The following is a 57,671-nucleotide window of genomic DNA, read 5'->3' on the forward strand; positions in this document are numbered from 1 at the left end:
ACTCTCAGAAATAGATCCTTGCAATGTGTCATTTCTCCCACAACCAACAATCGTCGGCAGTTCTGTATCATTTACAGTAATAAATTGCAAACACTGCGTACTCCTCCCGCATTCATCGGTTACGGTCCATGTTCGTTGAATTTGCTTTGGACAAGGACCTCCCGTTTCTTTATCATAATAAGACTGTGAATAGGCATTACATTCTTCAAGAACTAATGGATCTCCGGTAATATTTGGTGTAATGGCTGCGTTACAATCTACTGTAATGGGCGGAGGGCAAGATATCACCGGACCGTTGAGATCAGCCTGGACAATAGTTTGTTGGCAATGAATTACATTTCCACAAAAATCAGTAGCCGACCAGTCGCGAATGATTTCCTTATAACATAAGGTCATTTGTATGATGATATCCGTATAATTGATAACGGGATTGGGGTCAACAATATCAGTAGCTGTTGCGCTACCTGTAAATGCCGGCAAAATAGATTCGTCACAATCAACGGTAATGTTTGGTGGACAAACGATCGCAGGTGGATTGTGATCGGCTTGCGTGACGGTCACGTTTTTACAAAACTCACATTCGTTAGTTCCGTTTGAAACAGTCAGGCAAACCTGATAAGTTCCTGCTGCATTGTAATTGTGAGATGGATTGGGTTGAGTACTGCCGCATGGTGGAATGTCACCAAAATCCCAGCAATAACTCAGAATGCCTGGTAAATTTGTTGTTATATTAAACTGAACATTTCCACATTGATCTGTTTGAGTTGCGGAAATCTCGCCAATGCATTCAAAATTACAAATTTCTTTACTGCGGTATTGAATGGGACTACTTGTAAGTGAAGCAGGCTCGCGTAAAGTCTCGATAGAAGTTGTTGGTTGGGATATTACTGTACTCAAAGTCATTTTCAAAAAATTGCCGCCAACAGAATCCAAACCACAATCATCAATTCCGGAAACATGTGAAGCCAGATATCCGTCTTGCAGACCATATCCATCAGGAGTATTTAATCGACCATCCACATAGGCAAAATCATTTAATCCGCTGCGATACAAATTTCCCAATCCAAAATTATCGCCAACCAATGGGTACTTACCTTTATGTACTATAAGTGAAGAACCATTGTCTTCCCCTTGAAAAACTACAGGTTTAGAAGTGAATGCTATATATGACTCGCCAACAGCGTAAAATCCATTTGTTTGAACCGGAATAATCTGATGAACATTGGTTATAATGCTTGATTCATACATAAAATTATTAGCAGTTGTTGGAGAAATTTTGTATATTCTTCCTTTAGGCGGAAAACCAACAAATGTTCCTGCAACCAGATGTTCTCCTGAAGACGTACGTTGCACATCATGGATGAGAACATTCACCCCAAATCCTCTGCCCTGATTGGTCGGCATGCCTGCACCATTAATGACAACATAAGTTCCATTGTTTGCCAAGCGCCCGGACAAAGCAAACGTTCCGGCAACCGGATCGTAAACCGTAATTTTTGAATGAAATTCATCGTCTATATTCAAAGAACCTATTCTTTTTCTCCATCCGAAAAGGGAAGAACCCTGTGGATTCATGGTTGTCACGATGACATCGTCATCATTTCTGTTGTTCGTTCGATTGATGGAGCCCACTACCATATAACGGAAATCCTCCGTTACGTGCAAAGGATTGGTTACAATGCTGTTGTAGGATTCATTGATGCCGTAATCATAAGAATTCAAAAAAAGTACATTTCCATTGAGATCATAGGTGCCTACCATGACGTCTTTCGGCAATGAAGCATTAATATCTCTTGATCCAACCAGCAGCAGGTTTCCCGATGAATTTACCAAAAAGTCATTCCAGGAAGACGTATCGTTCACTACTTGCGTCCAGACCAAAGTCCCAGTTTCAGTAAACTTGCATAAACTGGCCTGCCCTTTATGGTCGCCTATGACATAATAATGATTTTGATGGTACAATACTTTTTTGAAAGTATTTGATTGCGCATCCCCTGCAAGAAGCTGAAAAGTAGATGGTGCGGGTAAAACATTTTCAGTATAAGCGCAACCATTCGTTGCATTGGAGATTTTTGATTCCTGTTGATCGGTCGAAGTTAAGAACCATCCATGCAGGAAAATGAATAAAAGGACAAAGGTTTTCATATTAGATTGGTTTGTGTGGTGAATGTATTTTTAATTATGATTCAACGTTTTATTAACTTCCCCCTGAAGCGGTATGATTTCCCGTACATGCCAATTGCCTTATATAATAAGCCTTTATCATATTAATGCTTTGATCATGTTGCTTCTACAGATGATGTAGGTCCTCAACGGGAAAACGTTACCCCAAACCGGGAAAAAATATTACCTAAAGAATCACAGGTATGTTTCCCGCGGCAAACCCTGGATAACAATTTCTCCCCAAGGACGGATATTATACCTTCTGCCTCTGGCGGGATTGTTCGACATTCAATTTTAATTTATCCACCTGCCGGAGGATTGTAAAAATTGTGTTTCACTAATTGATCTCTGGAGACAAAGTAAAAACTCAAGCAAGATTGAAAATTGCTCTTGTGATGCGAATAAAATCTGGTTTGGCTTTTTAGGCGTTTGGTAAGTGGCGGTGAGTCTCATATTTATTGATGCGACAGACCATCGAAATCATTTCCCTGATTTCAGGAATTTGAATGCAAACATGGACTATAATTACACACTAGAGGAACCAGATGAACTGCGTGCAATGATTGCGGACTCAAATCTCCTGTAGATGTTTTAAAAAGGAATCCCTGCGGCTTTGTGCCAAAGGGATCTCGGTACCACAATGGAGTTGAAGACAGTCGCCTTCCTTTTTAATAATGCGGGCTACATTACATACATTTACTAAATAGGAATGATGCACTCTGAAAAACAAAGCAGAATTCAATTCCTGTTCCATTTGCCGAAGAGATTTGCTCACCAATAACTTATGGCCGCTTTTGAGGTGGATCTGGCAATAAGATCTGGCTGCGCTGAGGTAGCTGATGGTATTTGCGTTGATGAATTCATATGAATTTTTTGTGGGTATAATCAATAATCGGCCTTTGGATCCAGTTATGCGGCCTCCATTCTTTCTCATCGTTTTTTATTTTCGCTTCAATTCCCTGGTATAATTAATTCATTCAACCCTGATTCTGATCGGGCTGATTTCCAATTCAATCCTATTCTGGCCATTGTATTCTTAAAGTCAAATATATTTGCTTAAATCAACCAGCTTCTTATCACTTTCCCAAATGCGTGTTTTGCTTTCCCGGGACCTGGGTTCGGTTTAGCGTATTTGGAAATGTAGATATTCTATAATGAGATGTGGGGGGAAGTGGAGTAAATGTTACCCAACCCAATGAAATAATGAGCTACCCATAAAACTATAACAAACAATAAATTTTTACTATATATATTCTTGTTTCTCAATTTGGATGCAAAAATATATTTTACAATTAACGCTCCATATGATCATCAATAGGCATAGCACAGCCATTACATAAGCAATTACATTCGTCTCTATTCGTAGTGATGGGCCTTAATTTTCGAATCAGAATTGTTGAGTTATTTCTAGTTGTATCCAATAAATAGGGATCGATATATTTAATGATTGGGAATGGGATGCCATCAAATTGAGTGATGGGTTGTGTTGGTTGCAAACTTACCAAATTATAATCCGAAGGATTTCCTCTTAATTCAACGCAAAATTCAAAATTCCCATATTGGGATGGATTTGTAATTGTAAGATCTGTTCCCTGTTTTGCCAAAGTTGAAGACCTGCCCGCCGTACTGAAAATAAATTTAAGATGATTGCCAAGAATCTCCATTGAAGTGTATGGTGTGAAATTATTATGACCCTGATCACCTCCATAATTCCACTTGCCAAATTTCGCGGTCTCTGTTTTCACAATTTCTGGCATTTGTAAATTAACAGTGACAAAATCAACATTATCTATTCCATCATTAAAGAACTGTACAAAATACTTCACAAAATATCTGTCCTTGCAAAAAGGAAAAAGCCAATGATTTTTTTGTTTGTAGATGCATTCAACTCGTATAAAATTAGGATCATGAATATCTCTGAGAGTTTCCTCAATAAATCCAAGTTGGTTTCCATTATCACAGACTAACTCAATTTTTAATTTAGCCCCTATAAGGCAAGGATCATAAGTCGAATCAATTTTAAAATTCAAGAAGTGATAAGCATTACTACCTGGTGAATTAATTCCAGTAATTTCAGTAACAAAATTATTATTTATTGCTGCAGTCATCGCTGTTGGATCATTGAATGACCAATTCATTGAGGCAGCATTTTGAAAAATATGACTTAGGTAAACGATATTCCTTGGCATGCAACCTACAATTACAGGTTGAACCTGATGGATAACTAGTTTTAATGGCCAGCTACATCCATCCTCTCTTTTGATATCATTTGGAATGATCACTGTAAAATCTTTTCCTCTTACAAAATTATGATTTATTGATAATATGTCCGTATATGAATACGTATTTAAATCAACACATGGTGAGTATGGTTCCTCGCAAACAATACTGCTTTCAACTGAAATATTCTGAGGAGGATCATCCTCCTCGTAAATATTTGTGAAATATAAATATTGCGGGGCCATGGCATTAGAATAGCTAAAAGTATTTTGATTATAGCTCAAGCCTCTGGTATTAATATAATGACGGTTATCAAAAATGATAAACAAATCATTCTTTGGTGTCCCATCTTCATGGGGAACACCTGGTGTTGAAGCCCCATTGATTGAAAAATTACTTGTTACATCATTATCCGAGTATGCATATCCTCCTCCGATTGCAGATCCTGTAATACGACCTTTTTTATTTAAAATATACCACTGATGATCATGCTGCTGTGCTGAAACTAAATTTACAAAATAAAATAGAATAATTAATATTCGCATGGATAAATATTTTTTTTTACAGTTGGCCTGCATTCTGTTAATTAAATTTTGAAACTTCGTTCTATTTGCTTTTTTCTTTTTGCTTTACTTTAACACGTCTTTGACAATCATCACCTTTATACCAACTTGGAGCACAGGCACACATGGTGTTTATCTTCCTTTTATTTCGTTTGTTAATTTTTTCAACTGGAATGTTAAGGTCTAGCATTTTATCAAACGTTTGCTTCTTACTATCAAATGTAACATGCCCATCCAATGGTATGAGCCTTACTGCATTGGATTCTGGATTTCCTTTCAATTCAACGCGAAAATCAATACCTCCTTTAGCATATAAATTGAAATTTTCACTGAGACTGTCATGGGGTATTAAAAAGCCCCTTTTAAAAAGAAATTCAATTGTTTGCCCTTGTCTTCTTCTTACTACAAATGTATCTGCTTGCGGTCTATAGCCACGCCTTGCTCCAAATCTATAGGCAAATACATCAACAGAATTTGCATTGATATTATTTGGCATTTTTAATGTAACTTTTACCGAATCCACAACAGAATTTCCACTATTTTGAAATTGAGCCCTGTACACACCAATATACCTATCCCTGCGTTTATGTACAGCTTTGTGATGATAAATACACATGAGCTTGATTAAATTGGGATCATGGCCAGCTCTTATCGTATCACTAATTGCTTGAACAGTAGACCCGTTGTTGCATACCAATTGAATTTCCGATTTAGAACCTAAATAATTCGTTGGGAGGTCCTCTTTAATCCGTAAATTAATAAAATGGTTTGAAGAGCTAATGGGAATATTAGAAATGGACCCTTGTAAAAAACTAGCCCCCGGTAATGGCTGAAAAGAAGCGCTGCTGAAGTTATTAAATACTTTAGAGTCCGTAAAAACTACAGGATCATAAGTAATATTAAAATAGCCATTGCCACAACTTTGCGTTGCTGCAGCTGGTATGATTAAGACTACATCTTTTCCGCTTACAAAATCGTGATTTAATTGCATTGTATTAGACTGGGTAGTTTCAAACTCTAATAGCCGGCCACCGGAAGGACTATTAATTCTAATCGATTCGGGCGGATCATCCTCCTCATAAATATTTGTGAGATACAAATACTTTATGTTTTTGGCGGATTTAATCTTGTACATTCTTTCATTACTCGAAGCATCGGGCCACACACTTCCCTTATTAATATTTCTTGTATTATAAAAAGTCCCGTCTTCATAAATCACAAAGAAATCATTCCTTGGAACAAAACTATTTACTAGTTGGATTGGATAATCTACACTATCAATACCAAAAATATCATTATTGCAGAAAGTTGATAGTTGTTGTGAATAAACATTTGATTTGGTGTTCAGGTTATAACCTGTTTTTGCCATACTGTCTAAAACTAACCACTGATGGTCATAAGATTGTGATTTAACACTAATAACTACTAAAAAATAATAGAAAACAACTAAAATTCGCATATGCTAAGATTTAAATTTATCTTATTCTAAAAAAATCTAAACTCTTCCAACAAAACCTGATAACATAATCCAATATGATTTATCCATTAATAATAATCTTCCCCATACCCCACAAACCCAGCCCAGTAATAGGGATGTTTTTTTTCAAATCCAGCTTGCTTCCAATAATGTACTTTAGCTTCGTTGAGAGCAGCAGAAATTGATAAACCGGCTTTCAGGTTCTGGTAAAAGCGAATCATGACCGCGGCGGTAGACTTATCGTTGACTGCCCACAAAGACATGATTACCGATGCGGCTCCGGCTTCGCGAAATGTTTTTCCAAGACTGCGCAATCCTTCTCCGTATTCCCATTCCCCCAAACCCGTTTCGCAGGCACTTAAGACCACCATGTCCCAGGGTTGGTAATAACCACTCAACAATTCCAATTCCAGGCGATTGTTCGCTCCGGGTAGCACTAAATAAGCTTCCGGGCCTTCTGCCTTTGCATGGCCGGAATAATGGATCTTCGTCGCTTTGCGCATACCATTTAGCAATGTGTTAATATCCGAACTTGTGTCAACGATGACTCCGTTCCGATACAATTGCTGAAGTCCACTTACTTCTTCTTGTGTATAGCTCAAGGCATAAGCGTTACCACGACTGGCTAATAAATTTTCTACGAGATGTGCAGGATCGGGAGGTATTGGATACTGGGGATGTATGACGTAAATCGCATCATTGGCGGTTTTCTTCTTCGGTAATACTGCTTCCCGGTAGCTGAATGCATAATCCAAGATACAGTCTTCCATCAGGTAACGTCCAGCAGGTTGCAACAAGGCGTCAAAGGGAATCAATTGAATTTCCGCATCAGCAATGATTTTGATATTTTTTGGAATTGACCGGACTTCTTTTGGCATAAGATAGAGAAACAATTCCCTAAGCACCGTCTGGTATTCTGTGTTGTTGGGTTCCCTGCAACAAGAAAACCATTGCCTGAGCAAACTATCCAAAGTAGCATAAGGCCCCAGTGATTCAAAATAGAGGCTGCCGTTCAAAGAGGCAAAAACATATACTTTATTCCGGTCGGTGTGATACTCCAAATAATGCTCCGGCTGAACAATTTGAATTTCACAGTTTGATCGACTTCCTAAATAATGTTGCTTAACCCGGTTGCATTTCACCAATTCATTGAACACGAACCCTTCTTCATAACCTGGATTACGACGATTCAGCTTGAGCCTGATTTCATATTCCTGCCAGGCTCTGAAATTTTTCCTTCGAACATCTGTTAGTTTTTCAAATGCGCACGCTCGCTGTGCTTTTTCCTGCTGTAACAGCCCTTTAGATGCGTCTAAAAACAATCGCGCATATTCCATGATGGTTTGCCGGTCTCCACCTGTTTTTTTCCATTCCGCCAATTGCGCAATGGCCCGATCTACCAACTTCCTATTGTATGAAATGATGGTCAGTTTGCTGTTGTCGGACAATAATTCATTCCTGATTTGCCCGTATCCGAAGATAGACCAATAACAATAACGTATGGATTGCTCCAACCAAGCTTCACAAGGCTCCAGTTGATGTAGCTTCGTAAAATACGATGAACTGATTTCAAACAACTCTGAATAGGTATTGTCATCCAATGTCGTGTCGGGTAATTGCCGGAATTCCAAACTTGTGACTTCCGGCCAATAATAATTCATGGCTTCCACCAAACGCCTCTTGCATTGCTCCAGATTTCCCTGGTCGAGATACATTCTGGCCCAACTGATATTGCATTTTATATAATCCCGGTCTTTGTCTTCAATAAAATAATTTTGTGCCTCTTCAAAATATTTCTCAGACAGTTTCCAAAATTTAATTTTATGGTTATACTTTGCCAGTACTGTGCAGAGCATGAAATGATTCTCTTTTTCTTTATCTAATGTAGTCTGTTTGAATATTTTCTGCCCTTCACGAATGAAATGATTTGCCATACCTAGCGAATCTTCATCGAGGTAATTTGAAGCCAATTCCATGGCATTTGCAAACATTCCTTGTCCATGATTGATTTTTTTTGCCAGATTAAATCCTTTCAATGCATACTGCTTAGATCTGCTCAAATCCCCTTTACTGGCGTACAACCTGGCGATGTTGGTGTAGTTCCTCGTCAAACTATCAAAAAAATTTTGATGTTCCAAGGCTTCGGCAGTCAGCTGATGAAAATATAATGATTCATCCAATTCATCTTTCCTGTTGTAAATATTTCCCAACTCATTCTCAACGTACCAACACCAGCGGTCAAGACAAAATTTATCAGAGACATAAGCGTGTGCTTTAAGAAAAGTCTGAAGTGCCTGTTCCCATTTATTTAAATTTCTGAAACGATTGCCTAAATACATATGTGCCCTCCTCATTAAGGAATCCGGGGCCTTGCTTTGTTCCATCCAAAACAAAGAATGCAGGGCCTCCTTATGCATCCTGTCATCAAAAACAGAATCGGGGATTCCTTTCCAAATTTTATTGAGTTTCGAAACATATGCTAACCATGCTCCTGAATCTCGAAGGGCACACAGCGCATCGAAATTGGCCGGGGTGTATTGAGATTTTAAAGTCATACTGAAAAGTATACCCATTACGATTGGGGCCAATTTGGAAAATGGGGGCACGTTGCGGTTATCTGGTTCAAATTTAACAATTATTTGAAGTTTGTGCAATATTTTCTCCGGACTTTTGTCATTGGGGTAACTTATTCTATTTTTGATTTCACATTGCATATAGTAAAGCGTGAGTCTTGAAGAAATCATCGAGGGTATCCGTGGCACGGAACGTCAACGTGCCCATGTGGTAAAGGTTTTATATCAGGACCATACTTTATTTGAATCGATCCGGATCTATATACAGGGACATTACGGCACGGAAGAGGATGTGCAGGTGGTCTTTGATGACATGATCGTTCAACTCATTAAAACGGTGTTTACCAATCGTGATTTTACCATCCAGGGCCCCATAAATGCATATTTGATGGGAATTGCCAAACATCTTTGGTATGCCGAAAGCCGAAAAAGAATGAACCGAATACCCACTGCCTCGCTTGAAAATTTCGATCCATTAGAGGATGAAGCTACACCCGAACAATCCTTGATGAACCGGGAAAGGGCAAAAACTCTAAACAGCATTTTATCTTCCATTGGTAAAAATTGCAGGGAGGTGCTCATGTTCTGGGCAAATGGCTATCGCATGGATGAAATTGCCCAGCGCTTGGGCTATCAAAGCGAAGGAATGGCCCGAAAGAAAAAAAGCATCTGCCTCAAAGAATTGTTGCTCCTTGTTGAATCTAATCCACAATTAAAGTCTGAACTCAATTGATGTACGATCCTTACGAACATATTGAAGAATATTTAAAACAAACTTTGAACGAAGAAGAATTCCGGCGTTTTGAAGAATACTTGTCGAAAGATCCAGGTTTACAAACTGCCATTTCTAATTTTCCTCATGCGCAAAAATTAGCGCAATCACTGATTGAAATAGAAACTCGGAATCAACTGCAAATGCTCAGAAAATCATCAGATGGTTCCCCTATAAAGTGGTATATCCTCCTGGCTTTATTATTATTGTCCATCTTAACATCCATTTGGTATATGAAAGAAAAAAACAAAATGGATGAACCCGAACCGCCTGATCAAATATTTGCTGCCTTGTATGAAGCTCCTGCCCATCAAAGCAACAGAAATGCTTCCGACCTCCGTAATCTGCTGGATTCCGCCATCTATTATTTTGATTTGCAACAAGATCAAAACAGTTACCACTTATTCTCCAGAATCTTGTCCAAAGACAGCCTTCATGTTCAAGCCAATCGATATTTAGGTCATTTGGAACTAAAGAAAAAGAATTATAAAGAAGCGTATGATTATTTTCAGCGAGTCTATTCAATAAATGAGGAACCTTTTGCATCAGAAGCCTTGTACTTGCTCAGCGTGATCGCCTTTTTTGAAAACGATTTGGAAAATGCCCGCTCATTATTCAATCAGCTAAAATCAAGAAGCTACCTTCCCGGACAAAATAAAATGGAATTGATGGAGAAATTATTGAAATAATGAACCTGGAAATGAACACCCTAGAGTGGCTTTAATCAACTGCAGGCAATTTTAATTTTCACTTAAAGCGTTTTTCCAATCGCGGCCCCACAAAAATGACCCAGGTCGAAAAATCTTCACTAAAATCCACAAAGCGATGTTCTTCATAAGCCGGTACAAAGAAAAAATCACCCGGCCCGAAGCTTTGCGTTTTTCCGGAATGCTCAAAATTCCCACTTCCCTGCAGGATGATGTATATTTCATCCCGGTCATGGGGTGTTTGATGATCCCGATCTATTGGTCGGTAAATTTCCACTGAAAACGAGTCTTTTTTTAATAATTCGAGGAACAATTGCCGGCTCTCTTTCAATGCAGCCAAGGCTTCATTTGCGGAAATTTTCATGTTAATGAAGTTTTTTTTGTAATGAATGATTTGCAATTCAGCAGGTCCATCAAATGTTTGTATTTAATGTTCCATATTCCCCATCCTCAAATACACCGGAAACCAAAGTGTTCTCTTTTCTCCGTCCGGCCAATATTTTTGTAATGCTCTCTTGAAGCGTTCTATTGGAGAATTTTCATTATTTTTTTCTTGCGGATTTATTTGATAATAAGATCCCCATGCACTCCAGGAATTCAAATACCCTAACAACTGTTCGTGATTCCATTCAACTTCCATCCTGAATTCTGCCTTGAGCTGGCCACCAAACGGAAACGGAATGGTCTGCAGTTTGTCTTCTATGTACTTTCGTTCAGAAGCCCAATAGGGCCCTAAAACATCCTGATATAAATACCCTATTTGCTCATCTATAGCATCATTAACGCGAATGTTTTCATAAACCCAGATGGCAATAACTCCTCCCGGCTTTAAGACGCGTAGTACCTGTTTATAAAACTTTTCAAAATCAAACCAATGAATGGCCTGAGCGACCGTCACCAGATCAAAACTTTGATCAGCTGCACTGCATTCTTCTCCGGTTTCACATTTGTATTTAATATTATCCAATTTTGCGGCGTAACTGAGTTGTTCTTTGCTCAGGTCTGTTGCATAAACCTCTTTGAATTTGTGTGCAAGCTGCTGCGCCACCTGACCGTTGCCGGTTCCACAATCCCAACAAGCCTCAAATTGTTTACAGCGCTTATAAATAAAGGGGACTTCTATTTATTAAAAAAGTTCGTTTCATTTGTTCAAATGATATTCATTTAAACTTCAAAGGCTACAATGGAGCTTTTGCAAGCAAGGTTTTTCAACAATTTCGATTCGGTTTTCAACAATTTCGTGAATTTATTTGTGATTTTTCAGTTCCGGGCACACTATGCCCATGCTACTTTTCTTTTTAGTTGGATAATCCAGAATAAATTATATGTTATGTTTGTCAGTCCAATTTGAAAAGAAGATCTTACTTTACCTATGCATCGTAATTTCATTTTTCCAAACATCGTGGTGATACAACCAAATACATGTTCAACTCGTGCACGTGTTCTTGATAAGTTCGTATTTCTGTCTTGCTCCCTGTCGTTTAATGGACGGTTTCTTCTTCCTTTCTGATTTATACAAGGTATCATCCCTTTCTTCCGGATTCGTTCTCGGAAATCCCAGCTTGCCGAATCTCCATATAAGCGTTTTCCTTTATCCCGTTTTTCTATCAATACATCCGTCATTTCACCATCATAAACATTCGCAGGGGTTATTTCATAGTTGGTAATCAGTTTGGTGTTTTTATCGATCTTCACATGATCTTTATAGCCGTAGGCTTTGCGATTATGGTGCTTTACCCAGCGGGCATCGGAATCTTTTTGTCTTCCAATATTTGGGTTGTCCTCCCATTCTTGTGGTATTTGCCCATTCTTTATTAAGTCATTATCCTCTTTACTATTGCGGTTAATTTCGCTTTCTACAATATGAGCATCTACAATACTACCCTTATTTATTATTACCCTATTCTGGTGTAATAGTTGATCCAGTTTTTTGAATAACCTTTTATCCGCCTTCTTTAAACTCAATTCATTCTTGAACGACCAGATTGTTCTTGCGTCAGGAATCTGATCCGTTCCTCGTATTCCTAAAAATAATTTAAAACTTGTCCGGTCTGCTATTTGGAATTCCATTGATTCATCACTTAAATCATATATTCTTTGAACAATTAATAACTTGAACATCATCACTACATCATAAGATGGCCTGCCGGGACCTTCTCCCGTTCTTTTAACAATTTTTTCCAGCTCCTTTCGAAAATATTCAAATCTGATGTAATCGTTAAGCTTAGCTAATGGATCTTTATCAAAAGAACGAAGTTTTTCAACAAGCGCATCCCACTCAAATAGCTCAAGTTGTTGCTTTGGTGTAATGATTTTGGCCATATAGAATTTTTCCCAAAAGATAGGTATTTTTATGAATATTTAGAAGTCCCCTAAATTCAAAAAGCTGCAAGGGATAATGCGGTCTGTACCTGGAATAAATTGCTGCACTGATACTGAATAAATCTTTGGAATTCATATCACTTTCTATAATATCTTCCTCCTTTTAAACCAGAAATAGATGACAATTACCACTGTGGCCATCAAACCCAGGGATAAAAAGTAACCTTTTGGCCACTTCAATTCAGGCATATTATCAAAATTCATTCCGTACACACCTACAATAAATGTAAGCGGAAGAAAAAATGCAGAAAAAACCGTAAGTAGTTTCATCACATCATTGCTTCGCTGGGTCGTAATCGATAAATAAGTATTTAAAAGGTTGAGCGAATCGTCCATGATCTCGTCATAAGTGAGAATTGAATGCGTGAGTTTGTCGCGGATGTCCTGAAGTCTGGTCTGGTAGGATTGTTTTATATCAAATTGGTTGAGTACGTTTTGAGTAAGTATTAATAACTTTCTTCCAATGCGGGCCTTGATTTTTTGAAAATACAAATCTTCCAGTGAAATCTGTGAAGATTTCTTCAAAAATAAAGTCCTTTCAAACTGGTCAATGCGATCAGCCTGATTTTTTAAAGGAGCATCAAATGAATGAACCATTTCAAAAGCAATATCAAGAAATAGTTCCTGTGGATGCTGATAGTCGGGTTTTTCAATACTTAAAAATGAAAACTCTTTTCTATGAATGGTTATCAATAAATCTTCCTTTAAGAAAAAAGCAATTTTATTGGAGATTTCACTGTGCTTTGTAATCCGGTCGCCAGCCAATGCCGTAAAAGACCTCAAAATGATAAATGTATATTTTTCAAGCTTTTCCAATTTAGGCAAATGCCCGTGCTGCAGGCTATCGTTCACGAGGTTTATATCCAGTAAAAACTCCGAAGCAAGCTCTTTTAACTCTGGTTTTCCGGGATTTACAAAGTCTATCCATTTAAACGAAGAAAAAGTTTTCTCTTTTCTAGCCGACATCCTTTCTCGATTTCTTAAAATCCAAAGTTAGTTAATTGTAAAAAAAAATTCAGCTTTTCGTTTATAGAAACTCTCTGCGCTCTTTGCGAAAAACTCCGCGTTCTCTGCGGTTAAACACGGGACATCATATTCTACTCAGCTCTCTTTAATGAAAATGTACATTTTTTCAACCGCAAAGGAGGATGAGAAGGCGCAGAGGGCGCCGGGAATCTTGGGTTAACTTCATATCCCTTCTTTGAAAATTAAGCTTTTCGTTTATAGAAACTCTTTGCGCTCTTTGCGAAAAACTTAGCGTTCTCTGCGGTTAAACACGAGACATCTTATTCTACTCAGCTCTCATTTATGAAATTAGCTTAGTCTGCAAACTTTAATCTCAAGCTGTTTAGAACCACACTGATGCTGCTTAATGCCATAGCCAATCCGGCCATCATCGGATTTAACCAGATCCCAAACCAGGGAAACAACAATCCTGCAGCAAGCGGTATTCCCAGAAAATTATAAAAAAATGCCCAAAACATATTCTGACGAATGGTCTGAAGGGTGCGCCGCGAAATTTTCAAGGCTTGAGGAATTTTTGAAAGATCAGAAGAGATCAGGACCAGATCTGCTGTTTCTTTCGCGATATCGGCTCCCAAACCCATTGCTATACCTACATCGGCCTGTGCAAGCGCAGGACTGTCGTTGACTCCATCGCCAATCATAGCAACCACGTGACCTGCCTTTTGCTGAGCTTTGACAAAATCAAGTTTATCCATAGGACTTAACTCCGCTTTCCAATGATCTATTCCAGCCTCCTCAGCTATTTTTTGCGCCACAGATTTCTTGTCTCCGGTTAGCATCCAAACAGCTAAATTCTCTTTTTTAAATGCATCCATTAAGCCGGGTATACCTTCTTTGATTTCATCCTGCAAACAGAAAACAGCCAGTACCTGTTCCCGATTAAAAAAATAGATCTGACTTTCCGTAGATTGGCTTGCTTCCCGATCAAAATCAAATAGGAAATCGGCTTGCTTGTTAATTTCTTTTTTCAGAAAATTTTGACTCCCTAAAAAATATTCTTTACCCTCAAAAACAGCAGCAATACCTAAACCCGAATGGTTGGTGAAGGCTTCCGGTTGAATATTGGTGCCCCAATTAAATTCATCAAGCAGGGATTTTGCGAACGGATGTCCAGATCGTTCTGCCATACCCTGCAATATATCCACGCGATGCAAGCCATCTGTCAACCAACTAACTTTCGTTAGTTTTGCGCTTCCACGCGTAATGGTTCCGGTCTTGTCGAAGACCAGCGTATCGACTTTTTGAATTTGTTCCAGGCTTTTAGCATCCCTGATCAGTATTCCGAGTTGTGCCGCTTTTCCCATACCCACAACCACAGCCGTAGGTGTAGCCAAACCCAGGGCACACGGACAAGCGACTATGAGCACCGTTACAAATGCCAGAATTCCGTTTTGCAATCCATTTTCAGAATCCAAAAAATACCAACATAAAAAAGCAAAGCTCGCCATCGCGATCACGACCGGTACAAAAATACCGGCAATGCGATCTGCGAATTGCTGTACATGGGCCTTGGAAGCCTGAGCCTTTTGTACCCATTCAATCATTTGAGCCAAACGGGTTTCCATTCCAACGTTTTTTGCACGATATTCCAAACTCCCATCCAGGTTGGAAGTACCTGCAGTTAGCCAATCGCCCTCTTGTTTGAATACAGGAACGGATTCTCCAGTCATCATAATTTCATCGACATTTGATTGACCGGACTCCACCATTCCATCTACTGCTATTCTGTCTCCCGGACGCGCTACCAATAAATCGCCGGGGATGACTGATGTACTTTTAATCTCGAAAAAATCTCCATTTTCGCCTTTGCGAATGACTTTTGGTGGATGTAGCTCCATCAGTTTACGCAAAGCAGATCCCGTTTTAAATTTGGTCTTTTCTTCCAGCCATTTTCCAAGCAATAAAAAAGCAATGACCACCGCTGCCGATTCAAAATAGACCGGAACGAATCCCATAGCATTTTCCTGATGGCCTTCAGAAAATAAATAGAAAAGACTTGTAAAATAGGCAACAAGAGAACTTAAAGAAACCAAAGTATCCATACTGACACTTCCGTGCCTGGCCAGGCTCCATGCTCTCAAAAAGTAATCCCGACCCCAATAAAAAATAACAGGAGTGGAAAGCAACCACAGGCACCAGGGTGTAAATTTCCAGTGCATATGAAACATTCCCAGCCAAATAACAGGTATACAAATCAACAATGCCCAAACTGCCTTTATTTTGCGTTGATTCACCAATTCAGATTCGTCCTGCTGATTAATAAAGTTTGTACTTATGGATGGTATGGGTTTCAGAGCATACGAGTATTCAGAAATTATTTTTTCCAGCGCTTCTGAACTTATTTTATTTTCCAGAAAACTCAATTGCAAAACAGCATTTGCAAAATTGACGGCTGCGCTTACAACACCCGTTTGTTTTTTGAGAATTTTTTCAATATTCAATGCGCAATTTGCACACGACATTCCTTTTACCCGGTACAGCTTATGTACCCAAGGAATCGCAAATCCTTCATCTTGTAATTTTTGAATTATGGTCGGCAATATTTCTTGCAGCCTTTCTGATCTGAGATGAATTCCATCTTTGAACAATTCATATTCCAGATGGTCGGTATAATCACTAAAGATGTTTTCAAAATAAGCAAGAGTGGGATTGTTTATCTTTGAAAAACTCCATTGAATTTCTATTTGATCCATTTCCAATGTTGCAAAGTATGCAATTAACTTTAGAATTATTCTATAAAACAATCGAGTCCAAACCTTGTTCAGAGAAATCACCCTGCAACTATTTGCGGATCTGAATGAAGCTTAATCTGAATTGCACTAAAAAAGAATAGCGAGACTACTTATTCATCTCGCTATTTCGGATATATATATGGGAATTAGAGAAAAAGCAATTATAAATTCGCCTTAAGTGCTTTTGTCCTTTTTGTTTACAACAAATTTACAAATCTTATTAATATTTGCATGTGTTTTTAGATAAATAATTTATGCTTCTCCGGCTTCAACTCCTTCTTCAACCTTAACTAATTTGCCTGTGGCCAGTTTCGCTTTGATTTTTTCTTCGATTTGGGTGGAAAGCTCCGGATTGTCTTCCAAAAACTGCTTGGCTGCGTCCCTTCCCTGTGCAATTTTGGTCCCTTCGTAGCTAAACCAGGAACCGCTTTTCTGGATGACATTCAAATCAGATCCCAAATCTACAATTTCGCCTGACTTTGAAATTCCTTCTCCATAAGTAATGTCAAACTCCGCTACTCTGAAAGGAGGGGCAAGTTTATTTTTCACGACCTTTACTTTAACGCGGTTACCCACAATGTTTCCATCCTTATCTTTTATGGCATTGCTGGTTCTTCTGATATCCAGACGAATGCTGGCATAAAATTTCAAAGCATTTCCTCCTGTAGTAGTTTCAGGGTTACCAAACATAACTCCGATCTTTTCTCTCAGCTGGTTTATAAAAATACAGCAACAGCCTGTGCGACCTATAGTTCCCGTCAGTTTTCGCAGGGCCTGGCTCATGAGCCTTGCCTGTAAGCCCATTTTGGATTCGCCCATTTCTCCTTCGATCTCACTTTTAGGAACGAGCGCGGCTACTGAATCGATAACGATGATGTCAATAGCACCCGAGCGTATCAAATTTTCGGCAATTTCCAATGCTTGCTCGCCATTGTCGGGCTGGGAGATTAAAAGATCTTCGGTTTTTACACCCAGTGCTTCTGCATAACTCCGGTCAAAAGCATGTTCGGCATCGATAAATGCTGCAATGCCTCCTTTTTTCTGACATTCTGAAATGGCATGGATGGCCAATGTAGTTTTACCAGAACTTTCAGGTCCATATATTTCAACAACTCTTCCGCGAGGTAATCCTCCAATTCCGAGGGCAATATCCAATCCGAGAGAACCCGTGGAAATAGAATCAACCAAATCCAACATGGGTTTATCGCCCAATTTCATGATGCTCCCCTTCCCATATGTTTTCTCAAGCCTGTCTACCGTCAGTGCCAGGGCTTTTAACTTTTCTTCTCTTTCTTTAGACATATTAAATTAATTTATATAAGTGCAAAATTAATGTATTAAATGAATTCGTATGTATAAATATCCTGTATCTAAAACTTTGGATTCTGTGTTTTTAAGCTAGGAAACCATCGGGGTAAACCCTGAAAATGCTCAGGGAAAACCCTGAATTTTGGGCTTTTTTCTTGGATTTACCGAATTTTCGTTATACTCTTGTTTAAGATTTTCATGGGATTAGAGTTAAAGTTTGGATTCCAAAATCCGGTGTTCACCGAAAACCGACTTTTTTTGGAAACGTATTCATGAGATTTTTTCAAGGGATTATGAACCGCCCCTTCCCAACCAGGGGCGGTTTTTTATTATAATCCCAAATTAACCAATTCCTTCTGGGCATTTGAAATATTCCCTCTATTTCTTGAAAAAATTTTTATAATTCTTAATCCTGCTTTGGTTAAGTTCCGCTTTAAAAAATCACCTGTTTCGTCGGAAGCCCTGTTGCAATCGATCTTCAATCTTGATACCCTGTTTCATTTTGCTGAAGAAAAACCTGTTACAATTTCATAAATTTTCCGACAGCCTGGAATTCATTTCCTTTTCCGGATACAAGCATATAATATCCCGGAGATAAATCCCGAATTTCAATTCTATTCTCCCTATCTACTTTGTTTATCTTCCTGATCTTGCGGCCCAACAGGTCGTGAATTTGAATCCAATCACATTCCATATCCGGAATACATTGAAACGAGATCTCGTCTGTTGCAGGATTAGGAAAAACAAGAAAACCACTTGCCTTCTCCGAATAATCTTCCTGATCGACAAATACCCGACAGGGACTAACCAGCTCATCGTGAATAAAATTAATGGCAATGGCATAAAGTGTATCAAAATTTCCCGGTGAAAATTCTTTCACAATGCGATATGTATACTCTTTCGGAAAATGTTCCCGGGTATATACCGGATCCAGATGAATATTGAAATGATTGGAAGATGTCAGACAACTGAATCGCTTTCCCGGAAAATCTATCCAAACATAAAAAGGATCAACCAATTCGGAATTATAATCGGGCGTTACATACGACTGGGAAAGACATTCCCTTGTGTTTAAAAAATCTAAACTATCCCATAGCATGGTCACAGGAAAATTTTTCGTTTTCATAAACAACAAAATTTTAGAACCATTATGGCAAATAGTTCCGGGATCGGGTATTCTGAACACTTCTTCGGCGTATGTGATAATTTTTTTACTTAAAATGCCTTTGGCCACAGAACCGGTAAGAATGCTATGATGCGCCGCTCTGACTTCGAATGCTTTATCAAAGGGATTTTGTAAATCTACTTCTCCGTATTTTGGATTATAAAACTCATTGGCAGAAGTATCAAATCCTATTTGCACCGTGTCGCGGTTTCCTGCAGCGTCGACAAAAGCGAGTTTTACCGAAAATAGAGGATCCATTTGGCCCCATGCAATACACACGATTGTACACAACAAAATGCTCATTGGAATTTTCATAGTTAAAGTTTTAAGAAGTTTTCATATGACACGTGAACCGGTCCTTTCAATCCAAGTACATAAGAACCTTGAGGGAGCCCAAATGCATTCAAATATAAATAATTTTGTCCGGATGATATGTTTACATTTTCATCCAAAACATAAACCGTTCCTGTTGCAAGATGGGTGGCTTCTATCCGAACACCAGACTCCCCATTTCCGTGTGTTATTTTTAAGATTAATTCTCCGGTAACCGGATTCCTGATAATCTCCAATTCATCAAAACCAATCACGCCACAATTTGGTGGATTCGTTATAAACTCATAATTGTACACATCATCGGAACATTCATTAAAGCTTGTCAGCTCTGCTACATAATTGGTCAGCGGTTTTAACAAAGTGTAATTTCCCGGGTATTGAGCATTGGTTTTAAAACAAAAGATTGTTGCTTCGCCATTTTTTATTCCGGAATCATATACCAATATGATGGAATTGGAAGACTGCTCATAAATCCGCAACCGGTATGAAGTTTCATCCCAGCTGCCCGAAAGTTGCAGGCATTCAACGCATTTTCCATCATTCACCAGATCTTCAGGAAGCTGATTGATAAAAGCACTGGCAGGAGGACATCCGCCGATTTTCTCAATTAAATCGCATCTGTTGTTATTGATATAGTTTAACATTTTTGTCAATTGACAAGTTGTCAATGCGGATTTGTTAGAGGAATAAGACATCACGTTATTATCTATGTTTTCAGCAAGGCAACAGGGACTGGGTGAACACGGATCCATTTCGTCACAGTCTCCAATACCATTCTTATTGCCATCGGCATAACCGGGTTCCCCGGGAAATACATTCGCAGATAGTTGTCCCCAGCAGGTAAGACCTTGTTCATTCAAATCTCTATTTTGGCTTGGTTCAATTTTTCCGTTACAGTTTTTATCCCAATCCGCCTTGATAATCGGTGTGTCATCACATCCATCCGAAACAAAACTGTGACCCAAACTCAGAATATGTCCAAGTTCGTGATATAAATTTCCAACGGTCCACCAAATATCGGGATTAAATCGCGAGGCAGAGCCTGTATTGTACCAGCTGGAACCAATTCCGGTAGCTCCTTGTGGTGAATGCGCTATATAAAAATTGATTTCATTGGAAGGATTGACTCCAAATTCATTATGGAGATTATAAATGTTCCCTTCGCCTTCTGCATTGGACTTACAATGGGTGTAAACTCCCTTTAATACAAATCTGAATGGCAGGCATGGGGCTGAACCTGAACTATCCTTTAGCTGCTTCTGGTTATGTTTAATCTCGTTGTTTAAAATTTTGATCATCCGTTCTGTGTTTTCATAAACTTTGTTCTGATCAAAGTTTTCCTGCTGGATCTTACCTTGACAATCGTCATTGACAAAATAATGAACATTGATTCGCAAATAGATCGGTATGCATTCATCCATAATTTCCTGAACATCAAAACATGGATCGGATGACCCCTTAGCATTTGAATTTTGCAGATCTGTCCAAGCACAATAGTATTCATATTGTTGCGAGTTTAATTGTGTGCACCATAATATGATTATGGCAACGAAGTACAGTGTGTGTCTCATAGAAAATTATTTTAGGTGTTAAGAAATAAAATCCAAGGTAGAATAAGCTGGATATCTGGCAAGAGCGAGTTATTGTTTGCCGGAAATGATTTATTGACAGGGGGGTGTTTGTTGATTAAACGGGGATGAGGTCCCTAATATTTTTTATTGCGTTCCCAGTAATTCTGTGCCTGAATTTCGTCCAGGATGTTTAAGTAGTTCCGGTAGCGGATGTCACTTATCGAACCTTCCTCCAACTCCCTTTTAACTGCACATCCCGGTTCGTCCCGGTGTGTACACTGCGAGCCAAACCGGCAATCCACCGAAGCTTTGAAAAATTCCCGGAAATTATGTGCAACATCCATGATCTCCAGATTATTGAAACCAAGCGTTTTTATTCCAGGCATGTCGATCAGAAAAGATTCGTCTTCAATCCTGAACATTTGCGCAAAAGTAGTGGTGTGCATGCCTTTACCAGACCATGAAGAAACTTCACTGGTTTTTAAAATCAAACCAGGTGCTAATGTATTGATCACTGATGATTTCCCTACTCCCGATTGCCCGGAAAACAAACTGATCTTTTGATGCAATCGCGATCGAAGTTCATCGATACCAAATCCCGTAGTTGCTGAAACCGCCAAAACATCATACCCAATTGACCCGTAAATGCGTTTTTGTTCTTCATAAATTTGCTTTTCAGCAACATCATACAAATCCCATTTGTTGAATACAATGATCACAGGAATGTTCTGGGGTTCTGTGGTCAATAGAAAACGATCGATGAATCCGGGTTTCAGTGGAGGTTCACAAATGCTGGTGATCAAAACAGCCTGATCGATATTGCAGGCAATTAAATGAATATGCAAACGCGATTTAGGCGACTGCCTTGCTATGTAATTGCTGCGGGGAAGTACCTGTTTAATAATTCCCTGTTTTTCATTCTCAAGTTCAAGTTCAACCAAATCGCCTACGGCTACCGGATTGGTCACATTTTCCTTGTCGAGTTTCATTCTTCCGGTGAGTCGGCAAGCTAACGAACGTTTGTTCGTATCGTCCCAAATGTCATACCAGCTCCCCGTTGAACGCATTACCCTTCCCTTCAGCATCAGGCCTTTGATTTTTTATCATGAAACGTCTGTTTAAGTTCGGCCAAAGAGCTGATCAATCCGGGAGCGGATTCCACCGCATTTCCTATTACGACCAGGTCGGCTCCGGCGTGAAAAGCTGTAGCTAATTGTTCGGCAGAACGCAGCCCCCCACCCACGATCAATGGAAGATCCCCTCTTTTAGAAACTGCCCTGATCATTTCCGGCGCGACCGGATTTACTGCACCACTGCCAGCTTCCAAATAAATACATTGAAAATTTAGCAGCTTTGAAGCCACTGCTGTGGCTACAGCAACTTCAACTTTATCATGGGGTATGGGTAAGGATTGACTTAAATAGGATGCTGTATTCGACTGTCCTCCATCAATCAACAGGTAAGCTGTTGCAATGACTTCTATATTGGATTCAGAAATTTTCATTGCTGCCTCAACCTGCTTGCCAATCAGATATTCAGCATTGCGGCTTGAAACCAGAGATAAAAATAAAAGTGCATCAGCTGCAAAATGGATCTGGAATTGGTTGCCCGGAAATAAGACAAGTGGAATTTCAGAACCAGATTTAATTTTTTCTATACAAAATTCAAATCGGTCTTCTGCTAATAAACTGCCACCGATAAAAAAATAATCGACTGCATGTTGATTTGAAAGATCAATGATTTGATCCAGGTTTTTCAACTTATTTCTGTCCGGATCAATAAGTATCGCCAGGCTTTTCTTTCCTTCGCGTTTTTTATGCAATATCTGTGAATATATACCCGGCATGATGTTGCAAAGCTAATCAAAACTTTCCCTGAGTGCGCTGAGGATATGGCCTTCAAATTCATAGTAATCGGAAACGCATTTTTCGTGGCCTGAATCGAGTTCCTTATGGTATTCTCCACCGGGATGGATATATCTGATCTTTCCATTTCTTCCAATCAGAAAACTCACGGAAGTAAATTCACGTGGTCCATTGTTGAGCCAGTATTTTTTTAAATGGGTCCAATCCTGGTCAATTGCAACCGGAAATTGAAAATGTTTTTCTGCAACATATTCCCGTATTTCTTCGGGATCACATTGACGCGGTTCAGGTTTTGGATGGTAGAGTCCGATCACCACCAGCCCAGAATCCCGGTATTGCCGATGCCATCCGTTCAAAGCATCTGCAGATTGCACACAAAATATACAACCATCGGTCCACCACCGGAGAAGTACTACATTGTTTTTTAAATCTTTCCATTGGAGATCCTGTGATTGCAACCAGGTCATTTTTGAAAATTCCGGAGGAGCCTCTCCAACTTTTGGTACGCTTTGCTTACATGCAAAAATTGAGAATGTTACAAAATAAAAGTATAAGGAAAATTTCATCAGTGTAAAACCAGAGCCTCGTCTTTGCCAAGGGCTTTGTAACGTCCTTTGGAAAACTTGCTGCCATTAAATTCAAGCTGTCCGCGTACCTGCTGCTTTTCTTCAGAATCCAGCTTTTCAAAATCAGCACATCGCCTCGAGCAACAGTGTTCGTATTTCTCAGCACAGGCAGGACATTGTATAAACAAAATATGACACTGATCATTTTTGCAATTGACATGTACATCGCAGAGGCTTCCGCATTGGTGGCATCTCGATATTATTTCATCGGAAATTCGTTCTCCCAGTCTTTCATCAAAAACAAAATTCTTGCCTTTGAATTTATTTTCCAGTTGCTGATTTTTTACTTGCCTTGCATATTCAATGATGCCTCCATTCAACTGGAATACGTTTTCATATCCCTTGTATTTTAAATATGCGCTTGCTTTTTCACAGCGGATTCCTCCTGTACAATACATCACCAGGTTTTTATTTTTATGTTCCCGGAGCATATCAGAAATTATAGGCAGCGATTCCCTGAATGTTACCACTTCGGGGCAAATGGCATTTTCAAAATGTCCGACTTCGCTTTCGTAATGATTTCGCATGTCGACTAAAACCGTGTCCTTGTTTGCAATGATTTCATTGAATTCTTGAGCATTGAGGTGGACGCCGCAATTGGAAGGGTCAAAGTCCGGATCTTCAATACCATCAGCAACAATTTTACGCCGAACCTTGATGATCAATTTAAAAAATGATTTTCCGTTGTCTTCAATGGCATAATTCAATCTGATCCCATTCAGAAAATCAATATCATTCATCACCGTCTTAAATGCATCCAGATTTGCATTGGGAACAGAAATCTGTGCATTGATGCCTTCTGTAGCTATATAAACGCGACCTAAAACTCCCAACAGTTCGTATCGGTCGTACAAATGGTTTCTGAAAAAATCAGGATTGAGCAGCCGGTGATATTTATAAAAAGAAATGGTCGTCCGCGCTTCCTTGCTTTCCCTCATCTTGCTGAGCAATTCCTCACGGTTGACTAAATTGTAAAGTCGAAGTGCCATATTATTTAATAAGAAACAACAAAGGGGATTGCTTTCCCATTGTCGGTAGTCAGAAAATACAATCCCGGCAGCCATCCTTCTGTGTGGATCTTATGTTGTATTCCGGAATTTTGAAATTGCATAATTTTTTCTCCGAAAACATTTTGAATTGCAACTTGAATTCCAGGATAACCATCCATTGTAACGATCACGAAATTCTTTGCCGGATTTGGGTACAAGCTTATTTCGTTATTCAAATTATTTTTTACATCTACAACGAGTAATGCCTTTTCAACTGCAGCCTTTGCATTTACAAATCCAAATCCATAGGTATTGTTGGGCACACTGGATCCGGTGGAAGGCCAGCAATCAAAATCAGCACTGAGGCGGGTAGCGGTTTCTTCAATGATTTGTTCGATCCGGTTAACCTGTCCTGCCAACAGAGGATTTGCGCTGATCATCAAGGCCACCAATCCGGCGACATGAGGGCCTGCCATGCTGGTACCGTTCCAGGAAGCAAAACTTCCATCGGGTAAAACAGACAATACATCTGAACCCGGTGCAACGACATTGGGTTTGACTCGGGTATTTTTATAATTGACGACGGGTCCGTTGCTGCTGAAATCACTGATCTTTAAATCTTGTCTGACTGAACCTACAGTAAAACTTTCTTCGTATATGGCCGGAATATGATTCAAAGTACTGCAATTGGCCCCATCGTTTCCAGCAGACACTACTACTACTATGCCTGCTTTCTTCAAATTTTCAACAACGCGTTCCATAATTGGAAAAGTTGAAGAGTCGCAACCTTCTTCCAGACTGCAGTACCAGCTGTTGTTGATGACGTGCGGAGCTTTCAGGGGATTGTGATTTTTTCCATCCAGATCATGCGGTGCCAAAAAGAATTCAAAACATTCGATATAAGTAGAAAGTGCTCCATTTCCTCTTTCCATATTTCTGCATCCTATCCATTTGGATTCGGGAGCAACGCCAAAAAGCTGATCGTCTGTATTTCCTACCATGGTGCCTACGGTATGCGTTCCATGTGAATGATCGTCGCAGGGTTCTTTGATACTGAGTCCGCAAGGATTATCGGGACTGCCGCTCAAAGGGCTGATGGTGTGAATAGCATCGTGCCAGTTGTAATTGTGATCGGTTTGTCCGTTTTCGAATCCGCGATATTTATCTTTAAGTCCGTTGACATCCCATTTCACACCGGTATCTTCTCCGGCTACAACGACGCCCTGCCCTTTGAATCCCATATCCCAAACCGCGGGAACATTCATTTGTTCGATACCCCAGGTTATTTCAGGGCCTCTTGGCTTTAAATTTATCGAGTTGTCGACAGTAGGGTATCTAAAGCTTTGTTGCGCATCGTAACTAATTTTGTCGATCTCAGACAAGGATTGCAAATAATTCAAAGCTTCGCGATCGATTTCAGCTGAAATGAGGTTTGCGATATAAAACGATCTAAAATTCAGATGGCGATTTGTTAAATAAGCAATGGTATTTTTCTGGCTGAATTCGGCAGTTTGTTTAAGCTTCGAATAAACATAATTTCCTTTCATTTCTTTGGTCCATTCTTCTTTCCATTCGTCCAGATTTGCCTGGCGTTTAAAAGAGATCAGTACCGGCCATTGTTCTCCCTGATTCATTTTTTCAGAAAGCATGGGGCTCAACTGCGCAGATAGATTTGTTAAAATCAATGAAAATAAAATGGTGCAATATTTCATATGGTTCTTCATTCTGATTTTAAGTACGTTTATATATATAAATTTTTTCATACGGTTTTGGTGAAGGTGGCGAAAATGCAGTCCATAGAATCAAAATCCAATAAAAAAATAAGGCATGATCTGTGTTCCCTAAATGCTTTGCAAATTTAGAGCGTTTTACAAAATAATAGTGCATCTTTTATAACGAATGGGGGACGAAATTGATTCCATTTTCCTGAGTTTTATGCGAAAAATGCTTAAGAATTCTGTCTCCTGATAAGCCTTTTGTGCTTTACTTTGTTGTATAGCTGCCATTATTGAAAATCAAAGATGCCAAAAGGAACCACAGACCGCAAAAAAGACCACATCGAACTTGCATTTGAGTCGCAAACAGAGGCCAGGCAGCTCGACCACCGCTTTTATTACGAACCGGCCTTAAGCGGGCACCCGCCATTTGAACAGGTCCTTCCCTTTCAGTTTGGCAACAAAACACTGTCGTATCCGATCTGGGTATCGAGCATGACCGGAGGCACGGAAAAGGCCCGGAAAATCAATGAAAACTTAGCACACGCCTGCAGGGAGTTTGGCCTGGGATTGGGGCTGGGTTCGTGCAGAAAACTGGTCGATGATCCTGGCTGTCTTCCCGACTTTGACATGAGGGATACCATAGGCAGCGCTTTGCCCCTTTTTGCAAATTTAGGGATCGCACAACTTGAAGAATGGCTGGCCAAAGGAACACCTGAAAAAATATCCGGTCTGGTTAAAAGATTACAGGCCGATGGATTGATCATTCATTTAAATCCATTTCAGGAATTTATGCAACCGGAAGGCGATCATTTCAAAGTAAAGCCTGTAGAAACCATCCAAAAAATTTTAGACCATTTTGAATTTCCGGTCATTGTAAAGGAAGTCGGACAAGGAATGGGACCAGCCTCTTTGAAGGCTCTTTTGCAGATGCCCTTACTGGCCATTGAATTTGGCGCTTTTGGCGGCACCAATTTCAGTTTATTGGAAATTCAACGCCAGAACCATAACTTTAAAGAAGATCTTTTACCCTTGTCGATGATCGGGCATACAGCTTTGCAAATGGTCGAATATTGTAATACTATTTCAGAAGAGGTCAAGGTACAATGTCAATTTTTAATCATTTCAGGAGGAATAAAAAGTTTTTTGGACGGCTATTATCTGATTCAAAAAAGTAAAATTCCGGCTATATATGGACAGGCTTCCGGGTTTTTAGCGCATGCTCTGGGGGATTACGAAAGTTTGAGATCGTATGTGAAAAATCAGTTGCGGGGATTGCAGTTGGCACATGCCTTCCTCAAAGTAATATGATTGAAATTTCTTTAAATAAAAAATTTTGAAAGCAAAAACCATCAGCGGTTTTTCAAAATTGTCGAAACGCGGCAAGATCAAATGGATTGTTGAAAATTTTTTCAAAGATCCGGAGAATGTCATGCATGAACTCATGAGTTACTGGCACCGGAACGAAGACCAGCAAAAAATTCTCGATGCCTTCAGCGAAAACACGATCAGCAATTACATGTTACCTTATAGTGTAGCGCCCAATTTTCTGATCAATGGAAAAATGTATTGCGTACCTATGGTTACTGAAGAAAGTTCGGTGGTTGCTGCCGCTTCTGCAGGTGCCAAATTCTGGATGGGGCGCGGAGGTATTCATGCCAAAGTTTTGGGTACTGTAAAACTCGGACAAATCCATTTCAACTGGAATGGAAACGCTGATTTCCTGAATGAACATTTACCTGCATTAAAAAAGCAAATGCTGGACGAGGCTTCAGAGCTTATAAAAAATATGCAACAACGCGGAGGCGGTGTGGGTACTTTGCAAATCCGTCAATTTGAGAACCTGCCGAATTATGTTCAATTGCTCATATCATTTGAGACTTGCGACTCCATGGGAGCAAACTTTATCAATTCCTGTTTGGAAAGTTTCAGTGCTACCCTTGAAAAATTCATTACACAATCTCCACTTTTAAAAGACGATGAAAGAGATGTCGAAATCATCATGTCGATCCTTTCCAATTATACCCCAGAATGTCTGGTGAGAACCTGGGTCGAATGCCCCATTGAAGATTTAGGAGATTTTGGCGGCCACCTTTCTCCTGTTGATTTTGCTGCCAAATTTTACCAGGCCGTTGAAATCGCCACTTGCGATACGTATCGTGCCGTGACTCACAACAAAGGAATTTTCAATGGGATAGATGCGGTGGTGTTGGCTACGGCCAATGATTTCAGAGCTGTCGAAGCTTGCGGACATGCCTATGCTTCGAGAAACGGGAAGTATTCCAGTCTGAGTTCCTGCGAATTAAAGAATGGTATTTTCCGTTTCAGCCTCGAAATTCCTCTGGCCTTAGGAACTGTTGGGGGTTTGACTTCCCTTCATCCGATGGCCCGAAGATCTTTGGAGTTGTTGCAAAATCCGGATTCGAAAGAATTGATGATGGTTGCTGCGGCAACCGGGCTTGCACAAAATTTTGCAGCCTTACGATCGTTAGTTACGACGGGCATTCAATACGGCCACATGAAAATGCATTTAAAGAATATCCTCCTGCAACTCCAGGCCACAGAACAGGAAATTCAAAAAGCCCAGGATCATTTTCGACTGCATAAAGTGAGTTTTAATGCGGTGAGGCAGTATTTGGAGGAATTGAGGAAAATAAAGGGATAAAGGCTTATAGGCTTATAGGCTTATAGGCTTACAGGCTTATAGGCTTACAGGCTTATAGGCTTATAGGCTTATAGGCTTATAGGCTTATAGGCTTACAGGCTTATAGGCTTGTAGGCTTATAGGCTTATAGGCCTACAGGCTTATAGGCTTACAGGCTTATAGGCTTATAGGGATATAGGCTTATAGGGATATAGGCTTACAGGGATATAGGCCTAATTGCCTACATGCCTCAAAGCCTAATTGCCTGCATGCCTAATTGCCTACATGCCTAAACTCTTAAAGGTTCTCGCAAAATCCCCTTCGAAGAAAAATATACAGCCTACTTAATGAAAATTGACTCTACAGGTAAGTTACCAACCATTACAAAAGGCCCAAATGCAAAAAATCTACTCCATGCTACAGTTTTTCCAAACTTATCGGAAGGCCAATTATCCATAGAATTGAATTCCAATTCTCCTCATACTTCAATTGAACTCATAGATATTTCAGGAAATACCGTATTTCGTTCGGGCGAATTGACCGAGGGAAAGCACGATTTCAATTTAAGCCATTTGCCTCAAGGAAATTATTTTTATTCAGTTGTGAGAGAAGGTAAAATTCTAACGCAAGGATCATGGATGAAGGCAAGGTAAAGTTATTTCCAACACATCTTTAGTATAAATTAATGACAAAATAAATGTGAAACATGCATTTATTTGAGGCTATAAATCCTTTTTGCCAAAAATCCTGACGGCCAAAACCAAAGTTAATACGATCCACAAGACCATGATCCCTCCGGTAAAAGCAATACCATATATGCTTCCGAAGAACTCTTTAAACAATGCCCCGGTATAGCCCATCAACGCGCTCACATCCATTTGCAGCATCATGGATACGCGGGCCAGGTCGATGGGATTTAATGCCGTCAATAACAAGGTTATTTTTTCAAGAGGATAATCGCTGAAGCTAAACAAAATCATCAGCACGATTCCGTCGTAAACCAAAGCAAAGTAAAACCAGATCATCAGAACGGCTCCTATCCCTCTCGCTTTGTCGCGAGACAACACAGCGGTCAGAAATGCCAGGGAAGTACAAGCCATGGTGAGTCCGCAACCCGTGATCATAAACATCAATGACAAATACGATGGATAATACAACAAGACAGGAATTCCTAGGCCCAATAAAAATGCAATGATCAGCGATAAGGAAGTTGCAAAATACTCGCTAATAATCAACTGTTTTCGTCCAAGAGGTTGCGCAAGCAACATTTCCATAAATTCATATGAATTGTAATAGTGTATGGTTGCAAAGATCATACTGATCAGTGGAAGAATGATCAATTCTATATTGAGCAAACTCATCAGAGCTTTATCGGGATTTTCATCGAGATTAAACAACAACATCCCCGCCAGGAATTGAAAAATACCGTAGAGCAATATGACCTTGTTTCGGACGATGTCTGATATGATGTATTTACTTAATTTCCACATAAGTTTCGCTTACTGATTTTGCATCATGATACTCGCAATTGCTTTACCAAACTTTTGTTCGCCCGTAAATTCTTTTAATTCATCCATGCTCGAATTGTACCGCACTTTCCCATCCTGCAAATACAATACATGAGTAGTGAGTTCATCGAAATCACTCAACACATGCGAGGTGATCAGAATCAATTTATTTTTATTTTTGGCTGTGTGAATTTTTTCTTTTAATATCTCTGAGGCCAGCGGATCCAATCCTGCAGTGGGTTCATCCAGAATATAAATAGGAGGATCAAATAAAAAAGCAACTGCCGCACTCACTTTCTGGCGTGTTCCACCGGAAAGCGTTCGCATGCTTTTGTGATAAATGCTCCTCAATTGAAAGGCTTCAATAAGTTCAACATCCTGTTGGTCCTTTGGCAAATTTCTCAACTCGATGAGTAAATCAAACAATTGTCCGACTTTCATGTGATCCGGGTATCGCCCGATCTGCGGCATGTAACCGATCTGAGCCCGGTAATTGTAATGATCGCCGATAGACTCCCCCTGAATCGATATATGCCCTGAATCGGGCCGGACCAAACCGAGTATACATTTGATCAATGTGGTTTTACCCGATCCGTTCGGACCAATTAATGAAGTAACTTCCTGGGATTGAAAATCTACGCTGATTTCGTCCAAAGCCTTCAGCTTCTTAAACTGCTTACAGAGTTGCCGGATCTCAATCATAAATGCAATGGTTTCATCAATGGCTTGTGATCGATCAATAATTCCGGAGTCAAACTGGGAATCGCCTTTTCTGCTTTTTCTAAAAACGAAATTAATATGCTGCGCAATAAGATCAATGTATATGGATTTTGCTCAACAATGACTGAATACATACTCACCGGTCTGTAGGGAATATCTCCAATTCCGTCGCGGGTCCGATCATAACCATCGTATTTATCCCAGTAATTTCCATTAAATGAATTCAATACCAGAGAACCATTGGTGGCGATATCAAAACTATTGCCCTTGAAATTATTCAGCTGTATGGTATTTTCATTGCAGCTGGCCTGAACTTTCATGGCCCATCCATTTTTATTAAATTTATTCCTTTGGATGTACATTCTGTTGGTTCCTTCCATAAAAATACCTACTGTATTTCCTTCAAACAGATTATTGTTGATCTCGCTGTCGGAAATGTCTTTCAATAAAATACCATATGAAGCACTGCCCCAGTTATCGACAAATTCATTGGATAACATACTTACATCTTTCGAGTACATCACAGCTACACCTGCACCATTTTCACTAAATCTGTTATGAGCATATGTGTTTTGATGTGAAAACATAAAATGCAGGCCATATCGCAGATTCTCACAACTCAGATTGCAGATGATCATCGATTCCGTTACGAACTCCAAATAAATGCCGTCCCGGTGATTGCTGATGGTATTCCCTTCAATTGTTGCGTTTTTACATTTCCAGAGGTGGATTCCATTTCCTGTATTTTGCTCTGTCTTCAGTTCCCCCCGGATCCGATTGTTGCGAACAACGATTTCCTCTGTGTTCGACAAATGTATTGCAAAATAAGCCCGATGGATCTCGTTATCTTCTAAAAGAATTTTTCTGGCATTAATACATTTGATGGCCGCATAATCATACATGGTTGAATAACGGCAGTTCATAAATTTAAATCCTATGACAGCAATGGAATTCCCACTAATAGTGAGTATTTCATTTTTTTGTTCTCCGTCAAGCACGGGTTTCCCGATACCCATCAAGGAAATGGATTTATCGATGATGATATTTCCTTCCCTGTAAATTCCTTCAAATACCAGGACCGTATCACCGGCTGAAGCTACAGACAGAGCCTCCCTGATTGTTCGAATTTGTCCTGTCTGTGATCTTACTTCAATTATAGTTGCATGCAGATTTCCGCTTAAGAGCAACAGAAGAAACAAGTAATTATGAAATTTTAAATTCAGATTCAAAAGCCTTTCCTATTCTATATTCGCGTAAATATAATTCCAATCTACAATATTCCTGTTTTGGCCTTGTTTGGCAAAATTATTGGCCCCTGGGATGGTACCAAAAGCTGCCGTGTTGAAATTCATAGGTGTTCTGATATCTTCCCCATAAACAAACTTACAACTGTTCACTTCGAGCAGATTATTTTCCTTTTCATAATCCATAACCAGTACCAGTGCGGGTTTTTGCTGGTCAAATGCTCCGGATTTCATCAAACGGATCATACAACCGAGATCGTCAAATTTATATACCTTACCCTTATCTGTTACAATTTCCGATCCGAATTTCCGGTCTACAATGCCCATTTTACAAGTATGGCAAATATCTGTTCCGTAATTAAAAGCTTCGGGCTCGGGTTTACAGGAAAAGAAACTGAAACTGCTCATCAAAACGATTGCAGCCATTTGTGAAGGAATTGTCTTTTTGCGAAACCTGTTCCACTCATACAGCCAGACGAAAGCCATAATTGCCGCAGCAATAAAAATGATCCAGCCACCAACATCGGGTTGAGAATAAGCATCGAAATTTAATAACCTTTTATGACCGATCACAGGAGGCTGATAAGACAATCCGGGAACTTTTATAGCGGCGGTAGGATCGAGGTTGTGACCATATTCGTAGCCCCATCTATAAAAGTCATACATGCTGAATGCCCCTCCGAAAGCGGTGAATACCAGATACCAGAAAAGTATATTTAATCTTCCGGCATAGGCAACCAGTAAGCCAAGCAAAATGTAAAATGCAACGATGTATACCAATACGTCAAATTCAGGAAACATTTCTACAGATATATGTCTCATCCCAATATAATGATTCAGTCCATTGATGATCTCGACATCTCCCGACAATGACTTTAGCCAGATTTTCATGGTGAGGCCCTCCGGATATTGTGGCGCAAACAAATCGATTCTCCAAATGGGCACAAAGTAAGTGAGCAAAAGAGAAAGCGACATGGCGAATACAATCCACCTGGATCTGTTGCTGATAATGGTATGGCTCATATTAAAATTTTAATCGCTTAAAAACAAGGAAAAATCTCTGCAAACTCAATTCGAATTCAATGACCAGAGACTCCATTATTAATCATAAAGAGTCAATTCACATCTGATAAAATGGGGCGTTACTTAAATCAAGTCTCGCCCCTAATCAAATCAAATGATCTTATTGCTCAATCAAAACAAGTTCATCGAAGTTTATTCCGGTGGCAGCAAAACAGCGTCTACCACATATACAATCCCGTTGGATGCAGGCACAGCGGCAACTACATTCGCAGAATTGTTGATCATGATCTTACCGTCTTTAACCTGAACCGTAATATTCTTGGTATTGGCCATGTTGATGGTCTGTCCGTCGCGAAACATGTTTTCCCTGTAAACTCCTATAGCAACATGATATTCCAGGATGTTCTGTAAAGCATCTTTCTGATCAGCTTTCATAAGATTATCCAAAGTACCAGCAGGTAGTTTATCGAATGCCGCATTGGCCGGAGCAAAGACTGTAAATGGTCCTGCATTGGCCAGGTCATTGACATACTCGGCTTGTTGAAGTGCTTTTACTAATGTGGAGTGATCTGCAGAACCAACAGCAACTTTCACAATATCTTTTTGTGAAGCATCATCCTGCACCCCTGCCTGTCCAAGGTCGGCAGCCTGATTTTGTGCTGGTGCAGCTCCGGCATCCGTTGCTTTTTCTCCACCCTGGCATGAAATAAGTAACAAACTACTTATCATCATGGCGAATTGAATGATCTTTTTCATATTTTATTTTTTTGATGTAAAAAACATTAATTCAAATACGATTATTGGGTTGGTTCAGCTTGCTCACCGGTTGAAAATGTAAGGGCAACGTTAGAACCCGCAGGACTCACTCTGACGTATCCCTGCATTTCCTGGTGCAATGCCGAACAAAAATCCGTACAATACATCGGGAATACTCCTACTCTGTCAGGTTTCCACATCAGCGTCTGTGTTTCTCCGGGCATGATCAATAATTCGGCATTGTTTGCTCCTTTTACAGCGAATCCGTGAGGAACATCCCAATCCTGTTCGAGATTCGTCACATGGAAGTAAACGACATCACCTATTTTAACCCCTTCAATGTTATCCGGTGTAAAATGCGAACGAATGGAAGTCATATACACGTGAACTTCATTTCCCTTGCGCGTTACTTTAGATTCCTTTTCACCCAAAGCAACATGTGGGTTTTTATTTTCTTCCAGCTTGTAAATTTTTGTTGAATTTTTCGCGAGCAACTCCGCAGGAATGGCTTCACCATAGTGTGGTTCGCCAATCGTAGGGAAGTCGAGTAATAATTGCATTTTTTCTCCGTCGATGGAATACAATTGAGCGCTTTGCGTCAATTCGGGTCCGGTTGGCAGATACCGGTCTTTGGTAATCTTGTTGTAAGCAATCACGTATTTACCCCATGGCTTTTTAGTAGGTCCTCCGGGAACGCATAAGTGACCAATAGAATAATAGGTAGGTACACGGTCTAACACTTGTAAGTCGCTCACTCTCCATTTTACAATTTCAGAAGAAACAAAAAATGAAGTGTATGCATTTCCTTTATCGTCAAACTCCGTGTGAAGGGGGCCTAATCCGGGTTTTTTTACTTCTCCATGCAATACGGCATCGTATTTCAAAACCGGAATGCCTTCATAATCTCCTTCAAAATTTTTTGCAGCAATCGCTTCCTGAATTTTAGTAAAAGAGAAAACGGGAATCAATGCAGCCAATTTTCCACTACCTACGATGTATTCACCAGTTGGATCTGTATCACAACCATGTGGTGATTTCGGACAAGGCATGAAATAAACCATATCCGGACAATCCTTAGGATCCAATACGACTACTTCCGTCTCAATTTTGGAGGTTGCCATGTGTGTGGCATCATCGTATTTGTTATGTGCATATTTCACTGCTTTTTTCACACCTTTTCCTGCATTCAGATATTCTTCTGCTTTTTTCCAGTTTACAGCCATGATAAAGTCTTTGTCCATCTGACTGGCGTTAACTTCTAATAAAGTATTTGCTCTTTCAGCATTGTAACAGCTGAAGAAAAACCAACCATGAGACTTTCCTTTACCAGCCCTGGCCAGGTCAAAGTTGATTCCAGGCAGTAATATTTGAAAAGCAAGATTCATATCGCCACTTTCTTTGTTCACAGAAATGAAACTCACCGTACCGCGGAAATTTTCCTTATAGGTCTTGATTGGAACATCCACTTTATCGCCCATAGGAATGCTGAAACGCGTACCCGCTACTACGTATTCCGTATTTTCTGTGATGAATGGAGAGGAGTGATTACCACCGCTGTTGGGAATTTCAATGATCTCTACTGTTTTGAAGGTTTTGAGGTCAATTCTCGCAATACGCGGTGTATTATTGCCATTTCCAAATATCCATTTCCCATCGTGAATACCATCAGTAACCGATAATGCAGGGTGGTGCAAATCATCCCAGGGTACAAAACCATGAGAAGTGTTCAACATGGGTTTGGTTTCTTCAGAATAACCGTAACCCTTTTCCGGATCCACAGAAAAAACCGGGATCACTCTGAACAATCTGCCTGATGGTAATCCGTAAACAGACATTTGTCCGCTAAAGCCTCCGGATACGAAATTGTAGAATTCGTCGTATTTACCCGGCGGTACATATGATTTTACAGCTGAATTTCCACCCACCGCTGTTTGAACCCCTTTGGGCTTGCAGCCGTTTGAAAAGATAAAAACCAGCACCAGCATGGCTGAAAGTGCCATGCCCATTTTAAGTTTGATTGACATAGTTATAAGATTATTGTAAAAAAAATAGATTGTAGCTTCCGCTTACATCTCCCCATCATTCTTCCTCATGAATTCCAGTATTTGCCGGGATTCTTCTTTACTTACATTCTGATTTGGCATCCTTACCAAACACTGCTCTAAAAGTTTCTGGGCTTCCGGATCTGATTCCAACATCATGTCCACATTGGTGATCATGTTGATGATCCAGGCTGGTTCCCTCTTTTTCGTTAAGCCTTTCCAACCTGGTCCGACAAGTTTTTCTTCTGTAAGTTTGTGGCAAGCCAGACACTTCAGGTTGTAAATACTTTCTCCGTTTTTAACCCATTCGGCGTCCAATGGTGATGCCAGGGTGATTTCTTCAGCTTTTACTTCAGTACCGTGTACTTCCGGCTGATTTTTTTGAAGATCCTGAAAATCTACTGTGGGCTGGTCTTCTTTGACCCCGCCTTTACACTGAAAAAGCAAAAGGCTTAAGCACAGAAGGCCCAAAATGGCAAATAAGCGATTTTTCATATTGATTTGATTTAAAAATTAATTATAGACATCCATGTCTTTTATTCATGTCAAAGATTGGGTATCCCTGGTCATTGTAAATTGACATTCATCATCTCTTGAAATGATTCTTATCAATTTTGAGATTATCAACAGTTACCGGATTTAAACGTTATTATGCAATGCTCACGTCAAAATCGTTTGGTTACGCAGTAAGAGGAATGCTGTTTCTCGCCACCGAAGCTTCGCGTGGAAATTATATTCAATTGGATGTGATCTCAGAAAAAATGCATGCTCCAAAACATTTTTTAGCTAAAATATTTAAGAAGCTGGCAGACGCAAACTGGATAGATTCTGTGAAAGGACCCCATGGCGGGTTTAAAAGCAATAAAAATACTTTACATGCAAGTCTGTTGGAATTGCTCATCCTCACAGATCCCAATGATCCTCTGGACCATTGCGTTTTGAAATGGGAGAAATGCAATTCGAAAAAGCCTTGTCCGTTTCATCATCACATCAGTCCCCTTAAAAATCAGTTCCTGAATATTTTAATGAAAACAAGAATAGAAGATTTATTAAATGGACACGGGAATGAAAAATTAAAAGCTTTAAATTTGAAACTATAAACTTGAGTCTGAATGGACTAACATTTGTAAGTTGTTTCGATGAGTATTTCTAATTCTGGTTTTAAGATAAATACTAATTTATCTGGAAATTTTTATCACCCCTTAAGCTTTTTAATCGATTCATTTAATTTCAAGAAAATTCTAGACCAGGAGTTAAATCATAACTATTCATTCTTACTTTTACCCCATGCTCTCCCTGATCCTCGCGTTCATCTCTGCCATCCTCATCGGACTATCTCTGGGCATCCTCGGTGCCGGCGGTGCCATTCTCACCATCCCTGTTTTTGTTTATATTTTACAAGTGAATGCCATTGATGCCATTACCTGCTCGCTCTTTGTGGTTTGTCTGACGAGCCTGACTACGGCCATCCAATATTATAAAAACAAACAGGTACATTACAAAGCCATCCTTTCGTTTGGTCTGCCTTCATTAGCATCTGTTTGGTTTTTCAGAAGTATCGTTTTGCCAGCCATTCCCGATCCTTTCATCGATTTCGATGGCTTCGAAATGAGCAAGTCCTCAACTTTGTTGGTAGTCTTTGCTTTACTGATGTATGTGGTCGCCTATAAAATGCTGAAAAAAAATTCCAGGACGGCAAGCATTGAGAAAAATCCAAAAAATCAACAGTTGTCTTTTATTCTTCACGGACTTTTTGTAGGGGCCCTGACCGGATTGCTGGGTGCCGGAGGAGGTTTTCTCATCGTTCCTGCCCTGGTGCTCTTGCTGGATCTGGAGTTTAAAATAGCTGTTGGCAGTTCTCTCTGTATCATTTTTCTCAATACGACCATGGGCTTACTGGCCAAAACGGAAATGCTCTTTCAATTGGATTGGCAAACCCTCCTGAGCTTTACCATGATTACGGTTCTTGCGAGCCTGATCGGCGTAAAAATTTCAGATAAATTTTCCTCAGCCAAACTGAAACGGGCCTTTGGATTTATCCTCATCTTTGTGGCTACCTTTATGCTGTACGAAGAACTTTTATTAAATCTTTCCTCTTAAATGCACAATTCTGTCGATAATCATTGAACTTTAATTAAATCATTTTCGTTACCTTCAAAAAATTTGTGATGAGAATACTTCATGTAAGCTTCTTTTACCTATTCATACTTGCTTTCTTTGCTTGCCAGGGCAGTTCTACGGCTCAGGGAATTGTAAAAGATATCAAGACCCAATGGAACAAAGAACCCGGTATAATTGTGGATGTGCGTACTCCTGATGAGTGGAACAACGGCCATCACCCCAAAGCGATTCATGCGGATTGGATGAGTGATGATTTCAGAAAAAAATCTGCAACCTGGGATAAAAATAAAACCTATTACCTGCACTGTGAAGCGGGCGGAAGAAGTGGCCAGGCTGTTGAATATCTGAGAAAAAATGGGTTCAAAAAAGTTTATAACGCCGGCGGTTACGATCAGATCAAAGACCTGAAGTAATCCAAATCAATTTATGCCAAGAACTTCATTTGATGTCAGGGAATACAAGAGTCCCTCCGGACAAGCTGAAAATGCCATATTGGTTGGTGTGATTCTTCCAGACCAATCCGACCGGATTGTCGGAGAACATTTGGATGAACTTGAGTTTTTAGCCCAAACAGCAGGCGCTCAGGTCATTAAAAGATTTACACAACGTTTGCCGGCCATCAACTCTCATTCGTTTATAGGTCCGGGCAAAATCAAAGAAATTGCTGCCTATATGGATCACTTTCCTGCAGATATGGTCATCTTTGACGACGACCTCAGCGGAAAACAACAAAACCACCTGGAGTCCGAACTCAAAGTAAAAATCATCGATCGCAGTTTTCTCATCCTCGACATCTTTGCAAGCCGTGCTCAATCCGCACAGGCCAAAACACAAGTAGAGTTGGCACAATTGCAGTACATCTATCCTAAACTTCGAGGCATGTGGTCGCACCTCGAGCGTCAACGCGGTGGTATCGGAATGCGCGGACCCGGCGAACAGGAAATTGAAACGGACCGGCGGATCGTTAAAGAAAAAATTTCCCTGCTCAAAAAGAGATTGGAAAAAATTGATCAGCAAAACATCACCCAACGCAAGAACCGCGACGAAATGATCCGCGTAGCTTTGGTTGGTTATACCAATGTAGGAAAATCTACTTTGATGAATCTCTTGAGCAAATCCACCGTATTTGCAGAAAACAAACTGTTTGCAACACTCGATACCACAGTAAGAAAAGTGGTCTGGGATGCTATGCCTTTTTTATTATCGGATACTGTTGGGTTTATCCGGAAATTGCCTCATCATCTCATCGAAAGTTTTAAATCCACACTCGATGAAGTCAGAGAATCTGATATCCTTTTGCATGTGGTAGACATTTCACACCCTCAGTACAAGGACCATATTCAAACGGTTACAGAAACCTTGCGGGAGTTGGGCGCTGGCGATAAACCCGTTATTTTGATTTGCAATAAAATGGATGCGTATCGGGAACAGTACTTTGATAAATATCTGGAACCTCAGGTGAAAAATGACCTCGAGCAGGAATTGCATCGTCAAATGGAAGCCAATTATCCCTATCCTGTTTTATTTATTTCTGCCCGATCGCAGGAAAATATTGAATTACTGAGAGATCGTCTGAAAAGTGAAATCATCAGACAATACATGATCCGTTACCCTTACAAAGCTAAAACCTGGTAAATGAATACCTGGATAGAAAAATATGCCGGGTTGCTGGTTCATTATTCCTTATATCTGAAAGAAGGCGAACGACTGTTCGTAAGAACTACCACTTTGGCGGAACCGCTGCTAAAGCAAGTTTATTTAAAGGCTTTGGAAGCCGGTGCTCTGGTGGAATGTGAATTGAGCTTTGAAGACCAGGAAAAATATTGATGCAATCAGGTAAAGCATCTTCACTGGAATATGTTTCACCCGGATATCGCTTAGCCATGGAAGAATTTGATGCTTTGCTTACGATCAGAGCGCCTTATCAGAATCATCAAGAAAACAACATCACTCCTGAAAATAGAAAACGCCGGTCCGCCGCCCTTCAACCATACGAACAACTTTATTTTCAAAGACTGGGAAATGGCAGTCTGAAGAGAAGTTTATGTCAGTTTCCAACGGCGTATGGGGCTCATCACGCTGGCATGTCACTCGATGAATATACCGCATTTATTCAACAGGCCTGTTTTCTGAACGATGAAGTGCCGGCAGACAAATGGAAAGAGTTATCTCAATTTCAACAAAAGATTGCCGATTACCTCAATACCTGTGATCAAATCATTTATCGCCATCCGGATTTTGAAATTTCGTTTTCCGTGAAAGGCCGTACCTGGATCAATTCCGATGGAAAAGCCAACATGCCTTCAGGCGAAGTATTTACAAGTCCGGTAGAAGACAGTGTTAACGGGGAGATCTATTTCAATTACCCAAGTATTTATCAAGAACAGGAAGTGGAGGGCATCCGATTGCTAGTTAAAAAAGGTGAAGTCATCCACTGGTCTGCAAAAAAAGGTCAGGACCTACTCGACCGCATTTTTCAATTGGACGGCAGCCGTTATTTTGGAGAAGTCGCTATCGGTTGCAATCAAAACATTCAACGCCCCACGAAAAACATTTTATTCGACGAAAAAATCGGTGGCACCATCCACATGGCCATCGGACAATCCTATCTCCAGACCGGAGGCAAAACCAATCATCCATTCACTGGGATATGATCACCGATATGAAGAATGGGGGAGAGATTGTAGCGGACGGGGTGGTGATATACAGGGATGGGGTGTTTCTAATTGTTTAGGTTTTTCTGTATGACTTTAATAGCCATGAAGCTCAATATATGGATTGAGTTTTCTTGAATTTCTTTCCGGATAAAATCGCTCTCTTAAATTCGGTTTCTCACTTTATATAAGATTTTTGCTCATTCTTATCATACTAACATACGTTCGTATCGGGCTATTCAAACAATTTATTTACTTTCAGTATACGATCAGTTAACAATGAATTAATCCATTTTGCGAAATAAACCGCAAAACATCCATATACATTTGCCCCAACTTAACTTAACTTGCATGTCACACAAAAATTTCATTTCCTTATTTATTACTTGCTTTTCATCTATAGCATTCTTATGCGGTCAGCAAGTATATTTTAAAATTAAAGTCCTCGACGAAGAAAAACTTAGTTTTCCTGGAGCTTTGGTCCGCTTGGAACCCGGCAGATTTACTGGTGCTACCGATGCGAACGGAGAATTGACGCTGACGGGAATCCAGGCCGGAGATTATTCTTTAAGTATAAGATATATAGGTTATGCTCCCGTTGAAAAAAACATTTCGATACAATCTCCCGGTCTGAGTCTCGTTGAAACCCTAAATTTTTCAAGTGCGGAAATGAGTGAAGTGGTCGTTTTGGGAGATCGTCTTAAAGGTCAGGCCAAAGCATTGAATCAGCAAAAAACCAATGCTTATGTATCCAATGTCATCACTTCTGATCAAATAGGTCGCTTTCCTGATGCCAATATCGGGGATGCCATCAAACGGGTACCCGGAGTTACAATGCAAAACGACCAGGGTGAGGCCCGCAACATCATCATCCGCGGTATGGGTCCGGAACTCAACGCGGTGAACCTCAACGGCGAACGAATTCCCTCTGCTGAAGGTGATAACCGCAGGGTTCAGATGGACCTCATCCCTGCTGATGCCATTCAATCCGTAGACGTTCGAAAAACCTTAACTCCTGAAATGGATGGCGATGCCATCGGAGGTTCTGTAAACCTGATTACAAGAAGCACTCCTCAAGATCTTCGTCTTTCTGCGACACTGGCCGGAGGTTATAACAATATTCGGGAAGGTTTTATTGGAACCGCACATGTATTGCTGGGCACACGTATTGCCAATGATAAATTGGGAATCCTGGTCAATGGATCCCTTCACCAAAATGATTACGGCTCAGATAATGTGGAAGCTATCTGGGAACAAGATGCCAACGGGAAAGTCTACATAGCCGATCACGATGTCAGAAAATACGATGTTAAAAGAACCAGAAGATCTGCAGGTCTATCCCTCAATTACGAAATCAATCCATCCCACCAATTATTATTAGACGCTTCCTACAATTGGCGTGATGATCTCGAAAACAGATTTAGGCTCAGACATCGCCTGAGGGGAGATGATGCAGATTTGATCTACGATGCCAACGGAAATATCACTGGATATCAAAACGGGGAAGTGCTTCGTCAAACCAAAGGTGGCATTGATGACGATAAAAATGAAAATCGCCGATTGGAAGATCAGCGTGTAAAAACCGCTGCACTCAAAGGAGAACATTTGTTTGGAAATCTGAAAGTAAACTGGAGTGCACAATATGCACGTGCATCAGAAGTCAGACCTCACGAACGCTATATCGCTATGGGTCGCAGAAGCATTGAAATCAGTCAGGACATCAGTGATCCAAAACTCCCATTGTTGTCTGATCAGACAGAGCTGGTAAATTACACAAGACTAAGTGAATTGACTGAAGAATTCCAGGACCAGTTTGAAGAAGATGCCAATGGAAAACTTTCCTTCGAATGGCCCCTTTCGCTCAGTGACGAATTAAAAGGAAGCATTAAAGTAGGTGCACGCATAAAAACAAAAACCAAAGAAAGGAACAACCGCTTTTATTCTTATGAACCGATAAATTCCTACGAAGACAATTTTTCGAACATCACTTTGCTCGGTTTGAAAGACCAATCCGTGGATAATTTTTATCCAGGCTCTAAATTTGTAATCGGTGATTTTATTGATCCGGCATTTCTCGGTCAGCTGAACTTCAAATCCGATACATCATTTGAAGAATCTGATGAACCCGCTGAATACCTGGCTGGAAATTACACCGCGAAGGAAGACATTCTCGCAGGATTTGTGCAGTGGAATCAAGCACTATCTGATCGTCTGAATATGATCATTGGTGTACGTGCCGAACAAACCCAACTGGATTATACAGGAAATATCGTCTACGATGAAGAAGATCTTCAGGGAACTGCCCAATTCGAAAACGACTATACCGATGTATTGCCAAGTATTAACCTGCGTTACGAATGGAACAAGAATTTTATCTTAAGAGCTGCCCTGACCCGGGGTATTGCAAGGCCTAAATACTATGATCTCGTACCCTACTTCAACGTACTTGCTGACGATATGGAATTGCAAAGTGGAAACCCAAAATTGGAACCAATACGCAGTACCAACGCAGACCTCATGGGTGAATACTATTTCAAATCCATTGGTATTATCTCTGCAGGGGTGTTTTACAAATCATTAAACAACTTCTTTTATACCTACCGGGATGAAAACTACACCGCAGAGAAATTTGCAAGTGACTTCCCGGGAATTAACAACCCCATTCAGGCAGGCGATGAATGGCAGTATACTCAACGTCGCAATGGAAGTGATGTAAATGTTCTTGGTTTTGAAATTGCCCTTCAAAGAAAACTGGACTTTCTACCTGGATTTCTGGGTAATTTGAGTTTAAACACCAACTATACCCATACGCATTCCAATGCAGATGGAATATACGATAATTCCGGTGCGCTGATCCGCGAAGATGTTACATTGCCTGGAACCGCTCCACATATGTTTAACGCCTCGCTTACCTTTGAAAATAAAAAATGGGTGGTTAATTTGAGTGGAAATTACACGGCAGCCTATGTGGATGATAGTGAAGATGCCGGCTACTCAGAAGATGCATTCTACGACCGCTATTACGACAAGCAATTTTTCCTGGATGCCAATGCCAGTTTTGCAGTGAATTCAAATTTGCGCATTTTTGCAGAAGCTAACAATCTGACCAATCAACCGCTCCGCTACTATCAAGGCATTGAAGACAGAACTTCGCAAATTGAATATTATGGATCTAAATTTAACCTGGGTGTAAAGTGGGATTTGACCCGATAATGAATGAGTACGAACGAATGTTAATTCCGTTGAGGTTATTTTCCCTTTTGGGGCTTCTTCTGTTTTTGGGATCCTGTACCAGAAAAACTGCTTTGAACAGGGATCAGATTCTGCAAGCTGAAGTCATTTCGGAAAAAGTACTCGATGATTCGGATGATCCAGCCATATGGGTAGATCCTAATCATCCAGCAAATTCCCTGGTCATAGGTACCGATAAACACCTCGATAACGGAGGCCTGTATGTTTTCAACTTGCAGGGAAAAATTGACCGAAATCGAACAAAACTCGGCATGAAAAGGGTTAACAACGTGGATGTGGCTTACGGCTTTATATGGGGGAAAGACACCATTGATATTGTTGTTGCAACGGAAAGAGATCGCAATAGTCTTAGAATTTTCTCTTTGCCTGAAATGGAATCCATTGATGGAGGTGGAGTAAAAATTATGGCACAGCCCGGAGATAGCCTACCGATGGGTATTGCTCTTTATAAATCAGCTGATCATCAAGTATACGCCATCGTTAGCCGGAAACAGGGGCCTTCAGAAAATTATTTGTCGCAATACCTGTTGAGACAAGACGCTTCAGGTCGGCTGGAAGCTGTTGAAGTCAGGAGATTTGGAAAATTTTCGGGTAAAAAAGAAATCGAATCCATTTGTGTGGACAACGAACTAGGTTACATTTATTACAGTGATGAACGCGCCGGAGTCCGTAAATATTTCGCTGATCCTTCCAAGGGAAATCAGGAACTTGCTTTTTTCGGACAGGGCCAATACAAAATCGATAATGAAGGGATCAGCATTGCAAAAACAGCCTCCGGAAAAGGTTATCTGCTCGTTTCAAATCAAGCTGCCAACAGCTTTATTTTCTATCCAAGAGAAGGCTCGCCTCTGAATCCTCACGATCACACCAAACTCGCTGAAGTCAGGGTCAGCGCCAGGGATAGCGACGGGAGTGATACCTGGTCTTACGGATTACCTGGTTATGAAGGAGGTTTGTTCGTTGCCATGAGTACCGATAAAACTTTTCATTTCTATTCGCTCAACAAACTGCTTCATCTTGCGGGTTTAAAGCATTAAGCTCATATCGAAACACCTAACATTCGTTAGTTTGTTTGAATCGGGGCGCCGGTTATTTTTAGTGAATAATTCTCACTAAATTTATTACATTTATCCCACACAAAAAAGCCTTATTATGATCACCGTATCAACCACAGTAAACACTTTTATACAAAGGGCCTGGAAAATCTGGACCACCCCTTTCCACATCCAGCAATGGAATGCCGCTTCCGACGACTGGCATTGCCCACATGCAGAAAACGACCTTCGGGATGGCGGCAGATTTCTCTTCCGCATGGCAGCCCGCGATGGATCCATGGAGTTTGATTTTACCGGACAATATACCCGGGTGATCGAAAATCAACTCATCGAATACACCATGGACGATGGCAGGAAAGCCCGCATAGAATTTAATGATTTAAACGGTGATACAGAAGTCATCGAATCCTTTGATCCCGAAAATATGCATTCACATGAAATGCAGCGGTCCGGCTGGCAGGCCATTCTCGATCGTTTCAAAAAATATTCAGAAAGTCTTAATCTGCATAAAATTCGCTTTGAATATGAAATTCATGCTCCCGTGGAGATCGTTTACGAACGTATGTTAGCACCAGCAACTTACCAACAATGGACGGCTGCTTTTAATCCGGGTTCCTATTATAAAGGAACCTGGGAAACCGGTTCTAAAATTCTTTTCGTCGGGACCGACGAGCACGGCAACGAAGGCGGAATGGTAAGCCGGATTCAATCCAACATCCCCAATGAATGTGTTTGCATTCAACATTTGGGTGTGCTCCAGAATGGATCGGAAATTACCGATGGTCCGGAAGTAGATGCATGGGCCGGTTGCATGGAATGTTACTATTTTTCAAAAACGGAAAAGGGAATGCTGCTGAAAGTAGAAATGGATACCAATCAGGCTTTCGAAGATTACTTTAAGGAAACCTGGCCTAAAGCGTTGGAGTTGCTCAAGGAGATTTGTGAAGATTAGGCGAAAGGCCGAAGGATTAAGGCTTAAGGCAAAAGCCAAAAGTTGAAAGCTGATATGAAATAATGAAACCCATTTTTTTCCACTTGGGCCATATTGATTCTTATAATTGAAAACGAAAACCGGTTTGACATGAAGATTTTCGGTTCTTACTTGAGCTTCCTGATGGCGTGATTGCAACCGGCGTAAAAATTAATTGCGCTTTTAATCCAGTGACGTGGATTTCACTTCCCCTTCAGCCTTAGGCCGTAAGCCGTAAGCCGTAAAGCGTAAACCGTAAGCCTTAGGCCTTAAGCCTTAAGCCTTAAGCCTTTCCTACCTATCATGGTCTGGTTTCCACATGAACTCCAATCATTTGTTCCTCCAACCATTCAAACTGATCGCTAAAACTTCTATCTGCAACTTGCAAGTGATCTGCCAACACTTCACTGCTGATCATGCCCCTGTATCCATCCAATGCCAATATAATGTCGGGATGAGATTCTACATCAATAGAAATTCTATCGGTGACATTGAAGTTTTTATCTTTTCTGATATTCTGTATTCTGTTGATCAGTTCGCGTGCAAATCCTTCCGCCTTCAATTCATCAGTTATAGATATGTCCAATGCTACAGTGAGCGGACCATCCGTACTCACTAACCAGCCCGGAATGTCTTCTGATAAAATTTCAACATCTTCCAGTAATATCGGATAAATCTGTTCCTCGAAACTTAATTCAATAGCTTTACCTTGTTCCAGGTTTTTAATTTTCTCAGCATCAAAATCTGCAATCCATTCAGCAGCTTCCTTCATGTGCTTACCCAGTTTTTTACCCAGCGTTTTGAAATTGGGTTTTGCTTTTTTCTGACCAGGTCGGTGTCCGTAGAGATGTAATTGATTTGTTTGATGTTGACTTCCGATTTTATCAATTCTTCGACCAACTGAATATCCGATTTGAATTCACTCGAAAAAACAGGTAATAAAATTTGCTGTAAAGGTTGTCTGACTCTGATCTTTTGTGCCTTTCGCAATGAGAGGACCAGGCTGCATATGCGCTGAGCAAGATCCATTCTTCGCTCCAGGGCTTCATCCATCAGCTCAGTTGATGGCTTTGGCAGATTAGACAAATGTACGGATTCTATAAGAAAAGGGGAACTTGGTTCCAACATCTGGAACCGCATGGTGTCGGTCATGTTTTTATACAACCATTCTGCCATAAATGGAGCCAGAGATGCCATTAGTTTACTTACCGTCACCAAACATTCAAACAAGGTTTCAAATGCTGCCTGTTTATCGCCTGAAGATTCTGATTTCCAAAACCTGCGCCTCGACAGCCTCACATACCAGTTGGAAAGGTCGTTCGCTACAAAATTCTCAATACATCGTGCAGCTTGAGTGGGTTCATAGGCATCCATCGACTTGCGGTATTCAGCGATTACATTTTGCAGCTTTGAAATGATCCACCGATCGAGTTCCGCCCGCTGCGCTACTTGTAAATATTCTTCTTCATCAAATAAAAACTGATCGATGTTCGCATATATGGAAAAGAAGGAATACGTATTGAATAAGGTCCCGAAAAATTTATTTCTAACTTCGGTTATGCCTTCCAGATCAAATTTCAGATTTTCCCAGGGATCTGCATTGCTGATGAGATACCATCGCGTGGCATCAGCTCCAAACTGCTTCAGGGTACTGAAAGGATCTACCACATTTCCCTTTCGCTTCGACATTTTTTCACCGTTCTTGTCGAGTACGAGTCCGTTGGATACTACCGTTTTGTAAGCTACATTGTCAAACACCATGGTGGCAATGGCGTGCAAAGTATAAAACCATCCTCTGGTCTGATCGACCCCCTCGGCAATAAAATCTGCGGGAAATTCCTTGCTTAAATCTGTTTTTTCAAAAGGATAATGCCATTGTGCATAGGGCATGGAACCGGAATCAAACCAGACATCGATCAGATCGAGTTCCCTGCGTAGCGTTTCATTTCCATCATCAGAAACCAATACAATTTCATCTATGTAAGGGCGGTGCAAATCGGCTGGTAATTCCTGTGTGAGACCCAGCTGTTGATTGGCCATCTCAATTTCATTTTTTAATTCTTCAAGAGAACCTATGCACTTTTCGATGTTCCCTGCTTCATTTCTCCAAACCGGTAACGGAATTCCCCAGTAACGCGATCGCGATAAATTCCAATCCTGAATATTCTCCAGCCAGTTGCCGAATCTGCCGGTACCCGTTGAAGCCGGTTTCCATTGAATCGTATTGTTGAGTTCAATGAGCCGATCCTTAACGGCAGTTACTTTGATAAACCAACTATCCAGCGGATAATAAAGTATCGGTTTGTCGGTTCTCCAGCAATGCGGATAATTGTGTGCATACTTTTGGGAATGCAGGAGTTTGCCTGCTTTTTTAAGTTTAATGACCAGTCTTTCATCTACTGAAAGATAACGCTCGAGTCCGAGTCGCTTTTTCTCGGCTTCCTTTTCATCGTGACTCAGGTAAGCTTCTTTTACATACTCGCCTGCAAAATCGTATACCTCCTCCGTGAATTTTCCCAGGCGGTTAACGAGCGTTAGGGAACCCATGCCGTATTTTTTGGCTACACGCATGTCATCTGCCCCAAAAGAAGGAGCAATATGGACAATTCCCGTACCTTCCTCCGTGGATACAAAATCTCCCAACAGCACTTTGAATGCATCTCCATCCTTTGGTACCGCATAATCAAATAAGGGTTCGTAACGCAAGCCTTCGAGGTTAACACCTGTTAGTTTTATTTGATGTTTGAGGTAATGTGTCCTTTTTTCATCGGGGTCCGGCAGGGAATCTGTGACTTCGTTTTCCGGTTTCAACCAGCTTTGAACCAATTCTTTGGCCATTAAAATATTTTGGTGCTGATGCGTATAAGGATTGTAGCATTCAAGCAGTTGATATTCTACATTAGCACCTACTGCCAGTGCGGTATTGCTGGGCAAGGTCCATGGCGTGGTCGTCCATGCAGCGATATGAAATTCGAGATCGCCGAATAATTTTTGTTGTTCCTCGTTATAGGAATCCTTATTCACTTTAAACAAAGCCACAGCAGAAACATCTTTGACTTCCCGATAGGCTCCGGGCTGATTGAGTTCATGCGAACTCAGGCCTGTACCGGCAGCAGGTGAAAAAGGCTGAATGCTGTAACCTTTATATAAATATCCCTTTTTATAAATCTCTTTAAGCAGGTACCATACAGATTCTATGTATTCGTTTTTGAAAGTGATGTATGGATTTTTTAAATCCACCCAATAACCCATATTACGTGTGAGTTCGTCCCACTCGTTTTTAAATCGCATTACAGTTTCTTTACATTTCTCATTGTACTCCTCAATGGAAATTTTTACACCGATGTCTTCTTTAGTAATGCCAAGCTCCTTTTCGACGCTTAACTCAATTGGTAAACCGTGAGTATCCCAACCCCCTTTTCGATGCACTTTTTTGCCGATTAAAGTCTGATAACGGCAAAAAATATCTTTTACCGTTCTGGACATGACGTGATGAATGCCCGGCTTTCCATTTGCGGATGGCGGACCCTCATAAAATATAAAATCAGGTGCATTAGCCCGGTTGTCAATGCTCTTTTTAAAAATTTCCTGCTCTTCCCAAAACGCCAGAATCTGCCGGTCGATCTCCGGTAAATTCAGCGATTTGTATTCACGGTACATCATTTTTCTGCCTTTAAAAGCTGCAAAGATAATGAAAGGGAAATTTTTAATATAAATAATTGATTATTAATAGATTAGAATACAATAGCGCGCGCCCGGTATCAAGCAGGCAGATCCTTAGATGCACGTTGAAATTGGAATCCTGAGTTCGTCTCTAATTTGAAAAAATCCGGGGATTTTCCGATTGCAGAAGTGATGGTTACATTTAAGGTGGCAAATCGTTTTAATAGGGACATTATTTCCAAATTGATTTTAAACCACTTTATAATGAAATATTTGGGTCTTCTTTTACTCTTTATGAATTTTTTCTCAATCACAACCACAGCCCAATCCAATTGCAAATGTTGTACACCCCATCACCGGGAATTTGATTTCTGGCTGGGAGATTGGGAAGTATTTAGCACCGACCATCATAAAATTGGAGAAAATAAAATAACGAGCATCCAGGATTCCTGTGTCCTGTTGGAAAACTGGAAATCGAAAAACAGTACAGGTACCAGCTACAACTATTTCGATCCCTCTGATCAGACCTGGAACCAATTGTATCTCGACAACGGAGGTTCTATTTTAAAGTTAAAAGGTAGATCTGAAAATGGAAAGATGGTTCTCAAAAGTGAAAAACAAAAAAGTCAAAAAGCTGAGTTTTTCTATTACAATCGAATCATTTGGGAACCACAACCGGATGGCAACGTTTCTCAAAAATGGGATGTAGTCACAGATCGCGATAGTATTTTGCAGGTTGCGTTTCATGGAATATACAGAAGAAAAGGCTGAAGACTCAAGGCCAAAGGCTCTTAGGAGCAGGAAGCTTGAGGCAAAATTCGCTGAAGAAGTTTCCAGTCCCAAGATTTCCATTTGAATTTACAATTAGATGGATATGTTGGGATCAGTATGCGGTTTTAGTTTCATATTGATTAATACATGTATTCAATTTACGTTTTCTAAGTCGACAAAATAAATCTCTTCAGGATCCAGGAATTTTTTATTTGTTGCACATTTGTAAAAGTTAATGACCAAAACCGATAAATTTCTGTTGGCACGAGGCTAAAGATTTGCGCAAGCAGACATTGGGAAATGAATGTTGTCTGGAATTGGAGGTATGGGCAAGAGTTGAAAACAAGATATTGATAACATGCCTATCTCCCGGAATTCTCTTGTCTACAATTCGCCTTATACATGTTTTTTAGTATTTTACTTCAGATTCGAGTGATCATTTCTTCTTAAATTTGACCTAAGTAGTTACAACTTTTTACAAAATGATCAAATATCTGGCGCTTTACTTTTTTATAACAATGGGAAGCTCCCAGTTTTCATTGTTTAGCCAACAAGACTTAAATACAGATTTGTATAAACCGTTGCCCCTGCAACATTTTACACCTCCAAAAGACACATCTTATAAGGATAACAAACTTGTAATTTTCAATATGCTCGAAAAGAGATTTGATACGGTTCAAACAGGAAATAATATTCATAAGTTAATTAAAAAATTTGGGTATTCAGACAATGATCAGCACAATCCAACAGCAAACACGAGCAACGAACCTGATTTTACTTTTTCAAACATACTTCCCGCAGATCAGCTTGCTGAATTTCCCAATTACCCTATATCTCCTGTTGTTAAATTGTTCTTGACCTTTTTTAATCCTTCAAATAATCAGACTCGCTTTGCAACATGCTCGGGCATTCTGATTCACCCGGGATTTATTTTGACGGGAGGCCATTGTGTTAAAAGTAAATTTGATTCAAGTTATGCTGTTTCCTGCACGGTAGTCCCGGCATACAATTTAGGTAGCCGGCCTTTTGGATTGACTACTACTACAAATTGGTATTCATTTACACAATGGACTATGAATGGAAATTTGGATTACGATATGGCCATCATGAGTTTAGCCAATCCGATAGGAAATAATACGGGATGGCTGGATTGGGGCTATCATCCCGATGACAGCTTCTTTACTTCAAGCTCCAATGTATTTTACAGTTTTGGTTACCCGGGATATGATCCTATAGGAAACCCAGTTTTTGAAGAAGGGGAAAGAATGTATTACATGAGTGGAAATATGGATTTTCATCAGTCAAAAAATACAATGTGCCACAATAACATAGGATATCAGGGACAAAGCGGAAGTGGGCTTTATTATAAAGATTCATCGAATAACAGAACAGTTTACGGAGTTTTGAGCCATGGAAATTTATTTCCTCCTTATTTTACCTGCCATTGCAGGATGGATTCCAGTATGTTTAATCATTTCAGCAGCATTATTCCCAACATAAGCAAAGTACAAACCAATCATTTTACCAGGCAAATTCCTGTATATCCAAATCCATCAGGTGGCGTTTTCAATATAGACCTGAGTGAATTTCCTGATAAAGAAATAAAAATTCAGGTACTTGATTTTTTGGGACGGAAAATTGAATTGGAATCTCCAAATAGAAGTAACTCGATAGTAACAATTGACTTAACATCTTACCCTAAGGGTACTTATTTTATCCAAGCAAGCATAGAAGGAAAATTAGTAAATGGGAGAATATTCAAAACCAATTAGCGTCCATAACCACCCATCCTAATGGAGTGTAACTATTATGGAAATTAAAGATGTTAAAACAGTCCTGTATTTATCTTAAAGAGATTTTTCTTATAGATCTCTTTCTATTTTAGTTTCTCAGATAATGGTTTAAACTAACAATATTTATATTTGTTGGAGAGAGAATTATTAGTTAAGCGTGCATGTTTTGGATTGTCCTTAAAAAATAAATTGTTTATTTGAGATTACTGTTAATTATCCAGAAAAAATGGGTCAAGTAATTTTTATTGGTATTAGTTAAATATTACACCCAAAAAAAAGCCTACATCCTTTATAGACATAGGCTTTCAATTTTTCCGGCGTATGAAATTACTTTCCTCGCAATACCTTGTTTATCTGATAATGTAAATAATCGCGATGTGCTTTTGTGGCATCGTCTTTCCCTTTGTTATCTTTCAAACTTTTGTTTAACCTGTTCAATGCCGTGAACACAGCAGCCTTGGTATCCGTACCAAACATCGCCATTTTGTTTTCCATAATGCCGATGAGCTGAGTTACATAAAAATTCTGAAGATTTTTACGATGGCTGTTCACTGAAGTTTTCCAATCCGCTCCAAATATCGCGTTTTCAAGATCTTTCAACACCTCATGTACATCGTAACTGTTGCCGTACATGGTCGTGTTATTGATCCTTCTCAAGGTATTTGAATTTAAGATCGTAATCAAGGTATAGGCCTGCAATCCCAAAATATGAACATCGAGTTTGGGATCTTCAGAACCAAAAAAGAATTGAAATCCTCTTCTTTGTCTTTGAAGATAATTATAAAGAGAAGTTTCTGCATCGAACGCATCGGGCGCAAAAACTCTTTTTGCCAACAAGTCCATGGCCTTTCTTTGATAAGCCTCATCGACAGGAGTATAGGGAAGATTTTTTGAATTTTGTCCGGGCAAACTTCTGTCCAGATAGATTCCACCAATGTAATTGGCCACAGCACCCGTCATATCGTATCGCTGATTGATCAACGCATAGTATTTCACATTCAGATTTTCATAAGTCTTATCCGGTTTGGTGAATTTTTCTTTCAGTCCCCTCATGGTTTTGTTTACCAGCTCAAACCGTTCTTCTGCATAGGCCACCATATCGTTACTTAAATCCCAAACCATCACTCTGGGATCGATACCTCTTCCCGGCCGGGTAATGTCTGCATCATTTCCAAAAATGAGTTTCTTTTCGGTACTTCTTGCTAGAATCCTTTTCAATCCTTCCTCTTCTTCTGCTGCGGAAAAGGGTCTGTATCCGTATTCGATGACCCATTTGTCATAAGGACCTGTGCAGGTGGTGAAGTAATGAGCTTGTTCAGCTTTATTCAAAGCCACGTTCACCACGCTATAGTCCATAACAGAACCAATGACTCCAAGAGTGCCGGTCATGTTTTTATCTTTCAGTTCTTTCGGACTCAGCATTTGACTTGATTTCATGTTGTGACTTAAGCCTAATGTATGCCCCATCTCGTGTAATACCAACTCCGTCATAAACTGGTGCAACAGATTTTTCTTTTCTTCTTCATCTGCATCTAATGTCTCCAAAACGGCCGTTGCAAAAGACCGCTGCACCTGTAAGCCTTTCCCTGCCAAACACATCCGGTGATCGTGTTGGTCTGCAAGTTGCTCAAGTGCTTCCGGTTGATCTGCGCGATAGTTGATGTATCTGTGCATTCTCTCAAACAAGTCGGTTTCCGTCGCAAGCCCGCGTAAGAATCCAAAATCAATAGTAATGTCTGCACCTAAAATTTGTCCGGTGCGAGGATTGATAAAACTGGGGCCTATGGCGAATCCCAGATCAGAAGATACCCAACGGATCACATTGTACCGAATATCTGCAGGATCCCATTCAGCGTCATCCGGCATCATTTTCATAACTACTGCATTTTTGAAACCTGCCTTTTCAAATGCTTCGTTCCACTTGTGGCCAGCATCCATAATGGTCTGCCTCAATTCTACGGGAGTCGTGTTTTCCACCCAAAAGACGATGGGCTCAACGGGTTCACTGATCGCATCGTTCGGATTCTTCTTTTCCAAATGCCAACGCGTGATGATGTCGTGATATCGTGGATTTTCTGTGGTCGTCATGTTTTCCATTTCTTGAGTAAAATATCCAACATGAGGATGTGCAAACCTGGGCTTGAAATTGTTCTTTGGCAATTGGACAAAACTGTGTTGCATTTTAACAGAGATGTAACGGGCATCGGTAATGTCTAAGCCTCCAAAATTTTGTGGATTTAAATTTTCGTATGACAGGTTTACAACCACATCGGTATTGGATGGAAAACTTCTGATTTTTTGGTAAAATGATTTGTCTTTATTGACCGTCCCTAAATTCAGGATCAATCCGGGTGGAAATCCGGGTGGCAAAAAAGGTTTCACCGGATCGAGTTTTTCACTGAGTAACAAATCATCTGCCGAAATTAAAATTCCCAATGAATCTTCGGCGGCTATCTTTTCAGAAAAGAAGATTGCCTCTGAGACATCTACATTGGCAGCTTTGCTCAACGGACTTTTCGGATCAAAATAAAAATTTGGGTTGGAGCGAACCCATTCCAAACGTTCGAAGTTTTTGCGAATTTTAAATAACCAGGTTTCCCTAATCATATTCTGGTTGAGAAAAAGGTCTGCAGGGCCCCCTATGGAAAAACTTTGGTATAAAAATTCTTCGCCAAGCTGTTCTTTGCGGATGTAAAGTTTTATCCTTCCCGTGGCTGTATCCTGAAATAAGGTAAAAAAACCCTCGGTCTTTTTACAACTTTTTGTCTGATCTGCTATCGTGACCTTCTTTGCGGTGTCTTTTGCAGTGCTGTCTTTTTTAACCTCAGCTGTTTTTTCAGGTACTGATTTCTTTTTGGCCTGGCCAAGGCCTTGCATTGGAGAAATTGCCCATAACATACTGATGCTCAATGCATAGAGAAAATAATTTTTCATGTGTTTGGTAAATTAATGGTGAATATGAACTGTTTTAAGAACCCAAAAATAAGGCTCTGGAAATTATCAACGAAAGTTTTCGTAAAAGATTGTTTAAAATTGTCTTCGATCCCACTTTAATAATGCCTGAGGGGTTCCGGGCCCCGCCAGTTCCCTCCACCCGGATGGCCGTCCGTCCAAATCAAAAAAATGAATACTAACAATTGTTAGTATGCTGGCTTTATCCTTAGCCGGAAATTGTCGTTTGGCGATTATCCCGCTGGGATCACATAATTGGAATGTATCCATTCGCCTTCTCCGATTTTAAACCAAAGGCCATCCTGTGCCATTTTATTGACCAGTTCTCCTTTGATCAATTTTCTTTTGATTGGAAATTGTGTACCTGCTCCTTCCCTGACATTGAGCTCAGACACGTTTACTTTCAAATCTCCGGCAGGTTTATTATAATTTTCTAATTCTGAAAGAAATTGTTTCCAGATTACATCATCCAGCATCATTTTCGGACAATCTTTACCTGTGATGTCAAAATGTCTGTGCACCTGTGATGAATGCATCTGATGCAGATTCAGCAGATGATGCGTGAGTTCGATCGTATGCTGTCTGGTTTTAGAAAAATCTCCATCTGAATTTACACACATTTCGATGCCGATGGTATAGTTGTTGGGCGAATCTCCTACAGGTATCTGAAGTTCATTGTGCACAAGTGCTTTATAGGGCTTTCGGGATCCCACATGATATCCCACTTCGCCATCGGGTAAACACCTGACAATGGTTTGATCGTCGACTACATAATGCGCAGAAGCGTAAATGATGTTGCCATTCACACGGATGTAGTCCCTGCTGTTAAAGTAATTTCTGTTGGCCATGGCGTTGGCTCCTCTGGATGTATTGGCTGTCCAGTGAATGATAATCGCCCTCAGATCTTTGAGATTTCTTCCGGGTCTGTTGTAATTGTTCAGTAAACGCTCTGTGATTGCTAACATTTTTATATGATTTAGGCGTTGTAATCAAAATCGTCCTGCCTTTGATCCGCAGTCACTTTGGCTATAAACTCAGATGCTGTATAAGAATCTGGTGACTGCAGTAATTTGTTTTCGATTTCCTGTTTGCTGTAAAGTGCCCTCTTTACATTTTTATAATACAACAAAGTATCGAGTAAATCGTGAAAAAATTTGGATCCCTGACTGAGGAACAATCCCGTGATCAAACAACCCAGTATGCTTTTAAAAGAAAAATCTGTTATCGAATTCAATGGAATCATCGCACCCTGGGTCTTGATCAATTGAAAAAAATCGGCATTGCACAAGAGTGCCACCAATATTCCAATAATACCAGATAACAATTGTATTTTTTTTTCGCGTTTCTTTTCCCAGTCCGTATCCTCAGGAATTTTCAAGGATAAGGAGGGAATATTGAGTTTGATAAAATTGGATACTTTCTCCGTGATTAAACTCAACATGAATAAGGTTACTACAATGGAGATCAATATACCTTCCGTTTGCATGATTGAAGATTTAAAGTGAATGAAAATTTATTACATGGACTTATATTAAACCCGGTTATTTAAGATCACATCCAATAATTTCCGAAGCCATTGAACTCAGAGCCATGATTGTCCATTGCGGATTAACACCAATACTGGCCGGAAAAATGGATGCATCCGTTACGTATACATTATCGTATCCATTTAATTTAAAATCAGTTCCAACAACTCCTGGCAAACTGTTTTTACCGGTCATTGAATTTCCACCCTGCGGATGTGCTGTACTCAGGATCAGGTCTGATTGCTTTAAATCGTATGCTTCAAAATCTTTAATAAAACCATCATACGCATGGGGATCTAACAAGTCAATTCGCAATCCGGGGTTCATCGGAATGACAACATAACGGGCTCCGGCTAATTTTCCAAGCTCGACCATGTCGCGTATGGCAGATTTGATCTTCCGCAGATCATCTGTGCCACTCAGATCGAATTCAAATGCCCGACCCGTGATTCTGTCGTATTTACGATCAATTGTACCCACGTTGGAGGAACCGATTAAGACTCCAAAATTCAAGCAATTGGAATAACGTTTCAGGACATTCCTGTGCGTCTCAAAGTTGAAAGGCAGCGTTATCGCAAATGCAGCCGGTGGATTGTAATAGGTTTCAAAAATGTAATTTTCACTTTTGTGCAAAGCTGCCATCGTAATTTGAGTTCCGTCGAAAGCTTTCAATTCATCTTCAAATTCAAATGCAAATGGAAACGCATAATTACAGGCCAGATTTTTTCCCACCGCTTCGTTTTTTAATTCGTGTTCTGAACTTCTCATGATCAAATGGGTTGAGGCAATG

Annotated in this window: 43 protein-coding genes and 2 pseudogenes (2 of these 45 only partly in view); 15 read left to right on the forward strand and 30 right to left on the reverse strand. The window is 40.1% G+C overall.

Annotation, left to right across the window (positions count from 1 at the left end; all coding sequences use genetic code 11):
- From IPM34_00615 to IPM34_00635, 5 genes are all read right to left on the reverse strand, one after another.
- A protein-coding gene (locus tag IPM34_00615) for a PKD domain-containing protein (GenBank protein ID MBK8954045.1) crosses the window boundary here: on the reverse strand, window positions 1-2,145 show its beginning. 8,586 nt of this gene lie to the left of the window's left edge; 2,145 of the gene's 10,731 nt are visible here — the first part of the coding sequence; it begins with the start codon at window positions 2,143-2,145; the stop codon falls past the left edge of the window.
- Between the two features lie 589 nt (window positions 2,146-2,734).
- Entirely contained in the window at window positions 2,735-3,097 is a 363-nt protein-coding gene (locus IPM34_00620; GenBank protein MBK8954046.1) for a LytTR family transcriptional regulator, read from the reverse strand.
- A gap of 358 nt (window positions 3,098-3,455) precedes the next feature.
- Window positions 3,456-4,928, reverse strand: a complete 1,473-nt coding sequence (locus IPM34_00625) for a hypothetical protein (GenBank protein MBK8954047.1) — start codon at window positions 4,926-4,928, stop codon at window positions 3,456-3,458.
- A 61-nt stretch (window positions 4,929-4,989) separates the two neighbouring features.
- The gene (locus IPM34_00630) at window positions 4,990-6,405 is read right to left on the reverse strand and encodes a hypothetical protein (GenBank protein ID MBK8954048.1); all 1,416 of its coding nucleotides are present in this window, start codon (window positions 6,403-6,405) and stop codon (window positions 4,990-4,992) included.
- Window positions 6,406-6,491: 86 nt separating this feature from the next.
- Window positions 6,492-8,996 carry a CHAT domain-containing protein gene (locus tag IPM34_00635; protein ID MBK8954049.1) on the reverse strand — a complete coding sequence of 835 codons (2,505 nt, stop codon included), beginning with the start codon at window positions 8,994-8,996 and terminating at the stop codon, window positions 6,492-6,494.
- A gap of 151 nt (window positions 8,997-9,147) precedes the next feature.
- Here IPM34_00635 and IPM34_00640 point away from each other — a divergent pair, with 151 nt between their 5' ends.
- Both IPM34_00640 and IPM34_00645 read left to right on the forward strand, forming a co-directional pair.
- On the forward strand, window positions 9,148-9,729 hold the full coding sequence (locus IPM34_00640; protein MBK8954050.1) for a sigma-70 family RNA polymerase sigma factor: 582 nt from the start codon (window positions 9,148-9,150) through the stop codon (window positions 9,727-9,729).
- Complete coding sequence (locus IPM34_00645) at window positions 9,729-10,457, forward strand: tetratricopeptide repeat protein (GenBank protein ID MBK8954051.1); 729 nt, start codon at window positions 9,729-9,731, stop codon at window positions 10,455-10,457. Before IPM34_00640 ends, IPM34_00645 begins: the two co-directional genes overlap by 1 nt.
- A 58-nt stretch (window positions 10,458-10,515) precedes the next feature.
- Here the strand turns inward: IPM34_00645 and IPM34_00650 are convergent, their stop codons facing one another.
- The 13 genes from IPM34_00650 to IPM34_00710 all read right to left on the reverse strand — a co-directional run bounded on the left by IPM34_00650 (window position 10,516) and on the right by IPM34_00710 (window position 26,196).
- Window positions 10,516-10,839 carry a cupin domain-containing protein gene (locus tag IPM34_00650; protein ID MBK8954052.1) on the reverse strand — a complete coding sequence of 108 codons (324 nt, stop codon included), beginning with the start codon at window positions 10,837-10,839 and terminating at the stop codon, window positions 10,516-10,518.
- A gap of 63 nt (window positions 10,840-10,902) precedes the next feature.
- On the reverse strand, window positions 10,903-11,598 hold the full coding sequence (locus IPM34_00655) for a class I SAM-dependent methyltransferase (protein ID MBK8954053.1): 696 nt from the start codon (window positions 11,596-11,598) through the stop codon (window positions 10,903-10,905).
- 152 nt (window positions 11,599-11,750) lie between these two features.
- A complete protein-coding gene (locus tag IPM34_00660) occupies window positions 11,751-12,797 on the reverse strand; it encodes an IS5 family transposase (GenBank protein MBK8954054.1) in 1,047 nt (348 codons plus the stop codon).
- Window positions 12,798-12,941: 144 nt separating this feature from the next.
- Window positions 12,942-13,823 (reverse strand): hypothetical protein, encoded by an 882-nt coding sequence (locus tag IPM34_00665; protein ID MBK8954055.1) that lies wholly within the window; start codon window positions 13,821-13,823, stop codon window positions 12,942-12,944.
- 353 nt (window positions 13,824-14,176) lie between these two features.
- Window positions 14,177-16,576 (reverse strand): copper-translocating P-type ATPase, encoded by a 2,400-nt coding sequence (locus IPM34_00670; protein ID MBK8954056.1) that lies wholly within the window; start codon window positions 16,574-16,576, stop codon window positions 14,177-14,179.
- 291 nt (window positions 16,577-16,867) lie between these two features.
- On the reverse strand, window positions 16,868-17,917 hold the full coding sequence (recA, locus tag IPM34_00675; protein MBK8954057.1) for a recombinase RecA: 1,050 nt from the start codon (window positions 17,915-17,917) through the stop codon (window positions 16,868-16,870).
- A gap of 526 nt (window positions 17,918-18,443) precedes the next feature.
- Window positions 18,444-19,403: a T9SS type A sorting domain-containing protein gene (locus IPM34_00680; GenBank protein MBK8954058.1), complete on the reverse strand. Its 960-nt coding sequence runs from the start codon at window positions 19,401-19,403 to the stop codon at window positions 18,444-18,446.
- Window positions 19,404-19,405: 2 nt separating this feature from the next.
- Complete coding sequence (locus IPM34_00685; GenBank protein MBK8954059.1) at window positions 19,406-20,992, reverse strand: hypothetical protein; 1,587 nt, start codon at window positions 20,990-20,992, stop codon at window positions 19,406-19,408.
- A 134-nt stretch (window positions 20,993-21,126) separates the two neighbouring features.
- Window positions 21,127-22,074 carry a ribosome small subunit-dependent GTPase A gene (gene rsgA / locus IPM34_00690; protein ID MBK8954060.1) on the reverse strand — a complete coding sequence of 316 codons (948 nt, stop codon included), beginning with the start codon at window positions 22,072-22,074 and terminating at the stop codon, window positions 21,127-21,129.
- Between the two features lie 2 nt (window positions 22,075-22,076).
- Window positions 22,077-22,814: a geranylgeranylglyceryl/heptaprenylglyceryl phosphate synthase gene (locus IPM34_00695; GenBank protein MBK8954061.1), complete on the reverse strand. Its 738-nt coding sequence runs from the start codon at window positions 22,812-22,814 to the stop codon at window positions 22,077-22,079.
- Between the two features lie 36 nt (window positions 22,815-22,850).
- The gene (locus tag IPM34_00700; protein ID MBK8954062.1) at window positions 22,851-23,423 is read right to left on the reverse strand and encodes a redoxin domain-containing protein; all 573 of its coding nucleotides are present in this window, start codon (window positions 23,421-23,423) and stop codon (window positions 22,851-22,853) included.
- On the reverse strand, window positions 23,423-24,472 hold the full coding sequence (locus IPM34_00705; protein MBK8954063.1) for a rhodanese-related sulfurtransferase: 1,050 nt from the start codon (window positions 24,470-24,472) through the stop codon (window positions 23,423-23,425). The genes IPM34_00700 and IPM34_00705 overlap by 1 nt, the downstream gene beginning before the upstream one ends.
- Before the next feature lie 5 nt (window positions 24,473-24,477).
- Window positions 24,478-26,196 carry a S8 family serine peptidase gene (locus tag IPM34_00710; GenBank protein ID MBK8954064.1) on the reverse strand — a complete coding sequence of 573 codons (1,719 nt, stop codon included), beginning with the start codon at window positions 26,194-26,196 and terminating at the stop codon, window positions 24,478-24,480.
- A 297-nt stretch (window positions 26,197-26,493) separates the two neighbouring features.
- Between IPM34_00710 and IPM34_00715 the strand changes: the two genes are divergently transcribed.
- The 3 genes from IPM34_00715 to IPM34_00725 all read left to right on the forward strand — a co-directional run bounded on the left by IPM34_00715 (window position 26,494) and on the right by IPM34_00725 (window position 29,484).
- Window positions 26,494-27,498 carry a type 2 isopentenyl-diphosphate Delta-isomerase gene (locus IPM34_00715; protein ID MBK8954065.1) on the forward strand — a complete coding sequence of 335 codons (1,005 nt, stop codon included), beginning with the start codon at window positions 26,494-26,496 and terminating at the stop codon, window positions 27,496-27,498.
- Window positions 27,499-27,520: 22 nt separating this feature from the next.
- Complete coding sequence (locus IPM34_00720) at window positions 27,521-28,852, forward strand: hydroxymethylglutaryl-CoA reductase (GenBank protein MBK8954066.1); 1,332 nt, start codon at window positions 27,521-27,523, stop codon at window positions 28,850-28,852.
- Between the two features lie 326 nt (window positions 28,853-29,178).
- Window positions 29,179-29,484, forward strand: coding sequence for a T9SS type A sorting domain-containing protein (locus IPM34_00725; GenBank protein MBK8954067.1), 306 nt, complete (start codon window positions 29,179-29,181; stop codon window positions 29,482-29,484).
- A 69-nt stretch (window positions 29,485-29,553) separates the two neighbouring features.
- On the opposite strand, the gene IPM34_00730 is transcribed toward IPM34_00725, so the two are convergent.
- The 7 genes from IPM34_00730 to IPM34_00760 form a co-directional block, all read right to left on the reverse strand.
- A complete protein-coding gene (locus IPM34_00730) occupies window positions 29,554-30,321 on the reverse strand; it encodes an ABC transporter permease subunit (GenBank protein MBK8954068.1) in 768 nt (255 codons plus the stop codon).
- A 9-nt stretch (window positions 30,322-30,330) separates the two neighbouring features.
- Window positions 30,331-31,041: an ABC transporter ATP-binding protein gene (locus tag IPM34_00735; GenBank protein MBK8954069.1), complete on the reverse strand. Its 711-nt coding sequence runs from the start codon at window positions 31,039-31,041 to the stop codon at window positions 30,331-30,333.
- Window positions 31,038-32,258, reverse strand: coding sequence for a nitrous oxide reductase family maturation protein NosD (nosD, locus tag IPM34_00740; protein ID MBK8954070.1), 1,221 nt, complete (start codon window positions 32,256-32,258; stop codon window positions 31,038-31,040). The genes IPM34_00735 and nosD overlap by 4 nt, the downstream gene beginning before the upstream one ends.
- A gap of 39 nt (window positions 32,259-32,297) precedes the next feature.
- Entirely contained in the window at window positions 32,298-33,326 is a 1,029-nt protein-coding gene (locus IPM34_00745) for a nitrous oxide reductase accessory protein NosL (protein ID MBK8954071.1), read from the reverse strand.
- 192 nt (window positions 33,327-33,518) lie between these two features.
- Window positions 33,519-34,082: a fasciclin domain-containing protein gene (locus IPM34_00750; protein ID MBK8954072.1), complete on the reverse strand. Its 564-nt coding sequence runs from the start codon at window positions 34,080-34,082 to the stop codon at window positions 33,519-33,521.
- Window positions 34,083-34,123: 41 nt separating this feature from the next.
- Window positions 34,124-36,088, reverse strand: coding sequence for a Sec-dependent nitrous-oxide reductase (nosZ, locus tag IPM34_00755; protein MBK8954073.1), 1,965 nt, complete (start codon window positions 36,086-36,088; stop codon window positions 34,124-34,126).
- 60 nt (window positions 36,089-36,148) lie between these two features.
- Window positions 36,149-36,619: a cytochrome c gene (locus IPM34_00760; GenBank protein MBK8954074.1), complete on the reverse strand. Its 471-nt coding sequence runs from the start codon at window positions 36,617-36,619 to the stop codon at window positions 36,149-36,151.
- 119 nt (window positions 36,620-36,738) lie between these two features.
- Between IPM34_00760 and IPM34_00765 the strand changes: the two genes are divergently transcribed.
- From IPM34_00765 to IPM34_00800, 8 genes and pseudogenes are all read left to right on the forward strand, one after another.
- Window positions 36,739-37,224: an Rrf2 family transcriptional regulator gene (locus tag IPM34_00765; GenBank protein MBK8954075.1), complete on the forward strand. Its 486-nt coding sequence runs from the start codon at window positions 36,739-36,741 to the stop codon at window positions 37,222-37,224.
- 187 nt (window positions 37,225-37,411) lie between these two features.
- The gene (locus tag IPM34_00770; GenBank protein MBK8954076.1) at window positions 37,412-38,224 is read left to right on the forward strand and encodes a sulfite exporter TauE/SafE family protein; all 813 of its coding nucleotides are present in this window, start codon (window positions 37,412-37,414) and stop codon (window positions 38,222-38,224) included.
- A 68-nt stretch (window positions 38,225-38,292) separates the two neighbouring features.
- Complete coding sequence (locus tag IPM34_00775) at window positions 38,293-38,658, forward strand: rhodanese-like domain-containing protein (protein MBK8954077.1); 366 nt, start codon at window positions 38,293-38,295, stop codon at window positions 38,656-38,658.
- Window positions 38,659-38,671: 13 nt separating this feature from the next.
- Window positions 38,672-39,880, forward strand: coding sequence for a GTPase HflX (hflX, locus tag IPM34_00780; protein MBK8954078.1), 1,209 nt, complete (start codon window positions 38,672-38,674; stop codon window positions 39,878-39,880).
- Window positions 39,881-40,979 (forward strand): annotated as a pseudogene (locus IPM34_00785) (aminopeptidase). It abuts the gene before it with no gap.
- A 271-nt stretch (window positions 40,980-41,250) separates the two neighbouring features.
- Complete coding sequence (locus tag IPM34_00790; GenBank protein MBK8954079.1) at window positions 41,251-44,112, forward strand: TonB-dependent receptor; 2,862 nt, start codon at window positions 41,251-41,253, stop codon at window positions 44,110-44,112.
- 92 nt (window positions 44,113-44,204) lie between these two features.
- A complete protein-coding gene (locus IPM34_00795; GenBank protein MBK8954080.1) occupies window positions 44,205-45,188 on the forward strand; it encodes a phytase in 984 nt (327 codons plus the stop codon).
- A 115-nt stretch (window positions 45,189-45,303) separates the two neighbouring features.
- The gene (locus IPM34_00800; GenBank protein MBK8954081.1) at window positions 45,304-46,158 is read left to right on the forward strand and encodes an SRPBCC domain-containing protein; all 855 of its coding nucleotides are present in this window, start codon (window positions 45,304-45,306) and stop codon (window positions 46,156-46,158) included.
- Between the two features lie 319 nt (window positions 46,159-46,477).
- Here IPM34_00800 and IPM34_00805 read toward each other — a convergent pair.
- Window positions 46,478-49,836: pseudogene (locus tag IPM34_00805) on the reverse strand (isoleucine--tRNA ligase).
- Between the two features lie 267 nt (window positions 49,837-50,103).
- On the opposite strand from IPM34_00805, the gene IPM34_00810 reads away from it, so the two are divergent.
- Together IPM34_00810 and IPM34_00815 are read left to right on the forward strand one after the other, a co-directional pair.
- On the forward strand, window positions 50,104-50,610 hold the full coding sequence (locus IPM34_00810) for a hypothetical protein (GenBank protein MBK8954082.1): 507 nt from the start codon (window positions 50,104-50,106) through the stop codon (window positions 50,608-50,610).
- Window positions 50,611-51,092: 482 nt separating this feature from the next.
- On the forward strand, window positions 51,093-52,382 hold the full coding sequence (locus IPM34_00815) for a T9SS type A sorting domain-containing protein (protein ID MBK8954083.1): 1,290 nt from the start codon (window positions 51,093-51,095) through the stop codon (window positions 52,380-52,382).
- A gap of 348 nt (window positions 52,383-52,730) precedes the next feature.
- Here the strand turns inward: IPM34_00815 and IPM34_00820 are convergent, their stop codons facing one another.
- The 4 genes from IPM34_00820 to IPM34_00835 form a co-directional block, all read right to left on the reverse strand.
- Window positions 52,731-55,337 (reverse strand): zinc-dependent metalloprotease, encoded by a 2,607-nt coding sequence (locus tag IPM34_00820; GenBank protein MBK8954084.1) that lies wholly within the window; start codon window positions 55,335-55,337, stop codon window positions 52,731-52,733.
- 251 nt (window positions 55,338-55,588) lie between these two features.
- Window positions 55,589-56,320, reverse strand: a complete 732-nt coding sequence (locus IPM34_00825; GenBank protein MBK8954085.1) for an N-acetylmuramoyl-L-alanine amidase — start codon at window positions 56,318-56,320, stop codon at window positions 55,589-55,591.
- A gap of 11 nt (window positions 56,321-56,331) precedes the next feature.
- Window positions 56,332-56,841, reverse strand: coding sequence for a hypothetical protein (locus IPM34_00830; protein MBK8954086.1), 510 nt, complete (start codon window positions 56,839-56,841; stop codon window positions 56,332-56,334).
- A gap of 55 nt (window positions 56,842-56,896) precedes the next feature.
- Window positions 56,897-57,671, reverse strand: the 3' end of a protein-coding gene (locus IPM34_00835; GenBank protein MBK8954087.1) for a GMC family oxidoreductase. The gene runs 2,828 nt beyond the window's last position; 775 of the gene's 3,603 nt are visible here — the last part of the coding sequence; its start codon lies off the right edge, out of view; its stop codon occupies window positions 56,897-56,899.

This window comes from Saprospiraceae bacterium, from assembly GCA_016716185.1.
Classification (GTDB): domain Bacteria; phylum Bacteroidota; class Bacteroidia; order Chitinophagales; family Saprospiraceae; genus Vicinibacter.

Bases quoted from the DNA above. Each gene is read 5' to 3' on its own strand.
- IPM34_00645 (MBK8954051.1), top strand. From the start codon at position 9,729: ATGTACGATCCTTACGAACATATTGAAGAATATTTAAAACAAACTTTG.
- IPM34_00830 (MBK8954086.1), bottom strand. From the start codon at position 56,841: ATGCAAACGGAAGGTATATTGATCTCCATTGTAGTAACCTTATTCATG.
- IPM34_00710 (MBK8954064.1), bottom strand. From the start codon at position 26,196: ATGAAGAACCATATGAAATATTGCACCATTTTATTTTCATTGATTTTA.
- IPM34_00635 (MBK8954049.1), bottom strand. From the start codon at position 8,996: ATGGGTATACTTTTCAGTATGACTTTAAAATCTCAATACACCCCGGCC.
- IPM34_00810 (MBK8954082.1), top strand. From the start codon at position 50,104: ATGAAATATTTGGGTCTTCTTTTACTCTTTATGAATTTTTTCTCAATC.
- IPM34_00770 (MBK8954076.1), top strand. From the start codon at position 37,412: ATGCTCTCCCTGATCCTCGCGTTCATCTCTGCCATCCTCATCGGACTA.
- IPM34_00670 (MBK8954056.1), bottom strand. From the start codon at position 16,576: ATGGATCAAATAGAAATTCAATGGAGTTTTTCAAAGATAAACAATCCC.
- IPM34_00725 (MBK8954067.1), top strand. From the start codon at position 29,179: ATGAAAATTGACTCTACAGGTAAGTTACCAACCATTACAAAAGGCCCA.
- IPM34_00825 (MBK8954085.1), bottom strand. From the start codon at position 56,320: ATGTTAGCAATCACAGAGCGTTTACTGAACAATTACAACAGACCCGGA.
- IPM34_00705 (MBK8954063.1), bottom strand. From the start codon at position 24,472: ATGGCACTTCGACTTTACAATTTAGTCAACCGTGAGGAATTGCTCAGC.
- IPM34_00665 (MBK8954055.1), bottom strand. From the start codon at position 13,823: ATGTCGGCTAGAAAAGAGAAAACTTTTTCTTCGTTTAAATGGATAGAC.
- IPM34_00730 (MBK8954068.1), bottom strand. From the start codon at position 30,321: ATGTGGAAATTAAGTAAATACATCATATCAGACATCGTCCGAAACAAG.
- IPM34_00820 (MBK8954084.1), bottom strand. From the start codon at position 55,337: ATGAAAAATTATTTTCTCTATGCATTGAGCATCAGTATGTTATGGGCA.
- IPM34_00700 (MBK8954062.1), bottom strand. From the start codon at position 23,423: ATGAAATTTTCCTTATACTTTTATTTTGTAACATTCTCAATTTTTGCA.
- IPM34_00620 (MBK8954046.1), bottom strand. From the start codon at position 3,097: ATGAGAAAGAATGGAGGCCGCATAACTGGATCCAAAGGCCGATTATTG.
- IPM34_00630 (MBK8954048.1), bottom strand. From the start codon at position 6,405: ATGCGAATTTTAGTTGTTTTCTATTATTTTTTAGTAGTTATTAGTGTT.
- nosZ (MBK8954073.1), bottom strand. From the start codon at position 36,088: ATGGGCATGGCACTTTCAGCCATGCTGGTGCTGGTTTTTATCTTTTCA.
- IPM34_00715 (MBK8954065.1), top strand. From the start codon at position 26,494: ATGCCAAAAGGAACCACAGACCGCAAAAAAGACCACATCGAACTTGCA.
- IPM34_00745 (MBK8954071.1), bottom strand. From the start codon at position 33,326: ATGAGCCATACCATTATCAGCAACAGATCCAGGTGGATTGTATTCGCC.
- IPM34_00815 (MBK8954083.1), top strand. From the start codon at position 51,093: ATGATCAAATATCTGGCGCTTTACTTTTTTATAACAATGGGAAGCTCC.
- IPM34_00735 (MBK8954069.1), bottom strand. From the start codon at position 31,041: ATGATTGAGATCCGGCAACTCTGTAAGCAGTTTAAGAAGCTGAAGGCT.
- IPM34_00685 (MBK8954059.1), bottom strand. From the start codon at position 20,992: ATGAGACACACACTGTACTTCGTTGCCATAATCATATTATGGTGCACA.
- IPM34_00775 (MBK8954077.1), top strand. From the start codon at position 38,293: ATGAGAATACTTCATGTAAGCTTCTTTTACCTATTCATACTTGCTTTC.
- IPM34_00800 (MBK8954081.1), top strand. From the start codon at position 45,304: ATGATCACCGTATCAACCACAGTAAACACTTTTATACAAAGGGCCTGG.
- IPM34_00790 (MBK8954079.1), top strand. From the start codon at position 41,251: ATGTCACACAAAAATTTCATTTCCTTATTTATTACTTGCTTTTCATCT.
- hflX (MBK8954078.1), top strand. From the start codon at position 38,672: ATGCCAAGAACTTCATTTGATGTCAGGGAATACAAGAGTCCCTCCGGA.
- IPM34_00750 (MBK8954072.1), bottom strand. From the start codon at position 34,082: ATGAAAAAGATCATTCAATTCGCCATGATGATAAGTAGTTTGTTACTT.
- IPM34_00660 (MBK8954054.1), bottom strand. From the start codon at position 12,797: ATGGCCAAAATCATTACACCAAAGCAACAACTTGAGCTATTTGAGTGG.
- IPM34_00650 (MBK8954052.1), bottom strand. From the start codon at position 10,839: ATGAAAATTTCCGCAAATGAAGCCTTGGCTGCATTGAAAGAGAGCCGG.
- IPM34_00760 (MBK8954074.1), bottom strand. From the start codon at position 36,619: ATGAAAAATCGCTTATTTGCCATTTTGGGCCTTCTGTGCTTAAGCCTT.
- IPM34_00625 (MBK8954047.1), bottom strand. From the start codon at position 4,928: ATGCGAATATTAATTATTCTATTTTATTTTGTAAATTTAGTTTCAGCA.
- recA (MBK8954057.1), bottom strand. From the start codon at position 17,917: ATGTCTAAAGAAAGAGAAGAAAAGTTAAAAGCCCTGGCACTGACGGTA.
- IPM34_00680 (MBK8954058.1), bottom strand. From the start codon at position 19,403: ATGAAAATTCCAATGAGCATTTTGTTGTGTACAATCGTGTGTATTGCA.